General features: G+C 73.0%; 54 protein-coding genes (2 of these 54 running past the window's edge). 35 read left to right on the forward strand and 19 right to left on the reverse strand.

The annotated features are described in order from the left end of the window. The 3 genes in view from E1287_RS03275 to E1287_RS03285 are tightly spaced (at most 3 nt apart) and all read right to left on the reverse strand, a layout consistent with a single transcriptional unit that may run on beyond the window. Window positions 1-1,469 carry the 5' portion of a DUF3488 and transglutaminase-like domain-containing protein gene (locus E1287_RS03275; protein WP_243718544.1) on the reverse strand. Its footprint begins 1,024 nt before the window's first position, so the window shows 1,469 of its 2,493 coding nt (coding positions 1-1,469); the start codon lies at window positions 1,467-1,469; its stop codon lies off the left edge, out of view. Continuing rightward, window positions 1,466-2,764, reverse strand: a complete 1,299-nt coding sequence (locus E1287_RS03280) for a DUF58 domain-containing protein (protein WP_131963292.1) — start codon at window positions 2,762-2,764, stop codon at window positions 1,466-1,468. The genes E1287_RS03275 and E1287_RS03280 overlap by 4 nt, the downstream gene beginning before the upstream one ends. 3 nt (window positions 2,765-2,767) lie before the next feature. Beyond that, a complete protein-coding gene (locus E1287_RS03285; RefSeq protein WP_243718546.1) occupies window positions 2,768-3,808 on the reverse strand; it encodes a MoxR family ATPase in 1,041 nt (346 codons plus the stop codon). A 447-nt stretch (window positions 3,809-4,255) separates the two neighbouring features. On the opposite strand from E1287_RS03285, the gene mraZ reads away from it, so the two are divergent. The 19 genes from mraZ (at window position 4,256) to E1287_RS43510 (ending at window position 25,650) form a co-directional block, all read left to right on the forward strand. Continuing rightward, complete coding sequence (gene mraZ, locus E1287_RS03290; protein WP_131963293.1) at window positions 4,256-4,687, forward strand: division/cell wall cluster transcriptional repressor MraZ; 432 nt, start codon at window positions 4,256-4,258, stop codon at window positions 4,685-4,687. A gap of 239 nt (window positions 4,688-4,926) precedes the next feature. Beyond that, window positions 4,927-5,910: a 16S rRNA (cytosine(1402)-N(4))-methyltransferase RsmH gene (rsmH, locus tag E1287_RS03295; protein ID WP_131963294.1), complete on the forward strand. Its 984-nt coding sequence runs from the start codon at window positions 4,927-4,929 to the stop codon at window positions 5,908-5,910. After that, window positions 5,907-6,527, forward strand: coding sequence for a hypothetical protein (locus E1287_RS43505; RefSeq protein WP_165968859.1), 621 nt, complete (start codon window positions 5,907-5,909; stop codon window positions 6,525-6,527). Before rsmH ends, E1287_RS43505 begins: the two co-directional genes overlap by 4 nt. Further along, window positions 6,524-8,743 carry a penicillin-binding protein 2 gene (locus E1287_RS03305; protein WP_243718548.1) on the forward strand — a complete coding sequence of 740 codons (2,220 nt, stop codon included), beginning with the start codon at window positions 6,524-6,526 and terminating at the stop codon, window positions 8,741-8,743. The genes E1287_RS43505 and E1287_RS03305 overlap by 4 nt, the downstream gene beginning before the upstream one ends. A gap of 84 nt (window positions 8,744-8,827) precedes the next feature. Further along, on the forward strand, window positions 8,828-10,363 hold the full coding sequence (locus tag E1287_RS03310; RefSeq protein WP_131963341.1) for a UDP-N-acetylmuramoyl-L-alanyl-D-glutamate--2,6-diaminopimelate ligase: 1,536 nt from the start codon (window positions 8,828-8,830) through the stop codon (window positions 10,361-10,363). After that, window positions 10,360-11,742, forward strand: coding sequence for a UDP-N-acetylmuramoyl-tripeptide--D-alanyl-D-alanine ligase (murF, locus tag E1287_RS03315; RefSeq protein WP_131963295.1), 1,383 nt, complete (start codon window positions 10,360-10,362; stop codon window positions 11,740-11,742). The genes E1287_RS03310 and murF overlap by 4 nt, the downstream gene beginning before the upstream one ends. Then, complete coding sequence (gene mraY / locus E1287_RS03320) at window positions 11,739-12,800, forward strand: phospho-N-acetylmuramoyl-pentapeptide-transferase (RefSeq protein ID WP_131963296.1); 1,062 nt, start codon at window positions 11,739-11,741, stop codon at window positions 12,798-12,800. The genes murF and mraY overlap by 4 nt, the downstream gene beginning before the upstream one ends. Window positions 12,801-12,850: 50 nt before the next feature. Continuing rightward, entirely contained in the window at window positions 12,851-14,272 is a 1,422-nt protein-coding gene (gene murD, locus E1287_RS03325; RefSeq protein ID WP_131963297.1) for a UDP-N-acetylmuramoyl-L-alanine--D-glutamate ligase, read from the forward strand. Between the two features lie 2 nt (window positions 14,273-14,274). After that, window positions 14,275-15,528 carry a putative lipid II flippase FtsW gene (gene ftsW, locus E1287_RS03330; protein WP_131963298.1) on the forward strand — a complete coding sequence of 418 codons (1,254 nt, stop codon included), beginning with the start codon at window positions 14,275-14,277 and terminating at the stop codon, window positions 15,526-15,528. Window positions 15,529-15,567: 39 nt separating this feature from the next. Continuing rightward, a complete protein-coding gene (gene murG / locus E1287_RS03335; protein ID WP_131963299.1) occupies window positions 15,568-16,662 on the forward strand; it encodes an undecaprenyldiphospho-muramoylpentapeptide beta-N-acetylglucosaminyltransferase in 1,095 nt (364 codons plus the stop codon). After that, the gene (gene murC / locus E1287_RS03340) at window positions 16,659-18,068 is read left to right on the forward strand and encodes a UDP-N-acetylmuramate--L-alanine ligase (protein ID WP_131963300.1); all 1,410 of its coding nucleotides are present in this window, start codon (window positions 16,659-16,661) and stop codon (window positions 18,066-18,068) included. Before murG ends, murC begins: the two co-directional genes overlap by 4 nt. A 76-nt stretch (window positions 18,069-18,144) precedes the next feature. Continuing rightward, on the forward strand, window positions 18,145-18,891 hold the full coding sequence (locus tag E1287_RS03345; RefSeq protein WP_131963301.1) for an FtsQ-type POTRA domain-containing protein: 747 nt from the start codon (window positions 18,145-18,147) through the stop codon (window positions 18,889-18,891). Window positions 18,892-19,345: 454 nt separating this feature from the next. Then, window positions 19,346-20,854, forward strand: a complete 1,509-nt coding sequence (ftsZ, locus tag E1287_RS03350) for a cell division protein FtsZ (protein WP_131963302.1) — start codon at window positions 19,346-19,348, stop codon at window positions 20,852-20,854. After that, on the forward strand, window positions 20,851-21,579 hold the full coding sequence (pgeF, locus tag E1287_RS03355; RefSeq protein WP_131963303.1) for a peptidoglycan editing factor PgeF: 729 nt from the start codon (window positions 20,851-20,853) through the stop codon (window positions 21,577-21,579). Before ftsZ ends, pgeF begins: the two co-directional genes overlap by 4 nt. Beyond that, window positions 21,576-22,307, forward strand: coding sequence for a YggS family pyridoxal phosphate-dependent enzyme (locus tag E1287_RS03360; protein WP_207933985.1), 732 nt, complete (start codon window positions 21,576-21,578; stop codon window positions 22,305-22,307). The genes pgeF and E1287_RS03360 overlap by 4 nt, the downstream gene beginning before the upstream one ends. Before the next feature lie 102 nt (window positions 22,308-22,409). Then, window positions 22,410-22,946: a cell division protein SepF gene (gene sepF / locus E1287_RS03365; RefSeq protein WP_131963304.1), complete on the forward strand. Its 537-nt coding sequence runs from the start codon at window positions 22,410-22,412 to the stop codon at window positions 22,944-22,946. A gap of 36 nt (window positions 22,947-22,982) precedes the next feature. Then, the gene (locus tag E1287_RS03370) at window positions 22,983-23,267 is read left to right on the forward strand and encodes a YggT family protein (protein WP_131963305.1); all 285 of its coding nucleotides are present in this window, start codon (window positions 22,983-22,985) and stop codon (window positions 23,265-23,267) included. Between the two features lie 49 nt (window positions 23,268-23,316). Continuing rightward, entirely contained in the window at window positions 23,317-24,234 is a 918-nt protein-coding gene (locus E1287_RS03375; RefSeq protein ID WP_131963306.1) for a DivIVA domain-containing protein, read from the forward strand. 135 nt (window positions 24,235-24,369) lie between these two features. Then, entirely contained in the window at window positions 24,370-25,650 is a 1,281-nt protein-coding gene (locus E1287_RS43510) for a hypothetical protein (RefSeq protein ID WP_165968860.1), read from the forward strand. 32 nt (window positions 25,651-25,682) lie between these two features. Here the strand turns inward: E1287_RS43510 and E1287_RS03385 are convergent, their stop codons facing one another. Together E1287_RS03385 and ileS are read right to left on the reverse strand one after the other, a co-directional pair. After that, on the reverse strand, window positions 25,683-26,444 hold the full coding sequence (locus E1287_RS03385; RefSeq protein WP_347813947.1) for a DUF1707 domain-containing protein: 762 nt from the start codon (window positions 26,442-26,444) through the stop codon (window positions 25,683-25,685). A 49-nt stretch (window positions 26,445-26,493) separates the two neighbouring features. Continuing rightward, on the reverse strand, window positions 26,494-29,700 hold the full coding sequence (gene ileS, locus E1287_RS03390; RefSeq protein WP_131963307.1) for an isoleucine--tRNA ligase: 3,207 nt from the start codon (window positions 29,698-29,700) through the stop codon (window positions 26,494-26,496). Window positions 29,701-30,418: 718 nt separating this feature from the next. On the opposite strand from ileS, the gene E1287_RS45365 reads away from it, so the two are divergent. From E1287_RS45365 to E1287_RS03405, 3 genes are all read left to right on the forward strand, one after another. Next, complete coding sequence (locus E1287_RS45365; RefSeq protein WP_243718562.1) at window positions 30,419-30,799, forward strand: TraR/DksA family transcriptional regulator; 381 nt, start codon at window positions 30,419-30,421, stop codon at window positions 30,797-30,799. Window positions 30,800-30,867: 68 nt separating this feature from the next. Further along, window positions 30,868-31,458: a signal peptidase II gene (gene lspA / locus E1287_RS03400; RefSeq protein ID WP_243718550.1), complete on the forward strand. Its 591-nt coding sequence runs from the start codon at window positions 30,868-30,870 to the stop codon at window positions 31,456-31,458. Further along, window positions 31,458-32,390, forward strand: a complete 933-nt coding sequence (locus E1287_RS03405; protein WP_131963310.1) for an RluA family pseudouridine synthase — start codon at window positions 31,458-31,460, stop codon at window positions 32,388-32,390. The genes lspA and E1287_RS03405 overlap by 1 nt, the downstream gene beginning before the upstream one ends. A gap of 14 nt (window positions 32,391-32,404) precedes the next feature. Here the strand turns inward: E1287_RS03405 and E1287_RS03410 are convergent, their stop codons facing one another. The 3 genes from E1287_RS03410 to E1287_RS46570 all read right to left on the reverse strand — a co-directional run bounded on the left by E1287_RS03410 (window position 32,405) and on the right by E1287_RS46570 (window position 33,884). Beyond that, window positions 32,405-32,716: an AzlD domain-containing protein gene (locus E1287_RS03410; RefSeq protein ID WP_131963311.1), complete on the reverse strand. Its 312-nt coding sequence runs from the start codon at window positions 32,714-32,716 to the stop codon at window positions 32,405-32,407. Next, a complete protein-coding gene (locus E1287_RS03415; protein ID WP_131963312.1) occupies window positions 32,713-33,441 on the reverse strand; it encodes an AzlC family ABC transporter permease in 729 nt (242 codons plus the stop codon). The genes E1287_RS03410 and E1287_RS03415 overlap by 4 nt, the downstream gene beginning before the upstream one ends. 74 nt (window positions 33,442-33,515) lie before the next feature. Next, on the reverse strand, window positions 33,516-33,884 hold the full coding sequence (locus E1287_RS46570) for a chorismate mutase (protein ID WP_131963313.1): 369 nt from the start codon (window positions 33,882-33,884) through the stop codon (window positions 33,516-33,518). A 279-nt stretch (window positions 33,885-34,163) separates the two neighbouring features. Here E1287_RS46570 and E1287_RS03425 point away from each other — a divergent pair, with 279 nt between their 5' ends. Then, complete coding sequence (locus E1287_RS03425; RefSeq protein ID WP_347813948.1) at window positions 34,164-35,027, forward strand: AraC family transcriptional regulator; 864 nt, start codon at window positions 34,164-34,166, stop codon at window positions 35,025-35,027. Window positions 35,028-35,153: 126 nt separating this feature from the next. Continuing rightward, window positions 35,154-38,684 carry a DNA polymerase III subunit alpha gene (gene dnaE, locus E1287_RS03430; RefSeq protein ID WP_131963315.1) on the forward strand — a complete coding sequence of 1,177 codons (3,531 nt, stop codon included), beginning with the start codon at window positions 35,154-35,156 and terminating at the stop codon, window positions 38,682-38,684. Here the strand turns inward: dnaE and E1287_RS03435 are convergent, their stop codons facing one another. Together E1287_RS03435 and E1287_RS03440 are read right to left on the reverse strand one after the other, a co-directional pair. Continuing rightward, the gene (locus E1287_RS03435) at window positions 38,685-39,575 is read right to left on the reverse strand and encodes an LLM class flavin-dependent oxidoreductase (RefSeq protein ID WP_131963316.1); all 891 of its coding nucleotides are present in this window, start codon (window positions 39,573-39,575) and stop codon (window positions 38,685-38,687) included. A gap of 100 nt (window positions 39,576-39,675) precedes the next feature. Continuing rightward, window positions 39,676-40,386, reverse strand: a complete 711-nt coding sequence (locus E1287_RS03440; protein WP_131963317.1) for a DUF6882 domain-containing protein — start codon at window positions 40,384-40,386, stop codon at window positions 39,676-39,678. Between the two features lie 98 nt (window positions 40,387-40,484). On the opposite strand from E1287_RS03440, the gene E1287_RS03445 reads away from it, so the two are divergent. Beyond that, window positions 40,485-41,102, forward strand: coding sequence for a hypothetical protein (locus tag E1287_RS03445; RefSeq protein WP_243718552.1), 618 nt, complete (start codon window positions 40,485-40,487; stop codon window positions 41,100-41,102). On the opposite strand, the gene ybaK is transcribed toward E1287_RS03445, so the two are convergent. Together ybaK and E1287_RS03455 are read right to left on the reverse strand one after the other, a co-directional pair. Continuing rightward, the gene (gene ybaK / locus E1287_RS03450) at window positions 40,986-41,477 is read right to left on the reverse strand and encodes a Cys-tRNA(Pro) deacylase (RefSeq protein WP_131963318.1); all 492 of its coding nucleotides are present in this window, start codon (window positions 41,475-41,477) and stop codon (window positions 40,986-40,988) included. The two genes, E1287_RS03445 and ybaK, sit on opposite strands and share 117 nt — an antisense overlap. A gap of 23 nt (window positions 41,478-41,500) precedes the next feature. Continuing rightward, complete coding sequence (locus E1287_RS03455; protein ID WP_131963319.1) at window positions 41,501-42,163, reverse strand: LON peptidase substrate-binding domain-containing protein; 663 nt, start codon at window positions 42,161-42,163, stop codon at window positions 41,501-41,503. 130 nt (window positions 42,164-42,293) lie between these two features. Between E1287_RS03455 and E1287_RS03460 the strand changes: the two genes are divergently transcribed. From E1287_RS03460 to hisF, 8 genes are all read left to right on the forward strand, one after another. Then, window positions 42,294-43,106, forward strand: coding sequence for a PhzF family phenazine biosynthesis protein (locus E1287_RS03460; RefSeq protein ID WP_131963320.1), 813 nt, complete (start codon window positions 42,294-42,296; stop codon window positions 43,104-43,106). A 66-nt stretch (window positions 43,107-43,172) separates the two neighbouring features. Then, window positions 43,173-44,480, forward strand: coding sequence for a histidinol dehydrogenase (hisD, locus tag E1287_RS03465; protein ID WP_131963321.1), 1,308 nt, complete (start codon window positions 43,173-43,175; stop codon window positions 44,478-44,480). Beyond that, window positions 44,477-45,577, forward strand: coding sequence for a histidinol-phosphate transaminase (locus tag E1287_RS03470; protein WP_131963322.1), 1,101 nt, complete (start codon window positions 44,477-44,479; stop codon window positions 45,575-45,577). Before hisD ends, E1287_RS03470 begins: the two co-directional genes overlap by 4 nt. Next, window positions 45,574-46,167 (forward strand): imidazoleglycerol-phosphate dehydratase HisB, encoded by a 594-nt coding sequence (gene hisB, locus E1287_RS03475; RefSeq protein ID WP_131963323.1) that lies wholly within the window; start codon window positions 45,574-45,576, stop codon window positions 46,165-46,167. The genes E1287_RS03470 and hisB overlap by 4 nt, the downstream gene beginning before the upstream one ends. A 2-nt stretch (window positions 46,168-46,169) precedes the next feature. Next, complete coding sequence (locus E1287_RS43515; RefSeq protein ID WP_165968861.1) at window positions 46,170-46,340, forward strand: hypothetical protein; 171 nt, start codon at window positions 46,170-46,172, stop codon at window positions 46,338-46,340. Beyond that, window positions 46,337-46,972, forward strand: a complete 636-nt coding sequence (hisH, locus tag E1287_RS03480; RefSeq protein WP_207933986.1) for an imidazole glycerol phosphate synthase subunit HisH — start codon at window positions 46,337-46,339, stop codon at window positions 46,970-46,972. Before E1287_RS43515 ends, hisH begins: the two co-directional genes overlap by 4 nt. Window positions 46,973-47,007: 35 nt before the next feature. Beyond that, window positions 47,008-47,727: a bifunctional 1-(5-phosphoribosyl)-5-((5-phosphoribosylamino)methylideneamino)imidazole-4-carboxamide isomerase/phosphoribosylanthranilate isomerase PriA gene (gene priA, locus E1287_RS03485; RefSeq protein WP_131963325.1), complete on the forward strand. Its 720-nt coding sequence runs from the start codon at window positions 47,008-47,010 to the stop codon at window positions 47,725-47,727. Further along, the gene (gene hisF, locus E1287_RS03490) at window positions 47,724-48,485 is read left to right on the forward strand and encodes an imidazole glycerol phosphate synthase subunit HisF (RefSeq protein WP_131963326.1); all 762 of its coding nucleotides are present in this window, start codon (window positions 47,724-47,726) and stop codon (window positions 48,483-48,485) included. Before priA ends, hisF begins: the two co-directional genes overlap by 4 nt. Window positions 48,486-48,492: 7 nt before the next feature. On the opposite strand, the gene E1287_RS03495 is transcribed toward hisF, so the two are convergent. Continuing rightward, on the reverse strand, window positions 48,493-50,214 hold the full coding sequence (locus E1287_RS03495) for a CocE/NonD family hydrolase (RefSeq protein WP_131963327.1): 1,722 nt from the start codon (window positions 50,212-50,214) through the stop codon (window positions 48,493-48,495). Window positions 50,215-50,392: 178 nt separating this feature from the next. Here E1287_RS03495 and E1287_RS03500 point away from each other — a divergent pair, with 178 nt between their 5' ends. Continuing rightward, complete coding sequence (locus tag E1287_RS03500) at window positions 50,393-51,037, forward strand: hypothetical protein (protein WP_131963328.1); 645 nt, start codon at window positions 50,393-50,395, stop codon at window positions 51,035-51,037. Window positions 51,038-51,068: 31 nt separating this feature from the next. On the opposite strand, the gene E1287_RS03505 is transcribed toward E1287_RS03500, so the two are convergent. Then, the gene (locus E1287_RS03505; protein WP_131963329.1) at window positions 51,069-52,247 is read right to left on the reverse strand and encodes a winged helix DNA-binding domain-containing protein; all 1,179 of its coding nucleotides are present in this window, start codon (window positions 52,245-52,247) and stop codon (window positions 51,069-51,071) included. Between the two features lie 28 nt (window positions 52,248-52,275). Beyond that, on the reverse strand, window positions 52,276-52,623 hold the full coding sequence (locus E1287_RS03510; protein ID WP_131963330.1) for a hypothetical protein: 348 nt from the start codon (window positions 52,621-52,623) through the stop codon (window positions 52,276-52,278). Window positions 52,624-52,749: 126 nt separating this feature from the next. Between E1287_RS03510 and E1287_RS03515 the strand changes: the two genes are divergently transcribed. After that, window positions 52,750-53,391 (forward strand): 1-hydroxy-2-methyl-2-butenyl 4-diphosphate reductase, encoded by a 642-nt coding sequence (locus E1287_RS03515; protein WP_131963331.1) that lies wholly within the window; start codon window positions 52,750-52,752, stop codon window positions 53,389-53,391. 9 nt (window positions 53,392-53,400) lie between these two features. On the opposite strand, the gene E1287_RS03520 is transcribed toward E1287_RS03515, so the two are convergent. The 4 genes from E1287_RS03520 to E1287_RS03535 form a co-directional block, all read right to left on the reverse strand. Next, window positions 53,401-53,865, reverse strand: coding sequence for a hypothetical protein (locus tag E1287_RS03520; RefSeq protein WP_131963332.1), 465 nt, complete (start codon window positions 53,863-53,865; stop codon window positions 53,401-53,403). A 93-nt stretch (window positions 53,866-53,958) separates the two neighbouring features. Then, window positions 53,959-55,215: a hypothetical protein gene (locus E1287_RS03525; RefSeq protein ID WP_243718554.1), complete on the reverse strand. Its 1,257-nt coding sequence runs from the start codon at window positions 55,213-55,215 to the stop codon at window positions 53,959-53,961. Between the two features lie 98 nt (window positions 55,216-55,313). Then, a complete protein-coding gene (locus E1287_RS03530; protein WP_131963333.1) occupies window positions 55,314-57,098 on the reverse strand; it encodes an ABC transporter ATP-binding protein in 1,785 nt (594 codons plus the stop codon). Beyond that, window positions 57,095-57,277, reverse strand: partial view of an ABC transporter ATP-binding protein gene (locus tag E1287_RS03535; RefSeq protein WP_131963346.1) — the final stretch only. The gene runs 1,638 nt beyond the window's last position; only the last 183 of its 1,821 coding nucleotides appear in the window; its start codon lies off the right edge, out of view; its stop codon occupies window positions 57,095-57,097. The genes E1287_RS03530 and E1287_RS03535 overlap by 4 nt, the downstream gene beginning before the upstream one ends.

Here is a 57,277-nt window from a genome sequence, read left to right on the forward strand (position 1 = left end):
TGCAGCAGGAAGTCGACCAGGTCGCTGCCGTGCTTCGGCGCCGGCGCGGACAGGTCGTAGGTGAACCCGCCCGACAGGGTGAACCAGCGCTGCAGCCGCACCGCCTGCGACAGCGCCGTCGCCGACCCGGCCGTGACCTGCTCCGCGAGCTGCCTGACCTCTCGCGGGACGTTCTTCGGCACCGCCGTGTAGCGCGACACGATCTCGGCCGGGTGGTTGCCCGCGGCGGCGAGCTGCCCGATCGTCGGCTCCGCGCGGCGGCTCGTGACGGTGTAGGCGCGCCCGTCCGCGGAGTCGCGCAGCGAGTAGATCATCAGGGAGCGCTCGTCCACCCGCCAGTCGCCGCTGATCGACACGTCGGACGGGGCGTAGGGCACCGGCAGGAACGACATGTCCCTGACCTCGGGACGCACCTGGACCCTGGTCGTCACCTCGCGGGACGACGCGACCGACAGCCCGGGCGGCGACGGGATGTCGCGCTCGTCGAGGCGGTCGCTGGGATGGCTGTCGAGCTGGGTGTAGGTCCACCGGTCGCCCTCGAACTTGTCGAGGGCGTACAGGCGCAGGTAGTCGGGGGCCTCCGGGTCGTTCGTCCGGTAGGTGAGGACGATCGAGTCGTCCAGCCGCGTCAGCTCCCGTTTCAGGCTGACCAGCGGGTCGGGCGTCGTCACCGTCTGCGTGCCGCCGCCGCCGTCGCCGCCGAGGCCGAACATGCCGCGCGGCTGCAGCCCCGGCACGGCCGCCGGGACCAGCACCGCGATCGCCACCGCCCCGGCCGCGATGCGGCGGCCGGACGCCGCCAGCGCCGCCGCGTCGGGCAGGGCGGACCCCTCGTCCGGACGGGGGTCGGCGCCCGCCAGCGGCACGTCCCGCTGCCGGAACGAGGTGACCGTCCGGCCCCAGCCGCCGACCTGCTCGCGGGCGTCGGCCATCAGCAGCGCGAGGAAGCCGAGCGCGCCGACGCCGAACGCCAGCCAGCTGACGCCGTCCTCGCGGACCGCGGCGGGCACGCTGTACATGGCGAGCAGCGGCAGCCCGGCCGGGGCGGCGCGGCGCAGCCGCACGGCCAGCAGGTCGACGAGGACGGCGACCAGCCCGATCCCGGCGGCGGTCATCAGCTCGATCCCCGGCAGCACCGGGACCGGCGCCGCGTACCGGTTGGCCGCCCGCCAGCCGCTGTCGGACAGGTCGCCGAGGTGGCCCACCGACTCCGGCGAGGGGATGATCCCCAGCCACGCCTGGCCGGACGCGTACACCAGGTTCAGGTACAGCACCAGGCCGGCCAGCCCGAACAGCAGGTTCACCGGCGCCGGCAGCCGCAGCCGCCGCGCCAGCACGCCCCCGCCGGCGACCGCGAGCACCGCGCCGACCCCGGCCCAGAACCAGCCTCCCGACTCGAACAGCGGGTAGAGGCCGATCGAGCCGGCGAGCGTCGCCAGCCCGGCCATGACCGTCATCCGGAGTCTCATGAGCCGTCCCTGACGAAGTCGTCGCCGGTCCGCCCGGCCTGCGCCCACGCTCCGGCCAGCTCCGCCGCCGACCGGACGATCACCACCCGCCAGCCGCCCGCCCGCAGCAGCGCGGCGGCGGGCTCGGCGGCCGTGCCCGCCGTGTCGCCGCTCGCCGCGGCCGTACCGTTCGAGGCGGCGCGTGCGCGTCCGAGGACGAGCACCGCGACGCAGGTCCCGGTGCCGCGCCGGACGGCCGCGAGCGAGCGCGCCTCGTCCTCCGACAGGACGCCGAACACCCCGATGACCAGCCCGTCGCCCTCCCGCGTCGCGCCCGCCCGGCCGCGCAGCGCGGCCATGCCCGCCGACAGCGAACGCTCCTTGGACCGGCGGGCCACGGCCAGCGCGTCGAGCAGCAGCCCCTCGAACGTCCCGTCGGCCCGCGCGGCCGGGAGCGCCTCGCCCCCGTCGGTGACGTACCGCAGGTTCATCCCCGTCCGGACCAGGTGCACCCCGATGGACGCGGTCGCCGACACGGCCTGCTCGAACGTCCCGCCGGGGCCGTCGCCCCAGTGCGCGGTGCGGCGGGTGTCGAGGAACAGCGTCCCGCTGCTCTGGAAGTGCTGCTCCTCGCGCCGCACCATCAGCTCGCCGTGCCGGGCCGTGGACCGCCAGTGGACGCGGCGCAGGTCGTCGCCGTGCCGGTACTCGCGCGGCGTCACGTCGTCCTCGCCCGCCGCCGACACCGCCCGGGCGACGCTGTCGCCGCCGCCCGTCCACGCCCCGGACAGCCGCCCCGACGGCAGCGGGTGGATCGTCGGCGTCACCGTCAGCGTGTCCGACAGGCTGAACGAGCGGACCAGCTCCACCATCCCGAACGGGTCGGCGAGCCGGACGGTCAGCGGCCCCACCCGGAAGCGCCCCCGCACGTCGGACCGGATGCGGTAGCCGAGCTGGCGCTTACCGTGCGACTCGATCCGGTCGAGGACGAACCTGGCCCGCCCGCCGAGCGCGTACGGCACCCGGTCCTCCACCATCAGCAGCCCGCTCGGCAGCCGCGACACGTTCTCCAGCCGCAGGTCGACGCGCGCCTCCTGGCCGACCGGCAGCCGCGGCGGGTCGAGCCGCCGCGCGCACGCCAGCCGGTAGCGGGTCCGCGACACCGCGAGCGTGCACAGCAGCGGCAGCGCCAGCACGAGCACGCCGGCGCGCAGCAGGTCGCGCTCGCCGAGGACGAACGCGCACACGATCGCGGTCGCGCCGGCGGCCACGAAGGACCGCCCGCGCGTGGTGAGGCCGGCAAGCGCGCGTCTCAACGGTCACTTCCCGTGGGACGGCACCGGCAGTCGTTTCACCAGGTCCGCCACGACCTGCTCGGGACGGCGCCGGTCGACCTGCGCCTCCGCGGTCGGCAGCAGCCGGTGCGCGAGGACGGGCACCGCGAGGTCCTGCAGGTCGTCGGGGACGACGTAGTCGCGGTCGTCCAGCGCCGCGTACGCCCGCGCCGCCCGCACCAGGTGCAGCGTCGCCCGCGGCGACGCGCCGAGCCGCAGCTCGGGATGGCCGCGGGTCGCGGCGACCAGCTCGATCGCGTACTGCCGCACGGCCGCCGACACGTGCTGGCGGCGCACCACCTCGATGAGGTCGCGGACGTCGGCCGCGTGCGCGACGGGGGTGAGCCGGTCGAGCGGGGACGTCTCCCCGTGCGTCTCCAGCATCTCCAGCTCCGCCGCCGGATCGGGGTAGCCCATCGAGATGCGGGCGGTGAACCGGTCGCGCTGCGCCTCCGGCAGCGGGTAGGTGCCCTCCATCTCCACCGGGTTCTGCGTGGAGATCACCATGAACGGGGGCTCCAGCGTGTAGGTGGTGCCGTCCACCGTGACCTGGCGCTCCTCCATGCACTCCAGCAGCGCGGACTGCGTCTTCGGGGACGCGCGGTTGATCTCGTCGCCGACGACGATGTTGGCGAACACCGGGCCGGGCTTGAACTCGAACTCGCGCAGCTCCTGGTTGTAGGCGCTGACCCCCGTGATGTCGCTGGGCAGCAGGTCGGGCGTGAACTGGACGCGCCGCACCGAGCAGTCGACCGAGCGCGCGAGCGCCTTGGCCAGCATCGTCTTGCCGACGCCGGGGACGTCCTCGATCAGCAGGTGACCCTCGGCCAGCAGCACCGTCAGGGCGAGCCGCACCACCGAGGGCTTGCCCTCGATCACCGACTCCACGGCGTCCCGGATCTTGTTCGCGACCTGCGCGAGGCCCTCGAGTCCTGGGCCCGGCGCCTCGCTGGCGCCGTGCCGGGCCGGGTGGGATGCCGGGGGGTCGGTCTCCATGAACGACTCGCCGTGCGTTCCTACTGCCACCAAACCCTCCTCAGCCGTCCGGCCGCGCGGTGTGTTCGGCCCCTCATCGGAGCCAGGTCCTCTCACGCGCCGGTGCGGCGCTCTGTGCGTCCGCCCAAACGACAGTACGTCGTCGGGCGGCGCGCCGCGATGTTCATGGTGAACGCGAGCCCATTGTGCTCTACGGGATCGGCGTCCTGACCGGCGGCGGCGCACCACTTCTCCCCACCCGGTCCCTCGCGTCCCCGCGACGTTCAACGAGCGAACGGCCGGAACGACATTTCCGGCGTCGCGGCACGCGGAGGCGCGCCGCGCGCCCCCACCCCGCACCACCCCCTCTGAACTGCGGATTCGTCGGCCGAATCGGTCTCTGGAATGTGTTTTTATTGTTGACGGTGGGGAAGAGTGGAGTAGAGTGGGGCGCCGTGGGGAGCAGGTGCGCCCCATGCGGCGCGGGAGGTGGGGCCGTTGTTCCTCGGCACCCATTCGCCGCGCCTCGACGACAAGGGACGGCTGTTCCTGCCGGCGAAATATCGCGAGGAGCTGTCGGGGGGATTGGTGATCACGAAGGGCCAGGAACGCTGCCTGTACGTCTTCCCCATGGCGGAGTTCCAGCGGATAACCGAGGCTCTGCGTGCCGCACCGGTCACCGAGAAGGCCGTGCGCGGCTACAGCCGGGTCTTCTTCGCCAGCGCGTCCGACGAGGTCCCCGACAAGCAGGGCCGCGTCACCATACCGCCGCCGCTCCGCAAGTACGCGGGCCTCACCCGCGACTGCACGGTCATCGGCGCCAACACGCGACTCGAGATCTGGGACGCGCAGGCGTGGGAGACCTACCTGGAGCAGGAGGAGGAGACGTTCTCCGACGTCTCGGAGGAGGTGTTGCCAGGGATCCTCTGAGAAACGACTCGCCGGTCCGATGACCGGCTATGGCCCACGTTCGGCCAGGTCTCCAGCCGCTCTCCGAGCCAGCTGGCGCAGCTTCCCCGGCGCCAGACGGCGACCCCCCGCGCAACCACGCGGAGTTCTTCCTCTAGGGCAGCGGATGGGGACCTGGCCGGGCGAGGCCGCCGCCGGGGGGCTTGGCGGCGAAGCCACAGGAGTCCGCGAGCGAAGTGGCAACCACAGGGGGTGGGAGCATGGACGTGGGAGACCACGCGGCCAAGTCCGGTCACGTACCGGTCATGCTCGGTCGCGTCCTGGAACTCCTCACCCCCGCCGTGGACGCCGCCGCGACCGGCCGCGACCCCGTCTACCTGGACGCCACGCTCGGCATGGGCGGCCACGCCGAGGCGATGCTGCGGGCCGTCCCGCGGCTGCGCCTCATCGGCCTCGACCGCGACGCCACCGCGCTGGAGCGCTCGGCGCGCAGGCTCGCCCCGTTCGGCGACCGGGTCACGCTGGAGCACGCCGTCTACGACGAGATCCCCGAGGTGCTGCGCCGGCTCGGCGTCCCCGCGGTGGACGCCGTCCTGTTCGACCTCGGCGTCTCCTCCCCGCAGCTCGACGAGGCCGGACGCGGCTTCGCCTACTCCTACGACGCGCCCCTCGACATGCGGATGGACCGCACCCAGCGCCTCACCGCCGCCGAGGTCGTCAACGGCTACCCGCCCGCCGAGCTCGCCCGCATCCTGCGCGAGTACGGCGAGGAGCGGTTCGCCCAGCGCATCGCCGCCGCGATCGTCCGCGAGCGCGAGCGCGCCCCGCTCGACTCCACCAGGCGGCTCGCCGACCTGGTGCGCACCTCGATCCCGGCCGCGACCCGCCGCACCGGCGGGAACCCGGCCAAGCGCACCTTCCAGGCGCTGCGCATCGAGGTGAACGGAGAACTCGACAGCTGGCGCCGGGCCCTGCCCGCCGCACTCGACGCGCTCCCGGTCGGCGGCCGGGTCGCCGTCCTCAGCTACCACTCCCTGGAGGACCGCATCACCAAGCAGGTCCTCGCCGCCCAGGCGGCCGACACCACCCCGCCGGACCTGCCCGTCCCGCTGCCCGAGCACGAGCCGAGATTCCGGCTTCTCACCCGCGGGGCGGAGCTGCCGTCCGACGAGGAGACCACGACCAACCCACGGGCCGGATCGGTGCGGATGCGCGCCGCCGAGCGGGTCCGGGAGGCGACATGACCACGACCACCAGGCGGCCGCCCGCCAAGGCGCCCAAGAAGCCGCCAGCGCAGCGCACGCCGTCCAGGCGCACGCCCGCGCAGCACACGCCCGCGGCCAAGACCGCGCCCAAGACCGCTCCTAAGGCCGCTCCCAAGACCGCGCCCAAGGCGGCGCCCGCGACCACGGCGACCAGCGCCAAGGCGGCCGCGAAGCGGACGGCGGCGCAGTCGCCGCCGCGCGCTCCGTTCGTGCTGCTCATCGTCGGGCTGCTCGGCGGCGCCCTGGTGAGCCTGCTGCTGCTCAACACCGTCCTCGCGGAGGACGCGTTCACCCTGACGCGGCTGCAGCAGGACAACAAGCGCCTCGACCAGCAGCGGCAGGCCCTCGAAGAGGACATCGCCCGCGGCGGGTCCCCGGCGCAGCTGTCGAGGAAGGCCGAGGCGCTCAACATGAGGCAGCCCAAGGACCCGGCCTTCTTCGACCCCGCCACCGGGCGGGCGAGCGGCGGGACGATCCGTCCCGTGCCGCCCGAGGCCGCCTCGGCGGCGGGCGCCGCGGGCGTGATCGGCATCCCCGGCACCGTGGTCCCCGGGGACGGCGTCCCGCCGGCCGCCGCCGGGCAGGGCGCGCGGTGACGAAACGGCCGGGACGCGGGACCGCCGGGCCTCCGCCCGGCCGGGGACGCGGCTCGGACGGCGCGGGACGGCCGGGCACGAAGGGTAGCGCCGCCCGCCGTCCCGCGCGCGGCGGCATGGGCCCCTCCCAGCGCAAAGAGGCCCCGCGCAAGGAGACCCCGCGCAAGAAGCCGCCGCGCTGGGAGGCGGCGCGCGACGACGCGGGGTCCGCGGGCACGCCCACCAAGAAGCCCGGCCCCAAGAAGCCCGCGCAGAAGCCCGGGCAGAAGTCCGGGCAGAAGGCGCCTCCGAAGCCTGCGCAGAAGAAGGCGCCGGCCAAGGCCGCGCCCGCGAAGAGCCGTGCGGGCGCGACGGCGCAGCACGCCCACACCGCCACCAGGCCGCCCCGGACCGGCTCCGGCGGCGGTCCGCGCGGTCCTCGTCCCGGCGGGGGCTCCGGACGCCGCCCGCCGCCCCGCCCCCCGCGGACCCGCGTCCCGTTCCACCGGCGCGACCCGCTCAAGCGGCTGAACGTCGGGCTGCTCGTCGTCGCGTTCGTGCTGTCGCTGTTCGCCGGGCGGCTCGTCCAGCTCCAGACGATCGAGTCCGGCAAGTACTCCGAGCAGGCGATGCGGCAGCGGCTGCAGAAGATCGAGCTGCCCGCCATCCGCGGCGACATCACCGACGCGCAGGGCCACCCCCTCGCCATGACGGTGGAGGCCCGGGCGATCTACGCCGACCCGTCCTTGATCAAGGCGGACAAGCGGCAGAGCATCGTCAACGCGCTGGCCCCCACCCTCGGCCTGAACCCCTCGACGCTGATGCGGCAGCTCAGTAAACCCGACACCCGGTTCGTGTACCTGGCGCACGGCGTCCGGCCCGACCAGGCCCGGCTGATCACCTCGTGGAACTTCCTGGGAATCGGGACGCTGCCGGAATACCGCCGTGAATACCCCAACGATTCGCTGGCCGCGGGCGTCATAGGGTTCGTGAACGACGCGGGGAAGGGCGCCGCCGGGCTGGAGAGCTCGATGAACGACGTGCTCGCCGGACGCGCAGGATGGCAGCGGGTCGAGATCAGCCCCGAGGGCCAGCACATCCCCATGGGCGAAGACCAGCGGCGCCCGTCCGAGCCCGGCCGCGGCGTGCGGCTCACGCTCCAGCGCGACCTGCAGTTCAAGGCGCAGCAGGCGATCGAGAAGCAGGTCAAGGCGACGAAGGCGAAGAGCGGCAGCGTCATCGTCATGGACCCGCGCACCGGCAGGCTGCTCGCGATGGCCTCGGCGCCCGGGTTCGACCCGAACGACTACGCCGAGTCCGACGGGGACCTGTGGGGCAGCCCGCTGGTGCAGGAGGCGTACGAGCCGGGCAGCACGGGCAAGGTCGTCACGGCCGCCGCCGTCATGGAGCACGGCGGCGTCACCCCGCACACCCCCTACACCGTCCCCGACAGGATCAGGAAGTACGACGTCCTGTTCAAGGACTCGCACAACCACGCGACAGAGCGGCTCACCTTCGCGGGCGTCCTCGCCACGTCCAGCAACGTCGGCACCATCATGGCCAGCGAGAGCATCGGCTCGCAGCGGCTCTACCAGACGCTGCGCGACTTCGGGTTCGGCCGGAAGACCGGCCTGCCGCTGCCCGGCGAGACGCCCGGCCTGCTGAAGCCGCCCGCACAGTGGTCGGGCACCGACCGGTACCCGATCGCGTTCGGGCAGACGGTCTCGGTGAACGCGGTGCAGATGGCGAGCGTCTACGCGACCATCGCCAACGGCGGCGTCCGCGTCGAGCCCACCCTCGTCGACGGCACCGTCGGCGAGGACGACAGGTTCACGGCCGCGCCCGAGCCGAAGCGCACGCAGGTGATCAGCGCGCGGACGGCCCGGCAGATCAGCGACATGCTGGAGGGCGTGACGACCGAGGAGGGCACCGCCCCCAAGGCGCAGATCCCGGGGTACCGCGTCGCCGGCAAGACCGGCACCGCCGAGAACGTCAACCCGCGCACCGGAGGCTACGACGGCGGCGGCTACACCGCGTCGTTCGCGGGGTTCGCCCCGGCGGACGATCCGCAGCTGGTCGTGCAGGTCGTCCTGCAGGATCCGAAGCGGGGCAGCCACTATGGTGGCGATGCGGCCGCGCCGGTGTTCAAGGACGTGATGAGCTTCGCCCTGCAGTCCCAGAAGGTCCCGCCCACGGGGAGCCGGCCGCCGACCGTTCAGATTCACGCCCGAGACTGACCGCAGCGAGTACTCTCCTCGCCTGTGAGTCCACCACGACCCGTGCACCAGCAGTCCCGTCCCGTCCGCACCGAAAGAAACGTCATGCGTCCCACCACCAATCCGGCCCGGCCGCTGAGCGGGCTCGCGGCGCTTCTCGGGATCGAGCGCGGCGGCTGGGACGAGGTCGCGGCGACGGGCATCACGCACGATTCGCGGGCGGTGCTGCCCGGCGACGTCTACGCGGCGCTGCCGGGCGCGCGGGCGCACGGCGCGCAGTTCTCCGCGCAGGCGGCGGAGGCGGGCGCGGCGGCGATCCTCACCGACCCCGACGGGTACGACCGGGCGGCGGCGACGGGCCTGCCGGTGCTGGTGGTGGCGGACGTCCGCGCGCGGCTCGGCGACGCCGCGGCCTGGGTGTACGGGGAGCCGGGACGCGACATCACCACGATCGGCGTCACCGGCACCAGCGGCAAGACCACCACCGTGTTCCTGCTGGACGCGGGCCTGCGCGCGGCCGGGCTCCAGACCGGCCTGGTCGGCGGCGTCGAGATCCGGGTGGGCGGCGACCGGGTGCCGAGCGCGCTGACCACCCCGGAGGCGACCGACCTGCACGCGCTGATGGCGATGATGCGCGAGCGCGGCGTTGGCGCCGCCGCGATGGAGGTGTCCAGCCACGCGCTGAAGCAGGGCCGGGTCGGCGGCATGACCTACGAGGTCGCGGTGTTCACGAACCTGTCCCAGGACCACCTGGACTACCACCCGACCATGCAGGACTACTTCCTCACCAAGGCCCGGCTGTTCACGCCCGAGTACTCCCGCGTCGGCGTCGTCAACCTCGACGACCACTACGGCCGCGAGCTGCTGGAGATCGCCACGGTGCCGGTGACGACGTTCTCGGCGTCCGGCGACCCGGCGGCCGACTGGTGGGCCGAGGACGTCCGCGTCGGCGCGGACGGCAGCGTGTTCCGCGTCGTCGGGCCCCTCGGCATCGAGGCGGACGGCGAGGTCCGGCTGGCCGGGCCGTTCAACGTCGCGAACGCGCTCGCCGCGATCGTGGCGCTGGTCGAGGCGGGCATCCCGCTGCAGGCGGCGGTGCGCGGGGTCGCGTCCCTGCCCGGCGTCCCCGGGCGGTTGGAGCGGGTGGACGAGGGCCAGGAGTTCGTCACCCTCGTCGATTACTCCCACAAGCCGGGCGCGGTCGAGGCCGTCCTGACCGCGCTGCGTCCCGTCACCGAGGGCGACCTGACGGTGGTGATCGGCTGCGGCGGCGACCGCGACCGCGGCAAGCGCCCGCTGATGGGGGAGGCCGCCGCCCGGCTGGCCGACCGGGCGTACTTCACCGACGACAACCCGAGGTCGGAAGATCCGCTCGCGATCCTCGCCGCTATGGTCGAGGGCGGGCTCAAGGTGCCGCAGCCCGAGCGGGCGCACATCGTGGTGGAGCCCGACCGCGCCGCCGCGATCGCGCTGGCCGTGGACCGGGCCCGCCGCGGCGACGTCCTCGTCATCGCGGGCAAGGGCCACGAGCAGGGGCAGAACGTGGCGGGAACGGTGCACCCGTTCGACGACCGCGAGGTCGTCCGGGAGGCGCTCCGGCGCCGGGCGACGGTGACAAGAGGGGACGGGACGCAGGCGTGATCCCACTTCCGCTGTCGACGATCGCGGAGATCACGGGAGGCACCCGCCACGGGCCCCCGGACGTCATGGTGACCGGTCCCGTGGTGATCGACTCCCGCGCCGTGGAGCCGGGGGCGCTGTTCGCGGCGCTGAAGGGCGAGCGCGCGGACGGGCACGACTTCGCGTCCGGGGCGCTCGCCGCGGGGGCCGCGGCCGTGCTGGCGCAGCGTCCGGTGGACGGGCCGTGCGTCGTCGCCGCCGACGTCCAGGACGCGCTCGGACGGCTCGCCAGGGGAGTGCTGGAGCGGCTCCCCGGCGCGACCGTCATCGCGGTGACCGGTTCGGCGGGCAAGACGTCCACCAAGGACCTCATCGGGCAGGTCGCGGGCCGCGCCGGCCCGACCGTGTTCCCGCCCGGCTCGTTCAACAACGAGCTGGGGCTGCCGCTCACCGTGCTGCGCGCCGACGAGTCGACGCGGCACCTCGTCCTCGAGATGGGCGCGCGTGGGATCGGCCACATCTCCTACCTGACCGGGATCGCCCGTCCGGACGTGGGGGTGGTGCTGAACGTCGGCACCGCGCACGTCGGGGAGTTCGGCAGCCGCGAGAACATCGCCCTGGCCAAGGGCGAGATCGTGGAGGCGGTGCCGCCGGGCGGGACCGCCGTCCTCAACGCCGACGACCCGCTGGTCGCCGCGATGGCGTCCCGCACGCGCGGCGAGGTCGTGACGTTCGGCCGGTCGCCCGGCGCCGCCGTCCGCGCCGAGGACGAGACGCTCGACGAGCAGGGCCGGGCCCGGTTCACGCTCGTCACGCCGGAGGGCTCCGCGCCGGTCGCGCTGCGGCTCGTCGGCTCGCACGCCGTCCCCAACGCGCTGGCCGCCGCGGCGGCGGTGCGCGCGGCGGGGATGGCGCCCGCCGACATCGCCGCGGGCCTCTCGGAGGCCGGGCCGGTCAGCCGGTGGCGGATGGAGGTCACCGAGCGGGACGACGGCGTGACGGTGGTGAACGACGCCTACAACGCCAACCCCGACTCGACGCGCGTCGCGCTCGACGTCCTCGCGCACATGGCCCGGGGCCGCCGCGCGTTCGCGGTGCTGGGTGAAATGGCCGAACTCGGCGCATCGTCCGCCGCGGAACATGCCAAGATCGGGGAGCATGCCGCGCGGTGCGGGGTCGCCGGCCTCGTCGTCGTCGGCGCGAACGCGGCGGCGATCGCGGACGGGGCACGTCAGGTGGGGTCATGGACGGGAGAGTGCGTGCAGGTGGATGACGTCGGCGCGGCGGTGGCCGCGCTCACGGGGCGGCTGGAGCCGCGGGACGTCGTGCTGGTGAAGGGCTCCCGCGTCGCCGGTCTCGAACGGGTCGCCGCGGCGGTCCTGGCGGAGGACGGCCGATGACCAACATCATCATCGCGGCCGGGGTCGCGCTGATCTTCGTGATGGTCGGCACGCCCGTGTGGATCCGGATCATGAACCGGCTCGGCTACGGCCAGATGATCCGGGACGACGGCCCGGAGGCGCACGCCAGCAAGCGCGGCACCCCCCAGATGGGCGGGACGGTCTTCATCGTCGGCTCGCTCGTCGGCTACGCCGCCGCGCACCTGGTCACCCGCACCGAGCCGACGATCTCCGGCATCCTCGTGCTGTTCCTGATGGCCGGCCTCGGCGCCGTCGGGTTCGTGGACGACTACATCAAGGTGTTCAAGCAGCGCAGCCTCGGCCTGCGCAGCGGCGCCAAGATGATCGGCATCGTGCTGGTCGGCGTCGTGTTCGCCGTCGCGTCCCTCAACTTCCCGAACGGCTACGACATCACCCCCGCCGCCCCCCAACTGTCCTTCCTGCGCGACTTCGGCCCGTCGATCGGCCCCTACCTGTTCGTGGTGTGGGCGCTGCTGCTCATCGCGGCCATGTCCAACGGCGTCAACCTGACCGACGGCCTCGACGGCCTCGCCGCGGGCCCCGCCGGGATGGTGCTGGCCGCCTACGTCATCATCGGGAACTGGCAGCTCCGCAACAGCTGCACCGACTTCGCCCTCGCCCCCAACTGCTACAGCGTCCGCGACCCCCTCGACCTCGCGGTCGTCGCCGCGGCCGTGCTCGGCGGCGTGTTCGGCTTCCTGTGGTGGAACGCGCCGCCCGCGAAGATCTTCATGGGCGACACCGGCTCGCTGGCCCTCGGCGGCGTCCTGGTCGGCCTCGCGATCCTCACCCGCACCCAGTTCCTGCTCGCCATCCTCTGCGGGCTGATCGTGATGATCACGCTGTCGGTGATCATCCAGGTGGGCGGGTTCAAGATGACCAAGAAGCGCGTGTTCAAGATGGCGCCGCTGCAGCACCACTTCGAGCTGTCCGGCTGGGCGGAGACGACGATCGTCGTGCGCTTCTGGCTGATGTCCGCGCTGTTCGTCGCGATCGGCATCGGGTTGTTCTACCTGGAATGGATGCCCAAGGAATGAGCGGAGCGAACCGGGGGGTGCGGGGGGTCGTCCCCCCGCAGGAAGCAGGAATGAGTGACCGCGACTGGGGCGGGCGGCGTGTGTGCGTCGCCGGGCTGGGCGTGTCGGGGCGCGCCGCCGCTCGCGTGCTCGCGTCCCGCGGCGCCCGCGTCACCGTCGTGGACGCCCGCGACGACGAGGAGCAGCGTGCGCACGCCGCCGAGCTGGAGGCGCGCGGGGCGGCGGTCCGGCTCGGCGACGGCGAGGGCCTGCCCGCCGGCACCGACCTCGTGGTCACCTCGCCGGGCTGGCGTCCGGACGTGCCGCTGCTCGCCGAGGCCGCCGCGTCCGGCATCGAGATCATCGGCGAGGTCGAGCTGGCGTGGCGGCTCCGTCCGGAGAATGCCGCGCCGTGGCTGGCCATCACCGGGACGGACGGCAAGACCACCGTCGTCCGGATGCTGGCGTGCATGCTCACCGCCGCCGGTTACAAGGCCCTCGCGGTAGGGAACGTGGGAACGCCGATCGTGGAAGCTGTGAGCGAGCCGTATGACGTCCTCGCCGTGGAATTGTCGAGCTACCAGCTGCACTGGTCGAACTCGCTCGCGCCCTTCGCGTCGGCAGTGCTGAACGTCGCGCCCGACCATCTCGACTGGCACGGCTCGATGGACGCCTACGTCGCCGCCAAGGCCAAGATCTTCACGCCGGGGTGCGTCGCCGTCCACAACGCCGACGACGAGACGTCCACGGCCCTCGCCGAACGCGCCGAGGGCGTGGCGCGGCGGGTCGGCTTCACGCTCCAGGTGCCGCGTCCCGGCGAGCTCGGCGTCGTCGAGGAACTGCTGGTCGACCGCGCCTTCACCGAGCACGCGAGCCAGGCGGCGGAGCTGGCGGCGATCGGCGACGTCCATCCGTTCGCGCCGCACAACGTCGCCAACGCGCTGGCCGCCGCCGGTCTGGCCCGCGCGTTCGGCGCGCCTCCCGAGGCCGTCCGTGACGGGCTGCGCGCGTTCGTGCCCGAGCCGCACCGCATCCAGCACGTCGCGGACGTCGCGGGCGTCGCGTACGTCAACGACTCCAAGGCGACCCAGCCGCACGCCGCCGCCGCGTCCCTCACCGCGTTCGAGCCGGTCGTGTGGATCGCGGGCGGCCTCCTCAAGGGCCTCGACGTCGACGACCTGGTCCGCTCGTGCGCCGGGCGGCTGCGCGCCGCGGTGCTGATCGGGCGCGACCGGCACCGGATCGCCGAGGCACTCGCGCGACACGCCCCGGATGTCCCGGTCGTGGACGTCGCCGACACCGACACTGGGGCCATGGACCGCGTCGTCACCGAAGCCACCGCGCTCGCCCGCCCCGGGGACACCGTGCTGCTCGCCCCCGTCGGGGCGTCCTTCGACATGTTCGCCAACTACCCGGCCCGCGGCGACGCCTTCATCGCCGCCGTCGAACGCCTCGCCGCCGGAAACCCCGGCGCCGCCGGGAACGCCGGGTAGCCGTGACCGCCGCGGCCGAGGAGGAGAGCGGGCGGCGTTCGGGACCGCGGGAGCAGGTGGTCGCCGCCGTCGGGCTGCTCGACCGTCCCCTCACGTCCTACTACCTGGTGCTGGGCTGCTCGGTGATGCTGCTCGCGCTCGGGCTGACGATGGTGCTGTCGGCGTCCAGCGTCAAGCAGCTCCAGGCGACCGGGTCCGCCTACACGCTGTTCCAGAAGCAGGCCATGTGGATGGCGATCGGGCTGCCCGGCATGTGGCTGGCGTCCCGCCTGCCGGTGAAGACGTTCCGGGCGCTCGCCTACCCGCTGCTGCTGCTGTCGATCGTCGCGCTGGCGATGGTCCTGGTCCCGGGGCTCGGACGCAGCGCGGGCGGCGCCACCCGCTGGGTCGCCCTCGGGCCGCTGCAGATCCAGCCGTCCGAGCTCGCCAAGCTCGCGCTCGTGCTGTGGGGCGCCGACCTGCTGGCCCGCAAGGACCGGCTCGGCCAGCTCACCGAGTGGCGGCCGCTGCTCGTCCCGCTGATGCCGGGGGCCGGGCTGCTCGTCCTGCTGGTCATGCTGGGCAGCGACCTCGGCACCACGCTGGTGCTCCTCACCATCTTCCTGGCGCTGCTGTGGGTCGTCGGCGCCCCCGGACGGCTCTTCGTCGGCATCGCCGGGCTCGTGTGCCTGCTGGTGTCGATCCTCATCGTCGTCGAGCCGTACCGGATGCAGCGCCTCACCGGGTTCCTCGACCCGTCCGGGAACCAGCTCACCACCAACTACCAGGGCACGCAGGGGCTGTTCGCGGTCGCGTCCGGCGGCCTGTTCGGCACGGGCCTCGGCGAAGGGCGCGCCAAGTGGGACTACCTGCCCCACGCCGAGACCGACTTCATCTTCGCGATCGTGGGGGAGGAGTTCGGGCTCGTCGGCACCCTCGTCGTCCTGGGGCTGTTCGGGCTGCTCGCCTACGCGGGCCTGCGGATCGCCCGCCGCGTGAACGACCCGTTCACCCGGCTCGCCGCCGCCTGCGCCACGGCGTGGCTGGTCGTGCAGGCCATCGTGAACATCGGCGCCGTCATCGGCGTCCTGCCCATCACCGGGATCCCGCTGCCGCTGGTCTCCTACGGCGGTTCGGCGCTCATCCCGAGCCTGTTCGCGCTCGGGATGCTGCTCGCGTTCGCGAAACGCGAGCCCGGTGCGCGGCAGGCACTCTCCGCACGGGGCCCCGGACCGGTCGTGAGGGCTCTAAGCTGGCTGGGTCTGGCACGGCGTTGAATTCCCCCTTCCGAACATGCTGAGGAGTTGTCAACGAGCATGAGGGTTGTCCTGGCCGGCGGCGGCACCGCCGGACACATCGAGCCCGCCCTGGCTCTCGCGGACGCGCTGCGCCGGGGCGACCCGAACGTCGGGATCGTCTGCCTCGGCACGGAGCGGGGGCTTGAGACCCGGCTCGTCCCGCAGCGGGGCTACGAGCTCGCCCTGATCCCGCCGGTGCCGCTGCCGCGCACGCTGACCCCGCAGCTGCTGTCGGTCCCCGGCCGGCTGCGCGGCGCGATCAACGCGGCCGCGGCCGTCCTCGACCAGGCGAAGGCCGACATCCTGGTCGGGTTCGGCGGCTACGTCGCGACCCCCGGCTACCTGGCCGCGCGCAAGCGGAAGGTCCCGATCATCGTCCACGAGGCCAACCCCAAGCCCGGCCTCGCCAACAAGCTCGGCGCCCGCTTCACCGAGCACGTCGCCGTCTCGCACGCCGACTCGCCGCTGCCGAACCCCACGTTCGTCGGCATCCCGCTGCGCCGCGAGATCGCCACCCTCGACCGGCTCGCGACCGGCGACAAGGCCCGCTCCTACTTCGGTCTCCTGCCCGACCTGCCCACCCTGCTGATCTTCGGCGGGTCGCAGGGCGCCCGGTCCCTCAACCAGGCCGCCGTCGCCGCCGCGCCGTACTTCCGGCAGGCGGGCATCCAGGTGCTGCACATCGTCGGGCCGAAGAACACCGAGGAGCCCGAGCCGGCGTCCGGCGGCCCGCAGTACGTCACGATCCCGTACTGCGACCGGATGGACCTCGCCTACGCCGCCGCCGACATGGCCATGTGCCGCGCCGGCGCGATGACGTGCGCCGAGCTCGCCGCGGTCGCGCTGCCCGCGGTGTACGTGCCGCTCCCGATCGGCAACGGCGAGCAGCGGCTGAACGCCGAGCCGATCGTCGCGGCGGGCGGCGGGCTGCTCGTCGACAACGCCGAGCTGTCGCCCGACTGGATCGCGCGCAACCTGCTGCCGGTGCTGGCCGACCCTGCCCGCGTCGCGCACATGTCGGAGGCCGCCGGGAAGATGGGGCGCCGCGACGCCGACGTCGCGCTCGCGAAGATGGTGTACGACGTCGTCCAGTCGGCGGGCGCCGCCCGATGAGCCTGACCGATCCCCGCGACGCGGTGCCCGCCGGCGAGCTCGGCCGGGTCCACTTCATCGCGATCGGGGGCGCGGGGATGTCCGGCGTCGCCCGCGTCATGCTGCGGCGCGGCCTCGCCGTGTCCGGCAGCGACGCGCGCGACTCCGAGCTGCTCACCCAGCTCGGCGACCTCGGCGCGAAGGTCTTCGTCGGGCACGACGCCGCGCACGTCGGCGACGCCGACACCGTCGTCGTCTCCACCGCCATCCGCGAGATGAACCCGGAGCTGGTCGCCGCCCGCGAGCGGGGCCTGCGCGTCCTGCACCGCTCGGAGGCGCTGGCCGCGCTGATGGTCGGCCGCCGCGCGGTCGCGGTGGCGGGCACCCACGGCAAGACGACGACGACGTCGATGCTCACCGTCGCGCTGCAGCACGCGGGCGCCGACCCGTCCTACTGCATCGGCGGGCAGCTCGTCACCACCGGGCTCGGCGCCGACGAGGGCACCGGCGACGTGTTCGTCGCGGAGGCCGACGAGAGCGACGGCTCCTTCCTGCGCTACACCCCGCACATCGCGGTCGTCACCAACGTGGAGGCCGACCACCTCGACAACTACGGCGAGTTCGAGAAGGTCAAGGAGAACTTCGCGGCGTTCATCGGACGCGTCGTGCCGGACGGGGCGCTGGTCGCCGGGTCCGACGACCCGGTCGCCCGCGAGCTGGCCGAGGCCGCCCGCGAGCGCGGCCTGACCGTGGTCACCTACGGCGAGGCGGATGACGCCGACCTGCGCATCACCGGATTCACCCCCCGGGGCCTGGGCTCCACCTTCGAGATCGGGGGCCTGGGCGAGGTGCGCCTCGAAGTCCCGGGACGGCACTACGCCCACAACGCCACCGCCGCCGTCGCGGTCGCGCGGCTCCTCGGCCACGACTTCGACGTGGTGCGCGAGGGGCTCGCGGCGTTCACCGGGTCGATGCGGCGGCTCGAGCGCAAGGGCGAGGCGGGCGGCGTCGAGGTCTTCGACAGCTACGCCCACCACCCGACGGAGCTGACCGCCGACCTGGAGGCCACCCGCGACTACCTCGGCCAGAAGGGCGAGGGCGGACGGATCGTCGCGGTGTTCCAGCCGCACCTGTACAGCCGCACCCGGTTCTTCGCCGCCGAGTTCGGCGCGGCGCTCGGCCTCGCCGACGTCGCCGTCGTCCTCGACGTCTACGGCGCGCGGGAAGACCCCGAGCCCGGTGTCACGGGCGCGCTGGTCGCCGACGCCGTCCCGTCCGGGACGCGGACGGTGTACGCGCCCGTGCGGGACGAGGTGCCCGGCGTCGCGGCGTCCCTCGCCCGTCCCGGCGACGTCGTCATCACGCTGGGCGCCGGGGACGTGACGCAGCTCGGCCCGCTCGTCCTGGAACGCCTCGCCCGCTCCTGAGCGGACGGCAGGCGGGTGACACGCCGCAGCGCGCGGGATCGGCGGCGCACGCGGAGATCACTGCCAAGCTGAGGTCATGACCGAGACGCGGACGAGCCGGCCCGCGGCGGCGGACGCGGCCCCGGCGGCAGAGCGGCGCGCCCGGCCGAACCGGTGGAAGGTGGTCTTCGTCACCCTGCTGGTGCTCGGCGCGCTCGGCGCGGTGACCTGGGTGCTCCTCGGGTCGCGGCTGCTGGTCGTGCGGCACGTCGAGGTGACGGGCACCGCGCTGGCGCCGCCCGACCGCGTCGTCGCCGCCGCCGGGATCGACCTCGGCACGCCGATGGCGCGGCTCGGGACCGGCGCGATCGGGGACCGGGTCGAGCGGCTCAGGGAGGTCGAGTCCGCGCGGGTCGAGCGGCACTGGCCGGGGACGGTCCGCATCGTCGTCCGCGAACGGGCGCCGATGGCCGTCTTCGAGCGCGGCGGGCGCTTCCACCGGATCGACCGGCACGGCGTCGTCGTGGCGGACGGCGCGTCCCGGCCGTCCGGTCTTCCGGCGCTGACGGTCGCCTCGCCGGGGCCGTCCGACAAGGCGACGCTCGCGGCCCTCGCCGTCCTGTCCGACCTGCCGGATCGCATCCGCGGAAAGCTGAGCGAGGTCGCCGCGACCGGGCCCGGCGCGGTGACGCTGCACATGACCGGCGGGCAGACGGTGGAATGGGGCGCGGCTGAGCGGGCAGAAGAGAAGATCCGGCTCCTGGACGCGCTGTGGCGCACGGCGGCGGGACGCTCCGTCCGCACCGTCGACGTCAGTTCTCCCGAGATCCTCAAGACGAAGTGACCGGGGATCCAGGCGATGTGCGCGGCCGTTCGGGTCCGGTGCGTGTGTCGCGGCGATTCCCGCCGTCCGATGGGGCACGCTGGAACGGTCGTCCCGGATGGACCGGGCCGGCGCGCACCGACCGATGGGACGTCGGGTGGTCTTGAGATGGGACGTCAGGTGGGCTTGAACAGAGGCAGATGTCCTTCGTCAACCTGGACAAACGCGTGCCCAGTGCGACACGCCGGGAGGTTAGTTGACCCTGGCGGTAAGGCCGCCCTACTGTCCGTATCAGTCCTCAGGTTGACATAAGTGTAAGCCTCAAGTTGAGGGTGAGGGTTCGGGGAGGACCGGTCATCGCGACCGGGTCCGGCCCGGCGCCCGGCCCAGAAGAGCACACAGGTCAGGAAATACCGCGGCGGCACGGTCGGCAGACCGGTCAGGGCGGTCGGAGAGAGCGGAAAGGCCCCTCGTCGTGGCAGCACCGCAGAATTACCTCGCGGTCATCAAGGTCGTCGGCATCGGCGGCGGCGGCGTCAACGCCGTCAACCGGATGATCGAAGAGGGACTCAAGGGCGTCGAGTTCATCGCGATCAACACGGACGCCCAGGCGCTGCTGATGAGTGACGCCGACGTGAAACTTGACGTGGGCCGCGAGCTCACCCGGGGCCTCGGCGCCGGCGCCAACCCCGACGTCGGCCGCAAGGCCGCCGAAGACCACCGCGAGGAGATCGAAGAGGTCCTCAAGGGCGCCGACATGGTGTTCGTCACCGCCGGAGAGGGCGGCGGCACCGGCACCGGCGGCGCGCCCGTCGTCGCCAACATCGCGCGCTCGCTCGGCGCCCTGACGATCGGCGTGGTCACCCGCCCGTTCAGCTTCGAGGGCAAGCGCCGCGCCATGCAGGCCGAGGCCGGCATCGAGACGCTGCGCGACGAGGTCGACACCCTCATCGTCATCCCCAACGACCGGCTGCTGTCGATCTCCGACCGGCAGGTCAGCGTGCTGGACGCGTTCAAGGCCGCCGACCAGGTGCTCCTCTCCGGTGTCCAGGGCATCACCGACCTGATCACCACGCCGGGCCTGATCAACCTCGACTTCGCCGACGTCAAGTCCGTGATGTCCGGCGCCGGGTCGGCGCTGATGGGCATCGGCTCCGCGCGCGGCGACGACCGCTCGGTCGCCGCGGCCGAGATGGCGATCTCCAGCCCGCTGCTGGAGGCCAGCATCGACGGCGCGCACGGCGTGCTGCTGTCCATCTCCGGCGGCTCCGACCTCGGCCTGTTCGAGATCAACGAGGCGGCGCAGCTGGTGTCCAACGCCGCCGCGCCCGACGCCAACATCATCTTCGGCGCGGTCATCGACGACGCCCTCGGCGACGAGGTCCGCGTCACGGTGATCGCCGCCGGGTTCGACGAGGGACGGCCCGCCAAGCCGAGCCCGGAGCCGGAGACCAAGCGGCTGCCCCCACCCCCGCGTCCCGCGCCGACGCCCGTGTCCACCCCGGCCACGCCGACCGCGCCGCAGGCCAACCCGATCCCGAGCCGCGTCGGCCGGTCGGACGCCGCGCACCAGCCCGCGCCGCGCCCGCAGCAGTCGGTGGCGCAGGCCGCCGCGGCGCCGCAGCCGTCAGCGCAGGCGCAGCGGACGGAGCACGACCGTTCGCAGCCGTCCGCGCAGGCGCAGCAGGCATCGGCGCCGGCCCAGCACGGCCAGGACGACCGTTCCGGCGGACGCGACGAGCCCGCGCGGCAGGACAGCGCGCCGTCCACGCAGACCGGCCAGCCCGCCGACCGCGACTCCGGCGGCTCCGGCGCCGAGTCCGGCGGCTCGCGCCCGGCCGCGCCGCGCGCGCCGGCCGAGCAGACCCCGTCCCGCGTGCACGCGGGCGAGAACGACGGCGGTCCCGCCTCGTCCGGGCAGCGCCGCCGTCCCGTGGTGTTCGACGAGGACGACGACCTCGACGTCCCCGACTTCCTGAAGTGATCACCGCCGTCGCCCTGGGCGACGGCGTCGGCGCCGCCTTCACCGGCCGCGCCGGCGGCGTGAGCACCGCCCCCCTCGACTCCCTCAACCTGGGCGGCGCGGTCGGCGACGACTCCGCCGCCGTCCTGGAGAACCGCCGGCGCGCCGCCGCCGCGCTCGGCACCGACCCCGCCCGCACCGTCTGGATGCGGCAGGTGCACGGCGCCGACGTCGCGTTCGTCACGTCCCCCGATCTCCCCGGCCCCGTCGACGCGATCGTCACGACCGTCCCCGGGCTCGCCCTCGGCGTCCTCGTCGCCGACTGCGCGCCCGTCCTGCTCGCCGACCCCGCCGCCGGGATCGTCGGCGCCGCCCACTCCGGCCGCCCCGGCACGGCCGCCGGTGTCGTCCCCGCCCTGCTGAAGTCGATGTGCGAGCGCGGCGCCGACCCGGCGAGGATGACCGCCGCGATCGGCCCCGCCGCGTGCGGCCGCTGCTACGAGGTCCCCGCCGAGATGCGGGACGAGGTCGCCGCCGCCGTCCCCGCCGCGTATGCGACGACGTCCAAGGGAACCCCCGGCCTCGACATCCGCGCCGGGATCGCCGAGCAGCTCGCCGAGGGCGGCGTTGGCGGCGTGCACATTGACCCGCGCTGCACCATCGAGGATCCTGACCTCTTCTCCTACCGCCGCGACGGCCGCACCGGCCGCTTCGCCGGCTACGTCTGGCTCAAGGAAGACGCGTGACGAACCAGGAGCATCCGGCGGCCGGGGCCGCCGAGCGACGCCGTGCCGAGATCGCCCAGGGCATCGCCGCCGTCCGCGCCCGCATCGCCGCCGCCTGCGCCGCCGCCGGACGGGACGAGGACGAGCTCACGCTGATCGCCGTCACCAAGACGTTCCCCGCGTCCGACGTGCGGCTGCTCGCCGGGCTCGGCATCACCGACGTCGGCGAGAACCGCGACCAGGAGGCCCGCCCGAAGGCCGCCGAATGCGCCGACCTCCCGCTGACCTGGCACTTCGTCGGAAGCCTGCAGACCAACAAGGCCCGCGCCGTCGCCGGCTACGCCGACGTCGTCCACTCGGTGGACCGGTCCAGGCTGGTGACGGCGCTGTCGGACGCCGCCGTCCGCGCGGAGCGCACCCTGCGCTGCCTCGTCCAGGTGTCTCTGGACGAAGCGGAGGGTCGCGGCGGCGCGGCTCCCGCCGACGTGCCGCGCATCGCCGACGAGATCTCTGCGGCCGACGGGCTGGACCTCGGCGGCGTGATGGCCGTCGCGCCGCTCGGCGCCGACCCGGCGCCCGCTTTCGCCCGCCTTGCTGCGATAGCGGCGGATATGCAAGGGAACCATTCGCACGCCCGGATCGTCTCTGCGGGTATGAGCGGCGATCTGGAACAGGCGATCGCGTGCGGCGCGACACACCTGCGGGTCGGTACGGCGTTGCTCGGCGGCCGACGGGCAATCGTCAGGTAATGTCCCCCCAGTGGTACCTGCCGCGACGCGGGCCGCCACGGAAGATCAGTCCGACGGCGCCGGACGCGCCCGGAGCCGCTGCCACAGGACACGGAGGGGCGTATGGCCAGCGCGATGCGCAAGATGGCGGTCTACCTCGGCCTTGTGGAGGACGATCGCTACGACGACAAGTACGGCGACTACGACGAGTACGACGCCTACGACGAGGACACCGACACCGGGCAGGCCCGTCGTCGCGAGGACGAATCCGGCGGACAGCTTACCCGAGCCGAGGACGCCGCGGACCGCGAACGCGACCATCACGCCACGTCCACCATCGAGCGACGCTCCGTGGCGCTCTACGAGTCCGGTACCACCGACCTTGCGCGCATCACTACGCTGCACCCAAGGACCTACAACGAGGCGAGGACCATCGGGGAGCACTTCCGGGAGGGCACACCGGTGATCATGAATCTGACCGAGATGGTCGACAGTGACGCGAAACGTCTGGTCGACTTCGCGGCAGGTCTCGTGTTCGGCCTCCACGGGAGCATCGAGCGTGTTACGAACAAGGTGTTCCTGCTGTCGCCCGCCAACGTGGAGGTGACGGCCGAGGACAAGGCCCGGATGGCAGAACGAGGGTTCTTCAACCAGAGCTGAGAGTCACATGCGTGAGAGCCGGATGCGAGAGTACCCGTGAGCGTCGTTGGAACCGTGCTGCAGGTCGTCCTGTACTTCTTCCTCCTGTTCCTGATCGGGAGGTTGATCCTGGAGGTCCTGCAGTCGTTCGCGCGGCAGTGGAAGCCCACCGGGGTGGTTCTGGTGATCGCGGAGGCGACGTACACCGTCACCGATCCGCCACTGAAATTCCTGAGGCGCTTCATCCCGCCCATACGACTGGGTAACGTGGCGCTGGACCTCAGCTTCACCGTGCTCATCCTTGTGGTCTGGGTCTTGATCATCTTCGTGCAGAGGCTCTGATCGGATACCGTCCTTTTGGACAGACTCCAAGCGCGCCAAGGAGACGAACATGCCGCTGACACCCGCCGACGTGCGGAACAAGCAGTTCAGTACCACCAGGCTGAGGCCGGGGTACGACGAGGAGGAGGTGGACGCCTTCCTCGACGAGGTCGAGGCCGAGCTGGACCGCCTCATCCAGGAGAACGAGGAACTGCGGGCCAAGCTCGCCGAGTGCCTGCGCGGCAAGGTTCCCGCCATGGCCGCCCCCATCGTGGAGCCCAAGCCGGACGTCCAGAAGATCCCCGAGCCTCCCCGCCCCGAGCCGCAGCCGCAGCCCGAGCCGGAGCCCGCCCTCGGCGGCCTCGGCATGTCCGCCGCCCCCACGGGCGAGGACAACATGGACACCGCCGCCCGCGTGCTCGCGCTCGCCCAGCAGACCGCCGACCAGGCGATCGCCGACGCCCGCCGCGAGGCCGACGAGACGCTCGGCCGCGCCCGCCGCGAGGCCGAGGAGATCCTCGGCAAGGCCCGCCGGCAGGCCGACCAGATCGTCAGCGAGGCGCGCTCGCGCGCCGAGGCCCTCGACCGCGACGCCCAGGAGCGGCACCGCCAGGTCATGGGCTCGCTCGTGCAGCAGCGCGAGGAGCTCGAGCGCGAGGTCGACAACCTGCGCGCCTTCGAGCGCGAGTACCGCAGCCGCCTGAAGGTCTACCTGGAGGGCCAGCTGCGCGACCTGGAGGCGGGCAGCACCGAGACGGGCGCGTTCGCCGCCGTCCCGGGCGCCGCCCCCGCGCAGTCGCAGCAGAACAACCCCCAGGCCGGCCCGCCGAACGCCCTTCCGCACGGCGAGAACCGCAACGGCACCCCCGGCGGCTCGGCCCCGGCGGGCCCGTTCCCGACGCCCGCCGAGCACGCCCAGCAGGTGCAGCACTCCGCGACCGGCGCGTTCCACTCGGGCGGCGACAACCCGCCGCACGACAGGCGCTGACGCGCGCGCCGGGCGATAGTGTCTTCCCGATCGCCGCGCCGAGGACGGCAGCGTCGCCGTCCCGGCGGCGCGGGGAGTCCGGACGGGGTGGGGCCGGCGGGAAGCCGAGCGGTCTGAACGAGTGGGAGAGACCCTGTGATCATCCTGAGTGGCGTTCTGGTGGTGGCGGCCATCGCCCTGCTGGTAGCGGGGATCGTCGCCGGCAACGGGGACAGCGCCGAGGTCTTCAACCTGGAGGCCCTGACGGTGATCTACATCTCGATCGCCGTCAGCATCGTCTCCGCGCTGTGCCTGGCCATCGGGGTGTTCCTGCGCCGTAAGGAGCTCTTCGGACCGGGCGCCGCGACGGCGCCTGCCCGCCAGAGCCGGAAGGCGAAGCAGGGCAAGCAGGACAAACGCGCGAAGGCGGCGCCGCCCATGCCGGCCGCGCCGGTTCCCGCGGCGAAGAGCCCGGCTGCAAGCCCGGCCGACGACGAGGTGGCGATTCCCGCCCCGCCGGCCGACGTCCCCGGCGACGCGCTGGTCTTCGTCGTCCGCGGACGCAAGCGCTACCACCTCGACACCTGCCGCCAGCTCGCCGGACGCGAGACGGAAGAGCTCACCTACGCCGAGGCCAAGGAGGAGGGGTTCAGCCCCTGTACCGCCTGCATGCCCGACACCGCACTGGCGGCGCGCGCCGCGGCGTCGGGACCCGCGTCACCTGACGCGAGCAAGGCGGCAGGGGCGGCGCCCGCTCCTCCGAAGCCCGGCGCGGAGCGCTCCGACAGCGGCCTGGCCGGTCTCGCCAAGCCGTCCCCGGCCAAGCCCGCGCCCTCACCGCAGCCCGCGCCGACGTCGTTCGACACGACCGCCGAGATCCCGCGGACGGAACCGTCCGCCGCTCGCGAGCCGGAGCCCCCGGCCCCCGGCGCCCCTGCCTCCGGCGCAGCGGGCCCGACTCTCACCGACCTGCCCGTCACGGGCGCCTTCGCGTCCGAGCAGGGCGCCCGGGCCGCGGAGAAGGCCGAGCCCCGTGCGACGGAGCCGGAGGACGCCTCCGTCGCCGGCCGGCCCGCCGACGACGATTCCGCGTCGCAGGACACCGCCGTCGCCCCCGCGCCGTTCGCGGCACCGCGCGGCGCCGACGCCGAAGACCCGCTCGCACCTCGTGCCGAAGAGCCCCGTCCCGAACCCCGGCCTGAGCCCCGGCCCGCCGAGGCACCCGCCGCCACGTCAGGCGACGAGCCCGCCGGCGAAGGCCCGCAGGTCCGCATCCTGAGCGGCACCAAGCGATACCACCGCATGGACTGCGCCCTCATCGAGGACATCGGCGACGAGGCCGACGATCTGGAGTCGCTGCCCCGCGCCGAGGCGAAGGCCCGGGGCTGCACGCCCTGCCTCGTCTGCCAGCCCGACCGCGAGCACGCCCGCGACTGAGAGCCGGCCCCGCCCGCTCGGCCCGCTCGTGCTCAGCGGTAGCGGCGGCGTTCGTCGCGCAGCTCGCGCAGGCGTTCCCGCCGCTCGTCCCGGCGTTCTCGCCGTTCGAGCTGGAGTTCCCGCCGCTCGATCCGCTCGCGCTGACGGTCGCGGTGCCCGCCCTGCTCCCCGACCGCCTTCCGCTTGACAGAGAGGCCGCCGAACAGCACATTCCCCGTCAGGCGGATCACCGGCGCGTCCGGGTCCGTCGTGTCGTCCTCGGGCAGCTCGTTCCCGCCGAAGATCGCCGTGGTGGACCCGACGACCCGCACCCCCGGCGGCACCACGATCGTCACGCCGCCGAACACGCAGGTGACGTTGACGGTCACCTCGCCGCGGCTGAGGACCGCCTGCCGGAAGTCCAGGTCCGCGCCGCCGAACAGGCACGTGATGTTCGTGGTCGGCTCGGCCAGCCAGCGGCCCTTCCGCTCCACCCCGCTGAAGATCGCCACGAGGTTGGGCGACTGCGCGGGAGGAGGCGGCGGGACCGGCTCGTCCTTGCGCAGCTCGACTCGCGGCCGCGGCGCCCGCTCCGGCGGCAGGTCGCTCAGCACGGGCTCCAGCTCGGCGTACGTTTTGGCCTGGTAGACCACGTCGATGCGCTCGGCGTGCTCCTCCGGCGTGATGCGTCCCTCCGCCAGGGCCTCGCGCAGGCGGTCGGCGACCTCGTCACGGTCGGCGTCCGACGCCCGCATGCGCGCGGCCTGCGACTCCGCGGGAACTCCAGACTCGGAAGGCTGCTCGGGAAGGTTCACACCCCTATGGTGGCAGCGTCCGCCGAGGGCGGCGACCCCTGAAAGCCCGTCACGAAACGTCCGAGTCCGACCGGGCCTTGCGGAGGTAGTAGGTGAGTCCCAGGTCTTCGTCGCGGGTGGCCTTGAGGTCGCGGGGGCGGCCTTCGGCGACCGTGGCGGCCAGGACCTCCGTCGCGACCTCGCCGGTGTGGGCGCGCAGGGCCTCGGCGAGGTCGGTGCCGGTGGCCTCCCACCACAGGTCGATGCGGTCGGTGACCTCCAGCCCGGCCGCCTTGCGCCCCTCCTGGACGAGGCGGACGGCCTCGCGGACCAGGCCCGCGCGGCGCAGTTCGGGCGTGACGGTGAGGTCCAGGGCGACGGTCTCCCCGGCGGCGCTCTCCACCGCCCAGCCGCTCCGCGGACGCTCGGTGACGATCACGTCGTCCGCGGAGAGGGGGACCGTGCCCACATCAGCCGCCTCGACCTCGGCGGCGCCGGTGCGCAGCGCGTGGACGAGGGACGCGGCGTCCGCGGACGTCACGGCCTTGGCGACCTTCGGGGTGTCCTTGGCGTAGCGCTTGCCCAGCTCGCGGAAGTTGGGCTTCACCTCGTACTCGACCAGGTCGCCGCCGATGGACGACAGCTCCTCGAACCCCAGGACGTTCAGCTCCTCGGAGATCTGCGCACGGAGCTGCTCGGGCAGCGCCCGCCACCCGGCGGCGCCGACCAGCGCGCGGCCGAGGGGCTGGCGGGTCCGGACGCCGCTGGCGGCGCGGGCGGACCGGCCCAGCTCGACGAGCCGGCGGACGAGGGCCATCTGCGCGGTCAGGTCGTCGTCCAGCAGGTCCGCGTCGACGGACGGCCAGTCGGCGAGGTGCACCGAGTCGGGGCCGTCGTCGGGGCGGATGACGTCCCACACGTGGTCGGTGACGAACGGCACCAGCGGCGCCATCAGCCGGGTGAGGGTCTCCAGGCACTCGTAGAGGGTGGCGAAGGCGGACGAGCCGTCCGGGGTCTCCGGGCCCTCCCAGAAGCGGCGGCGGGACCGGCGCACGTACCAGTTGGACAGGTCGTCGACGAACTGCGCGAGGACGCGCCCGGCGCGGGCGGTGTCATACTCCTCCAGCGCGGCGTCGACCTCGCGGACGGTCCGGTGCAGCTCGGCGAGCGCCCAGCGGTCCAGGAGGGGGCGGTCGGCCGGGGCGGGCGCTTCGGCGCGGCGGTCGGGCGTCCAGGCGCGGCCCTGCTCCTTGGCCGCGTTCGAGTACAGGACGAAGAACGACGCCGTGTGCCAGTAGGTGAGCAGCACCTTCCGGACGATCTCCTCCAGGGCCCCGTGCCCGACGCGGCGCGACGCCCAGGGCAGCCCGTTGGCGGCCATGAACCAGCGCAGCGCGTCGGCGCCGTGCTCGTCCATCAGCGGGATGGGCCGCAGGACGTTGCCGAGGTGCTTGCTCATCTTGCGGCCGTCCTCGGCGAGGATCAGCCCGAGGACCACGACGTTCTCGTAGGACGATCTGTCGAACACGAGCGTCCCGACGGCCATGAGGGAGTAGAACCAGCCGCGGGTCTGGTCCTGGGCCTCGCAGATGTACTGCGCCGGGTAGGAGTCCTCGAAGATTTCGTTGTTGCGGTGGGGGGCGCCCCACTGCGCGAACGGCATCGAGCCCGAGTCGTACCAGGCGTCGATGACGTCGGGGACGCGGCGCGCCTCCGCCCCGCAGTGCGGGCAAGGGAAGGTGACGTCGTCGACGTAGGGACGATGCGGGTCGAGCCCCGACATGTCCTTGCCGGCGAGGTCGCCTAGTTCCTTGAGGGAGCCGACGCAGGTGACGTGCTCCTCGTTCTCATCGCAGACCCACAGGGGGAGTGGCGTGCCCCAGTAGCGGCTGCGGGACAGCGACCAGTCGACGTTGTTGCGCAGCCACTCCCCGAACCGGCCGTGCTTGACCGTCTCGGGGTACCAGTTGGTGTTCTCGTTCTCCTCCAGCAGCCGGTCTTTGATCTGCGTGGTGCGGATGTACCAGGCGGGGAGCGCGTAGTAAAGCAGCGGCGTGTGGCAGCGCCAGCAGTGCGGGTAGCTGTGGTCGAAGTGCCCGCCGCGGAACAGCAGCCCGCGCGCGCGCAGGTCGTCGGTGAGCGGCTCGTCGGCGTCCTTGAAGAACTTGTTGCCGACCAGCGGGACCTCGCGCAGGAAGCGTCCGTCCGGGCCGATGGGGTTGACGATGGGCATGCCGTAGCGCTTGCAGACGGTCATGTCGTCGCCGCCGAACGCGGGCGCCTGGTGGACGAGCCCGGTGCCGTCCTCGACGGTGACGTAGTCGCCCAGGACGACGTAGTGCGCGTCCGGGATGTCGACCAGGTCGAACGGCCGCCGGTAGGCGGTGCGTTCGAGTTCGGTGCCCTGGTACGTGGCCAGCCGTTCGGCGCCCTCTCCGAGGACCTGGTCGAGGAGCGGCTCGGCCACGACGAGCACTTCATCGGAGCCCGCGGGACGGGCCGCGACGTAGGTGACGTCTGGGTGGACGGCCACGGCGGTGTTGGACACGAGCGTCCACGGCGTCGTCGTCCAGATCAGCAGCGCGGCGTTCAGCTCGGCCAGCGGGCCGGACGTGACCGGCATCCGCACGTACACCGACGGGCTGGTGACCTCCTCGTACCCGCCGGGCTGGCCCAGCTCGTGGTCGGACAGGCCCGTCCCGCAGCGCGGGCAGTACGGCGTGATGCGGAAGTCGCGGAACAGCAGGCCCTTGTCGAACACCTGCTTCAGGGACCACCAGACCGCCTCGACGTATTCGGGGTCCATCGTCCGGTAGGCCTGGTCGGTGTTGACCCAGTAGCCCATGCGCTCGGTCATTTCCTCGAACGCGTCCACATGGCGCAGGACGGACTCACGGCAGCGGTCGTTGAACTCCGCGACGCCGTACTCCTCGATGTCCTTCTTGCCGGTGAGGCCGAGCTCCTTCTCCACGGCCACCTCGACGGGCAGCCCGTGGCAGTCCCAGCCGGCCTTGCGCGGGACGTGGTAGCCCTTCATGGTCTTGAAGCGCGGGAAAACGTCCTTGAACACGCGCGCCTCGACATGGTGGACGCCCGGCATGCCGTTCGCCGTCGGCGGCCCCTCGTAGAACACCCACCTGGGGCCGGAGGCGGTGCGCTCCAGGGACCGCTCGAAAACCTTGCTCTCCTGCCAGCGGCGCAGCATGTCCCGCTCGAGGGCGGGCAGATCGACCTGCGCGGGCAGCGGCCGGAAACCCGGCCGGGAAACGGGGCTCACGATGCGGACCTCCGGAACGACGTGTACGACGTTGACCGGAGGGACGAGGCGGCTGCCCCGCGGTACCACCCTCCTTGACCGCGCCCGGAGGCACGGTCCGCTTCGTTCGAGTCTCGGCCACCGGTTCTACTTGGCCCGCGGACGGACGTCCCGGACGGTTCTTCCGGCGGCTCCGGGGTGATCAGACCGCCGGGCTCGCCCCCGGGCTCGCACCGTCCCCGGGTCGCTCATGGCTGCGTGCGGCGGCAGGTGTCCCCTTCAGCGCCTGCCGATACGACTTCTCGTCCCGACTGTAACGCACGCGGGACACGGCCTCTTCCCGTTTTCGCCCCGTCCAGACCCTCCGGGGGACCGTGGGGTTCCTTTGCGATCTCCTGCGCGGGGCTGGGGTTTCCAGGCGATCGGCGACCGGGCATAAGCGGTCGGTAACGCAGCCCAGGCTGTTTGCCGCGCCCGAGAAAGGGGACTTATGCTGCCCGCACTGCCCGTCGAGGCGATCAGCGCGAGGGGGGCCGACATGGCCGGCGCGAAGAGGGGCGCACAGCCCGTTCAGGAGCCGCCCGCTGGAAAGACGACACGGGGGCCGAGGCCGCCCGCGGCCAAGAAGCCCGCCGCCAAGAGCCCGGCCGCCAAGCCCGCCAAGCGCGGTCCCGCGAAGGCGGCCAAGGCGGGGAAGGCCAAGCCGGCCGGGCGGAGCGCCCCGGCGACGGCGGCCGCGCTGCCGGTCCGCGAGGGGGAGCACCGGTGGACGGCCGCGGAGCTGGCCGAGGTCAGGGCCGGACTGCAGGAGCAGATCGAGGCGCTGCGCACCGAGATCGCGGCGTCCGCGATCCAGATCGCGGAGGGCGACTCCAGCGACGGCGCGGGCGACGACCAGGCCGACGCGGGCGCCAAGACCTACGAGCGCGAGCACGAGCTGGCGTTGTCCTACAATTCACAGGACCTGCTCGCCCAGATCGAGCGGGCCGTCCAGCGGATGGACACCGGCACGTACGGGATCTGCGAGTCGTGCACCAGGCCGATCGGCAAGGCGCGCCTCCAGGTCTTCCCGCGTGCGACCCTGTGTGTGACATGCAAACAACGCGAGGAACGTCGCTGAGCGACTCAACGAACCCAGAGGGCGGGGCCGAGGAATCCACGGGATCTCCTCGGCCGCGCCGCGTCGGCGTGCTGGTCGCCGTGGCGCTGGCCGCGCTCACCGCCGACATCGTGTCCAAGATCATCGTGGTGGCGACGCTGCAGGACGAGGAGCCCATCCGGCTCCTCGGCGGCCTGCTGACGCTGCGCGAGACCCGAAACAGCGGCGCCGCCTTCTCGATCGGCACCGGCTACACGATCGTCTTCACCCTGATCGCCTGCGGCGTGGTGGTGGCGATCCTGCGCACCGCCCGCAACCTGCGGAGCGTGCCCTGGGCGATCTGCCTGGGGCTGCTGCTCGGCGGGGCGGTCGGCAACCTCATCGACCGCATGCTGCGGGAGCCCGCGCCGCTCAAGGGCCATGTCGTCGACTGGATCCAGGTGCCGAACTTCCCGGTGTTCAACCTGGCCGACTCGGCGATCGTGTGCGGGGGCGTCCTGGCCGTCCTGCTGGCGGCGCGCGGCCTCCAGGTCGACGGGACGCGCCTCACCGGCAAGGACGACGACGCCGCCGGGGAGCCGAAGCCGGAACCCGCCCCCGAACGTGAATCCGAGCCCGAGCCGAAGCCCGAGCCCGCAGCCGAGGCGAACGACGCCCCGGCCTCGGAGGAGAAATCGTGATGGGGGACGTGCGGAGCCTCCACGTCCCGGACGGTCTCGAAGGCGAGCGGGTCGACTCCGCGCTGGCGCGGCTGTTCGGCCTGTCGCGGGGCAGCGCGGCCGACATCATCGCCGCCGGCGACGTCCTGCTGGACGGCGCGGCCGTGGCGACCAAGTCCGAGCGGCTGCACGCGGGCGCTTGGCTGGAGGTGACGCTTCCTCCGCCCCCTGCACCGCCCGTGCCGGTCGCGGAGCCGGTCCCCGGTATGGCCGTCCTGTACGAGGACGACGACATCGTCGTGGTGAACAAGCCGATCGGCGTCGCCGCCCACCCCACGACCGGCTGGACGGGCCCGACCGTCCTCGGCGGGCTGCTCGGGGCCGGGCACACGATCGCGACCAGCGGCGCGTCCGAGCGGCAGGGCATCGTGCACCGGCTGGACGCCAACACCACCGGCGCGATGGTCGTGGCCAAGAGCGAGGCCGCGTACTCGCGGCTCAAGCGGGCGTTCAAGGAACGCCGCGTCGACAAGCGCTACCAGGCGCTCGTGCAGGGCCACCCCGACCCGTTCCGCGGGACGGTCGACGCGCCCATCGACCGGCATCCGTCCGGCGACGGCCGGTTCGCGGTCGTGGCGGGCGGCAGGCCGTCGGTGACGCACTACGACACCGTCGAGGCGTTCCGCGCGGCGACGCTGCTCGACATCGACCTGGAGACGGGCCGCACCCACCAGATCCGGGTGCACATGGCGGCGATCCGGCACCCGTGCGTCGGCGACCTGCTGTACGGGGCCGATCCGACCCTGTCGGCGCGTCTCGGCCTGAGGCGGCAGTGGCTGCACGCCGCGCGGCTCGGGTTCGAGCACCCGGGCACCGGCGAGTACGTGGAGTTCGAGAGCCCGTACCCGGACGACCTGGCCCGGGCCCTGGAGATCGTCCAGGACGAGTCGTAGCCAGAGCGGGCGCGTCAGAGGCCGAGCAGGCGCAGCCCGGCGGCGACGCCCGCGGCGACGACCAGCACCACCAGGAACGGCGCGCGCAGCAGCAGCGCGGCGACGGCCGCGCCCAGCCCCGTCATGCGGGCGGCGTCGAACTCCAGCGTCCTGCCGTCGGCGAGCGCCTGGACGGCGATCAGCGCGGTCAGCAGCGCCACCGGGACGAGTTCGGTGAACCGGCGCACCCGCGGGTCGTCCAGGACCCGCTGCGGCGTGACGAGCCCGCCGAGCTTCAGCGCGTAGCAGCCGAGCCCGGTGGCGATCACCGCGATCCACACGCTCACGGCGCCCTCCCGCCCGCGGTGCTCCCGTCCTTCCTGATCAGGGCGGGCAGCGCGGCTACGGCGGCCAGCATGACCGGCACGCCGGGCGGCAGCAGCGGCGTCGCCGCGAGCGCGATCACCGCCGCGATCAGGGCGACCCGCACCTCGCTCCGCCCGGCGGTCAGCCGCGGCCACAGCAGCGCCAGGAACGCCGCCGGGCCGAGGACGTCCAGCCCGATGGCCTCCGGGTCGCCGAGCCGTGCCGCGCCCGCTGCGCCCAGCAGCGTGGAGCCGTTCCAGGCCACGTAGAGGCTGATCGCGGTGGTGTAGAAACCGGCGCGGGCCGCCGCCCGCCCGTCCTGCGCGGTGGCGACGGCGGTGGTCTCGTCGATGACGGCGTGCGCGGTGAGCAGACGCCGCCAGCCCCGCACGCGCAGCGTGTCCGCGAGCCGCATCCCGTACAGGGCGTTGCGGCCGCCGAGGAGCACCGCGCCCAGCGACCCGGCGACCAGCCCGCCGCCCCCGCCGATCACCCCGGCCAGCGCGAACTGGGACGCGCCCGTGAACGCCAGCAGGCTCAGCACGCATGCCTGCGCGACGGTCAGCCCGGACGTGACGGCCGCCGCCCCGAACGCGAGCCCGGACATGCCGACGGCGATCCCGACGCCCAGCCCGTCCCGCACGGCGGCGGACGTCCGCGCGCCCTCGTCCGGCGCGCCCACCTCCTCGGTCTCGGTGACGCTCATGGCGTCCACGCTACGGACGGGCGCGCACCGCAATCTTGAACGTTCTTGCGGCGCCTCGCAGCGGGGCTCGGCGGTCACCGTTTCTCGGCGGCGTCGAGCCCGGCCTCGATGACCGCGGTCATGATGCGGGCGAGGCGGTCGGGTCCGAGGGACGGGGCGTGCACCGCCATCGCCTCGACGATCTGCCGCTCGCGCGCGGGGTCGCGGCCGGCGAAGCCGCCGACCGGCTTGAGCCGCTGGACGGCGGCGGCGACGGCGGCGCGGTGCTCCAGCAGGGTGGCGAGCGCGGCGTCGAGCCCGTCGATCGCGGCTCTGGCCTCGCCGAGCGTGCCGATGTCCCCGGCGGACGGCAGCGGGACGCGCAGCTCGCCGCCCTCTCCTGACCGGCCGCAGGCCGGGCAGCCCGCGGCGCCCTCCACGGGGTCGATGACCTGGTCGTGCATGTCGGGTTCCCTCTCGTGCGGCGGCCGTGTCGCGCAGGGGGATCCGTGCCCGGGCCGCTCTGGTCAACAGAAAAGGCAGAGCCCCGCTGCGGGACTCTGCCTTGCCGGCTCCGGGGTCGTCGCTCAGGTCGCGGCGGCGGCCGGCTCGCCCGGAGCCGGCTGCGTAAACCTGAAGCGACGACGTTCCACGGACCCGATCGTATGCGGTGACCGCCGGGGCCCGTCAAACGGCGGACAGATCATCTCGCCGGTCGAGATGCCCCGGATAGCATGTCCGATATGGGGGAAGAGGTCGCGCACTATTACCGCCATCCGGCGCTCCCCGAGGTCGATCTGCTGCGCGCCCGCTTCGTGACGCACCGGTTCAACCGGCACGCCCACGACGGTTACGTGTTCGGCGTCATCGACGCGGGCGTGGAGGAGTTCGAGCATCCGGGCGGCGTCCAGCGCGCCGGGCCGGGCTCGATCGTCGTGGTGAACCCGGGCGTCGTGCACGGCGGGCACGCGGGCGCGCCGGAGGGCTGGGCGTACCGGGTGATCTACCCGCCGGTCGACGTCGTCGCCGGCGTCGCGGCCGAGCTGGGCGCGCGGCCCGGCACGCCCGCGTTCCCGGACCCCGTCGTGGACGATCCCGCCGCCGCTGATCTGCTGCGGGCCGTCCATCGGGCGGGGGAGAAGGGCGACGCGCTGGCGGCGTCCACCATGCTCAGGACGGCTCTTACGGGCCTGCTCACCCGTCACGCCCGCGACATCCGGCGGAACGACGCGTCCGGCGAGAGGTGGGGCATGCCGCGCGCCGTCCGCGAGGCCCGCGAGATCCTGCACGCGAGCCTCGTCGGCCCGCCGTCCCTGGACGAGCTGGCCGAGGCCGTCGGGACCCGCCCGTTCCCGCTGCTGCGGGCGTTCCGCGACACCGTCGGCCTGCCGCCGCACGCCTACCTCAACCAGGTGCGCGTGCGGGAGGCACGCGTCCTGTTGGACGAGGGCCTGCGCCCCGCGGACGTCGCGGCCCGCACCGGCTTCGCCGACCAGGCCCACCTGACCCGCCATTTCAAGCGCACGCTGGGTGTCCCACCCGGCGCCTACCGTAGTGCCCGGACGATTGGGCGCGTCGAGGCGCCCCCGGCCGCGCGGGAGGGTTAGGCTCTCAGGACCGCGTCGTCCCGGCGCCCCCGCCGGGTCGACGATCTTCCCCCGGGACCGATACGCCGACACGTATCCACCAGGTACGTGCGCGGTCGCATGCGACGAGCAGGAGGCGCAGCAGGCATGGCCGACTCTTTCGTTCACCTGCACGTTCATACCGAGTACTCCATGCTGGACGGGGCCGCTCGGCTGAGGCAGATGTTCGACGAGGTCGGCCGGCAGAAGATGCCGGCGATCGCCATGACCGACCACGGCAACATGCACGGCGCCTACGACTTCCACAAGCAGGCGACCGCGGCCGGGGTCACGCCGATCATCGGGATCGAGGCGTACATGGCGCCCGAGTCCCGGTACCACAAGAAGAAGGTCCAGTGGGGCGAGCCGAGCCAGAAGCGCGACGACGTCTCCGGCGGCGGCCTGATCAACCACATGACGCTGTGGGCGCGGAACAAGGCGGGCCTGCACAACCTGTTCAAGCTGTCCAGCCGCGCCTACACCGAGGGCTTCGTCTTCAAGTACGCCCGGATGGACGAGGAGCTCCTCGCCGAGCACGCCGACGGGATCATGGCCACGACCGGGTGCCCGTCCGGCAAGGTCCAGACCCGGCTGCGGCTCGGCCAGTTCGACGAGGCCCTCAAGGCCGCCGCCAACTTCCAGGAGATCCTCGGCAAGGAGAACTACTTCCTTGAGCTGATGGACCACGGCCTGGAGATCGAGCGCCGCGTCCGCGAGGGGCTCGTCGAGATCGGCAAGAAGCTCAACATCCCGCCGGTCGTCACCAACGACTCGCACTACACGCACGAGTCGGAGGCCACCGCGCACGACGCGCTCCTGTGCGTCCAGGTCGGCAAGCAGCTCGCCGACCCCGACCGGTTCCGGTTCGACGGCAGCGGCTACTACCTGAAGACCGCCGATGAGATGCGCGCGATCGACTCGTCCGACATCTGGGCCGAGGGCTGCAAGAACACGCTGCTCATCGCCGAGCGGGTCGAGCCGGACGGCATGTTCGAGTACAAGGACCTCAGCCCCCGCTTCCCCGTCCCCGAGGGCGAGACGGAGGAGAGCTGGTTCCGCAAGGAGGTCTGGAAGGGCCTGGAGCGCCGCTTCCCGGACGGCCTGCCCGACGGGTACAAGGAGCAGGCCGAGTACGAGATGGGCGTCATCCTCGGCAAGGGGTACCCGTCGTACTTCCTCGTCGTCGCCGACTTCATCATGTGGGCCAAGGAGAACGGCATCCTGGTCGGCCCCGGCCGGGGGTCCGCGGCGGGCTCCCTGATCGCGTACGCGATGGGCATCACCGACCTCGACCCGATCCCGCACGGGCTGATCTTCGAGCGGTTCCTGAACCCCGAGCGCGCGTCCATGCCCGACATCGACATCGACTTCCCTGAAGACCGGCGCGCCGAGGTCATCAAGTACACGACCGAGAAGTGGGGCGCCGACAAGGTCTCGTTCATCGCCACGTTCGGCACCATCAAGGCGAAGGCCGCGATCAAGGACGCGGGCCGCGTCCTCGGCTTCCCGTACGCGCTCGGCGACCGGATCTCCAAGGCGTTCCCGCCCACCGTGATGGGCAAGGACATCCCGCTGTCGGGGATCTTCGACGAGAAGCACCCCCGCCACGGCGAGGCGGGCGAGCTGCGCAAGCTGTACGAGGAAGAGCCCGACGTCAAGCAGACCGTCGACCTGGCGCAGGGCCTGGAGGGCCTGATCCGCCAGACCGGCGTGCACGCCGCCGGCGTCATCATGTCCGGTGAGACGATCACCGACCATGTCCCGATCATGCGCCGGGACGCCGACGGCGCGATCATCACGCAGTTCGACTACCCGACCTGCGAGACGCTCGGCCTCCTGAAGATGGACTTCCTGGGCCTGCGGAACCTGACGATCATCGACGACGCGCTCCAGGGCATCAAGAAGAACAAGGGCGTGGACGTCGACCTGCTCGCCCTCCCGCTGGACGACCAGCCGACCTACGACCTCCTCGCCCGCGGCGACACCCTCGGCGTGTTCCAGTTCGACGGCGGCCCGATGCGGTCGCTGCTGCGGCTGATGAAGCCCGACAACTTCGAGGACATCTCCGCCGTCGGCGCCCTGTACCGGCCGGGCCCGATGGGCGCGAACTCCCACACCAACTACGCGCTCCGCAAGAACGGCCAGCAGCAGATCACCCCGATCCATCCGGAGCTGGAGGAGCCGCTCAAGGAGATCCTCGACACCACCTACGGCCTGATCGTCTATCAGGAGCAGGTGATGGCGATCGCGCAGAAGGTGGCGGGCTACACGCTCGGCAAAGCGGATCTGCTCCGCCGCGTCATGGGCAAGAAGAAGAAGGCTGAGCTGGACGCCCAGTTCGTCGGCTTCGAGCAGGGCATGGTCGACAACGGCTTCTCCAAGGAGGCCGTCAAGACCCTGTGGGACATCCTCGTCCCGTTCTCCGACTACGCGTTCAACAAGGCGCACTCGGCTGCGTACGGCCTGGTCTCCTACTGGACGGCCTACCTCAAGGCGAACTACCCAGCCGAGTACATGGCGGGGCTGCTGACGTCCGTCGGCGACGACAAGGACAAGAGCGCCCTCTACCTGTCCGAATGCCGCCGGATGGGGCTGAAGGTCCTGCCGCCGGACGTCAACACGTCCGAGGCCGACTTCACCCCGCTGGGCGACACCGAGATCAGGTTCGGGCTGTCGGCCGTCCGCAACGTCGGCGCCAACGTGGTGGACGGCATCGTCGCCGCCCGCAAGGAGAAGGGCGCCTACACCGACTTCAACGACTTCCTGAACAAGGTCCCGCCGATCGTCTGCAACAAGCGGGTCGTGGAGTCGCTGATCAAGGCGGGCGCGTTCGACGAGCTCGGCCACCAGCGCAAGGCTTTGCTGATGGTGCACGAGCAGGCCATCGACTCCGTCATCGACATCAAGCGCAAGGAGGCCGTCGGCCAGGACTCCCTCTTCGGCGCCCTGGAGGACGACAGCGGCGACGACGCGTTCGCCGTCGCCATCCCCGAAGGCGAGGAGTGGGACAAGACGACCCTGCTGGCCTTCGAGCGGGAGATGCTCGGCCTGTACGTTTCCGACCACCCCCTCCTCGGCGTCGAGCACATCCTGGAACGCGAGGCCGACTGCACGATCGCCGTCCTGAACGAGGGCGAGCGCCCCGACGGCCAGATCGTGGTCATCGCCGGGCTCCTGTCGGGCCTGCAGCGCAAGGTCACCAAGCAGGGCAACTCGTGGGCGATGTTCCAGCTGGAGGACCTCGGCGGCTCCATCGAGGTGCTGTGCTTCCCGTCGTCCTACCAGCTGTGCTCGACGCTCCTCGCCGAGGACGCGATCCTGATCGTCAAGGGCAAGCTGGACCGCCGCGAGGACGTCGCGAAGATCATCGCGATGGAGGTCACCCAGCCCGACCTGACGATCACCGACGCGACCGGCCCGTTCTCGGTGACGATGCCGCTCGGCCGCTGCACGCCCCCGACGGTCTCCCGCCTGAAGGAAGTCCTGATCACCCATCCCGGCCGGTCCGAGGTGCACCTCCACGTCCAGAACGGCCCGCGCACCACGGTCGTCCGCCTGGACGACAAGCTCCGCGTCGCCCCGTCCCCCGCCCTGATGGGCGACCTGAAACAACTACTAGGCCCGTCCTGTTTGGGCTGATCAGGCGCTGAGGAGGGCGCGGGTGGCGGGGACGACCTCCTGCGTCCAACGGCGGAGTTGCGTCTCGTCGCTGCTTTCCGGCCAGTAGACGAACGTGTCGAAACCGGTCTCGGTGGCGAGGCCGGCCAGCACGCGGGCCCACCCTGCGGGGTCCGTGCGGATGGGCTCCTCGCCCTGGAGCCGGACGTCGGCCGGGTCATCGGTGATGCGGCCGACGAGCTGGGCGATCCGGGTGATGGCGGACGGGTCGCGCCCGGCGTCCTCGGCGGCGCGGGTGATGATGTCCTGCGCCCCGCGCCACGCCTCGTACGGCAGGTAATGCGGGATCGGCGCGGCCCACCCGTCGCCGACGCGTCCCGTGAGCGCGAGCGCCTTCGGGCCGACGCTGCCGAGCCAGATCCCGACCGGATGCGCCGGGGCGGGCCCCGCGTGGACGCCGTTGACCTGGTAATGCGTCCCGCTGACCTTGACCGTCTCGCCCGGCCGCCACATGGCACGGATGATCTCGATGGCCTCCTCCAGCGCCCGGAGCGCCTCCCCGGCGGTCCGGTCGGGGCCGCCCATCGCGGAGATCGCGGGCCAGAACGCCCCGGCGCCGAGCGCGAGCTCGAACCGTCCGCCGCTGAGCAGGTCGAGGGTCGCGGCCTGCTTGGCCAGGACGGCGGGCCCCCGCAGCGGCAGGCTCGCCACGTCCGGGAACACCCGGAGCCGCTCGGTGTCGGCGAGCAGCGTCGCGATGAGCGCGAGCGTGTCGGCCTGGTCGGCCGCATACGGGTGGTCCTGGACGCCGAGCAGATCGAGCCCGTCGCGGTCGGCCAGTCGGGCGAGCGCGCGAACCTCACCCAGCCCGGCGGCGGACGGGGCCAGCTGCACACCGAATCGGTAGATCATGCACCCGAAACTACCGACCCCGCGACCACGCCCGAATCAGTAGCACTACGGGCCCGCATTACTGATCAGCCGTTTCGGTTAGAGCTTGCGAAAACCGGCTTTAGGGGCCGAAGGAGGAGTGCGCTGCCATGAGCTCCGAGTGCCAGTCGACGAAACGGCCGAGGCCGTCGAAGCGTGCGCGGGCGGTTGCGCCGCCGGGGAGGAGGGCCTCGGTCTGCAGGTCGGTCTGGCGGTACGGGACGCGGTGCCGGGAGAGGAACCCGGCGAGCGTCAGGCGCGGCTCGTGCGGGAACAGGCTGGTCGCGCTCGCCAGGATGCGGGGGAGCGGGATCGGGTCCCACTGGGCGGGCGGGGCCTGCGGGTCGTCGACGTGCAGGTAGGCGGAGCCGCCGTCGTAGCCTGCGCCGATGTAGCCGGCGCCGCCGAGGACGCCGCCCGCGGCCATCGCCATCAGCTCGCCGCCGTGCCCGGCCGGGCCCTCGTACCAGGACAGGTCGACCTCGGGCGTGGTGAACTCGGTGATGCCGAGCCGCTCGCCGACCGTCCGGATGACCAGGGTGGGGGTGACGGCGGGGTGCGCGTCGCCGAACTGCGGGTTGGCCCAGCCCCACAGCCAGGTGCGCTCCCGCGCGGCGTAGCTGCCGAGCAGGGACACCCGGACGGTGACGCCGCCGCTGGAGTAGGTCCGTGCGGTCAGGTCGGCGCTCCAGTCCTCGCGCGGAAGGAACTCGGCGAGCGTCTCCTGCTGCTGCAGGACGACGGCCGCCAGGGCGGCGCCGAGGCGTTCGAACGCGGGACTGAATCCGGACATGTCGGGCACATTATCCCAGTGGTCGGGGCGATCGTGGGCCTTATCGGACAGGCTAGGCTTTTCGCTGTCAGAGGACTCTTCAACGAGGAGCGTACGAGGTGCGGGGACCCACCGGGCGGCTCTCGGCGATGAGGTTCTTGGTGACCTGGGCGGTGACCGCCGCCATCGTGACGCTGCCGGGCCCGCTCGTGGGGGTGCTGTGGGCCAAGACCATCCCCGAGGTGACATACGTAATAGTCCAGGGTGAGCCGTTGCTGGCCGAGCCGGAAGGTCAAGGCCCGATCGGCATCGACGCCCGGTTCGCCCTGATCGCCCTTGTCGCGGGCCTCCTGTGCGGCGTCGCCGGATACCTGGCGGGCGGACGGGGCGACGACATCGCGCTGCTGCTCGGGCTGGCCGTGGGCGGCGGGGCCGCGGCCTTCCTCGCCTGGAAGACCGGCCACATGATCGGGCTTGACGACTTCCAGGACGCCGTCCGCACCGCGCGCGACGGAACCACCGTGACCGGCGTCGCCGATCTGCGCGCCAAGGGCGTCCTCGTGTTCTGGGCCCTGCCCGCGGTCGCCACCTATGGGCTGCTGGAGCTGATCCTCAGGCGGCTACCCGCGGGCGATGGCGGCGAGGCGGGCGCCGGTGAGGCGGACGAGATCGGCGGGGACGAGTTCGATCTGCAGTCCGCGCCTGCCGGCCGAGACGTAGACGGTGGCGAGCGCTGACACCGACTCGTCGATCACCGTCGGCAGCCGCTTGCGCTGCCCCAGCGGGCTGATCCCGCCGACGACGTAGCCGGTGGCGCGCTCGGCGTCGCGCGGCTCGGCCATCCGCGCCTTCTTGCCCCCGGCCGCCGCCGCGAGCGCTTTGAGGTCGAGGCTGGACGACACCGGGACGACACCGACGACGAGCCGCCCGTCGACCTCGGCGAGCAGCGTCTTGAAGATCTGGGCGTGCGGGATCCCGAGGGCGTCGGCGGCCGCCTCCCCGTAGGACTCGGCGTTCGGGTCCGGCTCGTACGCGTGCAGCGTGAACTCGATCTTCGCGTCGGCGGCGGCGACCGTCGCCGGGGTTCCCGTGCTGCCTTTCGCCTTGCTCATGGGGGCAGTCTGCCGTGCGCGGGTCAGTTCGCGTTGAACGACCCGTCGAGGAACTGGCCGGCGGGGATCATCGGGAGGACGTCCAGGATGCGGTTCTCCCTGATCAGCAGGTCGCGCTCGGCCTCAAGGCGCAGCGTCGCGTCGTCGCACTCCAGCAGCCGCTGCTTCTCGTGCCCGTCCAGGATGAGCGAGGCCGCGATCACGTACGACAGGGCGACCGGGTCCTCGGGCGGCTCGCCCTTCTCGAACGAGCCCGCGCCGGCGGCGGTCAGCCGGTGCCGGTACAGCCGGAACAGCCGCCGGACGCGCAGCGCGACGGGCCCGGGGTCGGCCCCCGGCTCCTCGGGGAGGAACTCCACCTCGCCCTGCAGGTAGGGGCGCGAGCGGTCCAGCTCCTTGAGCCGGAAGCGGCGGGCGCCGACCGTGACGATGTCGTACCGGCCGTCCGGGTGCGGCCGCGCGTCCCGAAGCTCGGCGACGCAGCCGATCTCCGCGAGGCGGTGCGCGGCGCCCTCGCCGACCTCGTGGCCGAGCTCGATGCCGACGACGCCGAAGCCGCGCGGCTCGGGACGTTCCAGGAGATCGCCGATCAGGCTGAGGTAGCGGTCCTCGAACAGGTGCAGGGGAAGCACGAGGCCCGGGAACAGCACGGTGCCCAGGGGGAACAGGGCGAGCCGCTCGGTCACTCTCTCTCCACGGTCCTGGGCGCCGCCGGGAAAGCGCCTTCCGCGCCAGCCTACGTCCTGGTCGATGATCTTGGTAAGGGGTGATTTTTCATAGTGTGAAGCGGATGTCATCGCCGGTAGCGTCGGCGCCATGAGGATGCTCGTCGTGGACGCCTTCGCCGACCGCCCGTTCACCGGCAACCCCGCCGGCGTGTGCCTGCTGGCCGACGCCGCCGACCCGGAGTGGATGCAGCGGGTCGCCGCCGAGATGAAGCACTCCGAGACCGCGTTCGTCCGGCCCGTCGCCGAGGGCGACGCGGATTACGAGCTCCGCTGGTTCACGCCGGTCACGGAGGTCGCGCTGTGCGGCCACGCCACGATGGCCGCCGCCCACGCGCTCTACGAGACCGGCGCGGTCGCGTCCGGCCGCCCGATCCGGTTCCGGACGCTGGAGAGCGGCGTCCTCACCGTCACCCGGGACGAGACCGGAAGGCTGTCGATGGACTTCCCGGCCTGCCCGCCCGAGCCCGCCGGCACCGTGCCGGAGGGCCTGGCCGAGGCGCTCGGCATCCCGGTGGTGGCCGTCGGACGGAACGTCCAGAACGACCTGATCGTCGACGTCGAGGACGAGTCCGCCCTCCGCCGGATCGCTCCCGACGTCCGGGCGCTCGCGGAGATCGACGCCCGCGGCGTGATCGTCACGGCCGCGGCCGAGGGGCGTGAGCACGACTTCGTGTCCCGGTTCTTCGCGCCGCGCGTCCTGCCCGGCGACGCGGAGGACCCGGTCACCGGCTCGGCCCACTGCGCCCTGGCCCCGCACTGGGCGCGGCGCCTCGGCCGCGACACGCTGACCGGGCGTCAGGCGTCGGCGCGCGGCGGGGACGTCCACGTCGCGCTGCGCGGCGACCGGGTCGTCCTGACCGGGGCGGCCGTCACCGTCCTGGACGGCGAGCTGCGCGTCTGAGACACGGGGCATCTCGGCACGTGAGACGGTGCGCGAGGGGCGTGAGGCACTCCGTAGACTGGACGGGTGATTTCCCGTATCGACCTGCGCGGCTCGCTTCCCGGCGATCCGCGCTCCGTGCTGCCCCGCGCCGAGCTCGACGTCGAGGCCGCCCTGGACAAGGTGCGGCCCATCTGCGACGGCGTGCGCCATCGCGGCTCGGCAGCGGTACGGGAGTACACGAAGGCGTTCGACGGGGTCGAGCTGGTGAGCACCCGCGTTCCGGTCGAGACCGTCCACCGGGCGCTCGCCGAGCTCGACCCGGCCGTCCGGGACGCGCTGGAGGAGAGCATCCGGCGGGCGCGCCTCGTCCACCGCGATCAGCGGCGCACCGACGTGACCACGCAGGTCGTGCCGGGCGGGACCGTCACCGAGCGCTGGATCCCGGTCGGGCGCGTCGGCCTGTACGTGCCGGGCGGGCGGGCCGTGTACCCGTCCAGCGTGGTCATGAACGTCGTCCCAGCCCAGGAGGCGGGCGTCGAGTCCCTCGCCGTCACCTCGCCGCCGCAGCGCGAGTTCGGCGGCCTGCCGCACCCGTCGATCCTGGCGGCGTGCGCGCTGCTCCGCGTGGACGAGGTGCATGCGGCGGGCGGTGCGCAGGCGATCGCGATGTTCGCCTACGGCACCGACGAGTGCCCCCGCGCCGACCTGGTCACCGGGCCCGGCAACGTGTATGTCGCCGCCGCGAAGCGGCTGCTCAAGGGCGTGATCGGCATCGACGCCGAGGCCGGCCCGACCGAGATCGCGATCCTCGCCGACGCGACCGCGGACCCGGTGGACGTCGCCGCCGACCTGATCAGCCAGGCCGAGCACGACACGCTCGCCGCGGCCGTCCTGGTCACCGACTCGGTGCGGCTGGCCGACGAGGTGGAGACCGAGCTGAAGGCGCAGGTCGCCCGCACCCGGCACACCGAGCGGATCACCGAGGCGCTCGCCGGGCGGCAGTCCGGGATCGTCCTGGTCGACGACGTCGAGGACGGCTTGAAGGTCGTGGACGCCTACGCCGCCGAGCACCTGGAGATCCACACCGCGGACGCGTCCGCCGTCGCGGCCCGCGTCCGCAACGCCGGAGCGATCTTCGTGGGACGGCACGCGCCGGTCTCGCTCGGCGACTACCTGGCCGGGTCCAACCACGTCCTTCCGACCGGGGGGTGCGCGTGCCACTCGTCCGGGCTGTCGGTCCAGTCGTTCCTGCGCGGCGTCCACGTCGTCGAGTACGACCGTGACGCGCTCGCCGAGGCCACCGGACGGGTGGTCGCCCTCGCCGAGGCCGAGGACCTGCCCGCCCACGGCGCCGCTCTGAAGGCGCGTTTCGGCTGGGAGGTCCCGTCGTGACCTCGCTCGGCGATTTGCCGCTCCGCGACGACCTGCGCGGCCGCGAACCCTACGGCGCGCCGCAGCTGGACGTCCCGTACGCGCTGAACACCAACGAGAACCCGTACCCGCCGTCCGAGCGGCTCGTGAAGGCCATCGGCGAGGCGGTCATGGACGTCGCCGGCACCCTGAACCGCTATCCCGACCGGGACGCCGTCGCGCTCCGCGAGGACCTCGCCGCGTTCCTGAACGCCGACACCCCAGGCGTCGGTCTGACCACGAGCCAGGTGTGGGCGGCGAACGGCTCCAACGAGATCATCCAGCAGATCCTGCAGGCGTTCGGCGGGACGGGCCGCACCGCGCTCGGCTTCGAGCCGTCCTACTCGATGCACCCGATCATCACCGGGGTGTCCGGGACGCGCTGGGTGAACGCCTTCCGCGACGAGGACTTCGGCATCGACCCCGCCCGCGCGATCGCGGCCGTCGAGGAGCACCGTCCCGACATCGTGTTCCTGACCTCGCCGAACAACCCGACCGGCACCGCGCTGCCGCTGGCGGCGATCGAGGCGGTGCTGGACGTCGCGCCCGGCATGGTCGTCGTGGACGAGGCCTACGCCGAGTTCCGCCGCAAGGAGACGCCGTCCGCGCTGACGCTGCTGGACGGCCGCCCGCGCCTGATCGTCACCCGGACGATGTCCAAGGCGTTCGCCATGGCCGGGGCCCGGCTCGGCTACCTCGCCGCCGCCCCCGCCGTGGTCGAGGCGCTGCTGCTCGTCCGGCTGCCGTACCACCTGTCGGCCGTCACCCAGGCCGTCGCGCGCACCGCCCTCGCCCATGGTGAGGAGCTGCTCGGCGGCGTCGAGGCGTTGCGCCGCGAACGCGACGACCTCGTAGCCTGGCTGCGGGCCGAGGGGTTCCGGGTGGCCGACTCCGACGCCAACTTCGTCCTGTTCGGGACGTTCCCCGACCGCCGCAAGGTCTGGGACGCGCTGCTGGAGCGCGGCGTGCTGATCCGGGAGGTGGGGCCGCCCGAGTGGCTGCGGGTCAGCGTCGGCACCCCGGCGGAGACGGCCGCCTTCCGCACCGCATTGAGAGAAGCCTTGAAGGAGAGTCTGTGACGCGCAAGGGACGAGTCGAACGCGGGACCGGCGAGACGCAGGTCCTCGTCGAGATCGACCTGGACGGCACCGGGCAGGTCGACGTGGCGACCGGCGTGGGGTTCTTCGACCACATGCTGGCCCAGCTCGGCAAGCACGGGTCGTTCGACCTGACCGTCAAGACCACCGGCGACCTGCACATCGACAGCCACCACACGATCGAGGACACCGCGATCGCGCTCGGTCAGGCGTTCCGCGAGGCGCTGGGCGACAAGTCCGGCATCCATCGGTTCGCGGACGCGTCCGTCCCGCTGGACGAGGCGCTCGCGCAGGTCACCGTGGACGTCTCCGGCCGCCCCTACCTGGTGCACGTCGAGCCGGACGGCATGGCCCCCATGATCGGCCCCGAGTACGACACCACGATGACCCGGCACATCTTCGAGTCGTTCGTGTCGAACGCCCGGATCGCGCTGCACGTCCACGTCCCGTACGGGCGGAACGCGCACCACATCGTGGAGGCGCAGTTCAAGGCCCTCGCCCGCGCGCTGCGCGACGCCGTGGCGCTCGACCCGAAGGTGCACGGCATCCCGTCCACGAAGGGGGCGCTGTAGCCGTGGACATCGGCGACCTGCACTTCACCTACGGCAACGTCGCGGTCTTCGCGGTGGCGCTGTTCCTGCTGGCGGGCGTGTACAGCTTCGTCAAGCAGGGGCTGAAGATCGCCGCGCTGATCGTGCTCGTCCTCGCCGCGCTCGCCTTCACCGGAGGCGTGATGTGGCTGTGAGCAGGATCGTCATCCTCGACTACGGCTCGGGGAACCTGCGCTCCGCCGAGCGCGCCGTCGCCCGCGCGGGCGCCGACGTGACCGTCACCGCCGACTGGGACGCCGCGCTCGCCGCCGACGGCCTCGTCGTGCCCGGCGTCGGCGCGTTCGCGGCGTGCATGGCGGGGCTGCGCTCGGTGCGCGGCGATCAGATCATCGGCCGCCGCCTGGCCGGGGGACGTCCCGTCCTCGGGATCTGCGTCGGCATGCAGATCCTGTTCACCAAGGGCATCGAGCACGGCGTCACCACCGAGGGCTGCGACGAGTGGCCGGGCACGGTCGACCGGCTCGACGCGCCGGTCGTCCCGCACATGGGCTGGAACACCGTCGACGTCCCCGAGGGCTCGGTGCTCTTCCGCGGGCTGGAGGACGCGCGGTTCTACTTCGTCCACTCCTACGCGGCCCGCAGTTGGGACCTGGAGCCCGACCCGACCGGCGTCATCGCGCCGCCGCTGGTCACATGGGCCGAGCACGGCGACCGGTTCGTCGCCGCCGTCGAGAACGGCCCGCTGTGCGCCGCCCAGTTCCACCCGGAGAAGTCCGGCGACGCGGGCGCCGAACTCCTGCGCAACTGGCTGGCCACCCTCGGCTGAGCATTCCCTTCCATCTGCCTCGATAGGGTTTCCGCATGTCCTTGACGCTCCTTCCCGCCGTCGACGTCGCAGGCGGCCAGGCCGTCCGCCTGGTCCAGGGCGAGGCCGGCACCGAGACCTCCTACGGATCGCCGCTGGAGGCGGCGCTCGCATGGCAGCGCGCGGGCGCGGAGTGGATCCATCTGGTCGACCTGGACGCCGCGTTCGGGCGCGGGTCCAACCGGGCGCTGCTCGCCGAGGTCACCGGGCGGCTGGACGTGAAGGTCGAGCTGTCAGGCGGCATCCGCGACGACGCCTCCCTGGACGCCGCCCTCGCCACCGGCTGCGCCCGCGTCAACATCGGCACCGCCGCGCTGGAGGACCCCGCCTGGTGCCGGAAGATCATCGCCTCGCACGGCGACCGGATCGCGGTCGGCCTCGACGTGCGCGGCACCACGCTCGCCGCCCGCGGCTGGACGCGAGAGGGCGGCGACCTGTGGGAGGTCCTCGCCCGGCTGGAGGACGACGGCTGCCCCCGCTACGTCGTCACCGACGTCACCAAGGACGGCACGCTCCGCGGCCCCAACACCGGGCTGCTCCGCGAGGTCTGCTCCCGGACGGACAAGCCGGTGATCGCGTCCGGCGGCGTCTCGTCCCTGGACGATCTGCGCGCCCTCGCCGGGCTCGTCGGCGACGGCGTCGAGGGCGCGATCGTCGGGAAGGCCCTGTACGCGCAGGCGTTCACGCTGGAAGAGGCCCTGGAGGCCGTGAAGTGACGGTGGCCGTGCGGGTGATCCCGTGCCTGGACGTCGACGCCGGGCGCGTGGTCAAGGGCGTCAACTTCCAGAACCTGCGGGACGCGGGCGACCCCGTCGAGCTGGCCGCCCGGTACGACGCCGAGGGCGCCGACGAGCTGACGTTCCTGGACATCACCGCGTCCAGCGCCGACCGCGCCACGACGTACGACGTCGTCCGGCGCACCGCCGAGCAGGTGTTCATCCCGCTCACGGTCGGCGGCGGCGTCCGCACCGTCGACGACATCGACCGGCTGCTGCGCGCGGGCGCCGACAAGGTCTCGGTCAACACCGCCGCGATCGCGCGCCCCGAGTTCCTGCGGGAGGCCGCGCACCGGTTCGGGTCGCAGTGCGTCGTCCTTTCGGTGGACGCGCGCCGCGGGGAGGGGACGCCGTCCGGGTTCGAGGTCACCACGCACGGCGGCCGCAAGGGCACGGGCATCGACGCGGTCGAGTGGGCCCGGCGCGGCCAGGAACTGGGCGTCGGCGAGATCCTGCTGAACTCCATGGACGCCGACGGCACCAAGGAGGGCTTTGATCTGGAGATGGTGCGCCGCGTTCGGGGAGCTGTGACCGTGCCGGTGATCGCCAGCGGCGGCGCCGGGGCCGTGGAGCACTTCGCGCCCGCGGTGGCCGCGGGCGCGGACGCCGTCCTCGCCGCCAGCGTCTTCCACTTCGGCGAACTGAAGATCTCCGAGGTCAAGGCCGCCCTCCGGGACGCGGGCGCCCCCGTCCGCTGAGCAGCGGCTAGGCGTCCTCCTCGCCCGGGGCGGGGACGGTCGCCTCCGCGGACCTTTCCACGATCGGAAGGATGATCGCGGACGGATGGTCCGGGTCGTGGAAGACCTCCTGGTGGGCCGTGACCATCCGGGTCGCGGTGGCGAGGGGCTCACCGGTGCCGGGGTTCGCGGCGACCTTCGGGTGGGCGCCGCTGGTGACGTGGACGCGGACGCGGTGCCCGCGCGCGAACCGGTGCCCGGTCGGCCACAGGTCGACGCCGATGCGGCGGACGCCGTCCGTCCCCACGGGCTTCTCCGCGGCGGCGGGCAGGCGCAGGCCGCCCTCGCAGACGTTGCGGGACGTCCCGTCCGGCGCGACGTCGCAGAGCCGGACGACGAAGTCGGTGTGCTCCCGGTCGGACCGGACGAACAGGTCAGCGCCGACCGGGCCGATCACGTCCAGGTCGTCGGCGAGGGCGGGCGAGGTGAAGACCAGCACGTCGGGGCGCCGCTCCAGCGGCCGGTTGTCGACCGGGCGGGAGCTGCCGAGCACGGTCGGCCCGCCGAGCGCGGGCGTCGGGCGGGCCGGGTCGAAGCGGTAGGTGCTCGCGGGGGCGTCCTGCGGGCCGTCCTCGCCGAGGCCGCCGCCCGCGTGCAGGTGCCAGGCCGCCTGGCGCGTCCCGGGCGGGGGCCAGTCGCGGTAGTGCCGCCATTCGCGGGCGCCGGTGACGTAGACGCGGACGGGGTCGCGGCGCAGCCCGGACGTGTCGCCGAGCAGGTGCGCGCGGAACCAGGCGAGGGACTCGCGGACCGTCACCAGGCCGTGGCGGGGGTCGGTGTGCCACCAGGGCCCGATGGTCAGGTACGGGGTCTGCCCGGCGGCGCGCAGCGCGAGGTAGTCCTTGATCTGCCAGGGCAGGAACACGTCGTACCAGCCGCCGAGGAGGGTGACGGGCGCGGTGACGTCCCCGACCGTGCCGCTGAAGTCGCGGTCGTCCCAGTACCCGTTCTCGCCCGTGTGGCCGGCGAGGAGGTCCTGGTAGAAGCGCATCGGCCGGCCGCCGGCGAGGACGTCCAGCTCGGACAGCGGGTGGCCGGACCGCGCGGCGCGGACGGCGCGGCGCCGGGACGTCAGCGGCGCGGTCAGCATGCCGAGCGGCCGCCGCTGCCGGTGCGTCAGGTCCGTCCAGGTGAGCGCGGACTCCAGCGCGAACGACCCGCCCACGTAGGCGGCGTCCCGGAACGACGACGCGGTGATCTGCAGCGACATCGCCTTCAGCTCGGGGCCTGCTTCCGCCGCGATCGCCCACGCCGAGTAGCCGAGGTAGCTGGGCCCGAAGGCGCCGAACGTGCCGTGGAACCAGGGCTGGCGCTTCAGCCATGCGACGGTCGCCAGCCCGTCGTCGCGTTCACGGCCGAGCGGGTCGAACTCGCCGCCGGACCCGGAGGTCCCGCGCGCGCTCTGCACCACCAGCTGGAAACCGAACGGGACGAACAGCAGCCCGTTGGCCAGGGCGGCCGGGCCTCGCCGCCCGTAGGGGGTCCGCACGAGGATCGTGGGCGGGCGCTCGACCCCGGACGGGACGTACCGGTCGGCGAGCAGCGTCACGCCGTCCGGCATGGTCACCGGCAGGTCGCGCTGGACGGTGTACCGGGCCAGCCCGTGGGGGAGGCCGCGGGGGAGGGGGAGCTTGATCGGCGGTGCGGGCAGCCGGTCCCAGGAAGCGGTCAGTCGGTCCCAGGGAGCCATGCCGCCTCCGTCTCCGCCGTGTTCGCTACTCCCTAGTAAGGTAACCGCTCCCGCGGCCTGCAATCGCCGGGGCGCCCGCCGGGCACCCACCTAGGGGCCCGCCGGGGCGTCGCTGGCGGATCGTGGGGTTTGTCTGGAATGGTGGCGTTCTGCACAGCCGGCTCCGCAGGGGGGACACATGTGGCCCGGGTCGAACCCGCCGATGGGCCCGCCGCCCATGGGGCAGGGCCCGCCGGGCGGGCCGGGGCCGTCGTGGGGTCCCGCGCCGCCGCTCAGGCCGTCCGCCGGCTGGTACGCCCTGCCGATCATCCTGGTCGTGGTGGCCGCCATCGGATTCTTCACGATGGTCGCGTTCCTCTGGGACGACTCAGAGGCCGCGAACGGACCGTCTGCGTCCGGTGACCCTGCGTCCGGGGTGACGATCGAGCTGTCGCGGGGGTACGGCTACTTCCTGTACGTCCGCACCGGCGGAGCGTCGCCGTTCGCGTGCTCGGTCGAGGTCGGCGACCGGTCGGGGCCGATCCAGCTGACGCGGAAGAACTCCTGGAGCGCCTCCGAGCACCGGTCGTACCGCTACACGGCCTCGTTCGAGGCGCCCGTCTCCGGGACGGCCCTGCTCACCTGCCGCGGCACCGACGGGCCCATCCTGGTGACGCCGGACGACACCGTCCACGGGTACCTCGGCCTCGCCTTCCTGGCCGCGCTGGGGGTCGGGGTGATCGCGGCGATCGCGTTCACCGTCACCCTCGTCCGGCGCGGCGGCGCCAAACGCCGGGCCGCCGCTGCCGCCTTCCCCGCCGACAAGCCCCCGTACGGCTACTGACCGACCCCGGCGATCATGCGAGTGAGGCGAGTCAGGACGTGAGTTCGCGTTCCAGCGGCGTCCGGAACCGGGGCGTCGCGCGGACGTCGCCGTACCAGGCGGACATGCGCGCCGCCTCCCGCTCGATCGCGGCCCCGGCGTCGGCGCCGACGTCCTCCAGGAGGCGGACGGCGATCTCGCCGTCCTTGCGCTGGGCCCAGCCGCCGACGATCCGGCCGTCCCACCAGACGGACGGGCCGATGTTGCCGTTCCGGTCGAACAGCCGCGGGCCGTGGTCGCCGAGGAACCAGCCGCGCTCCTGCCAGCCCATCGGCGTCGGGTCGAGGGCGGGCAGCAGCGCCGCCCACGGCTCGGCCGGCGCGGGCTCCGGCTCCAGGTCGTCGGACAGGACGAGCCCGGTGACGCCGCCGAGGTCGACCTCGGTGACGTCGAGCAGCGCGAGGGCCTTCTTGACGTCGCCGGCGTTCCAGCCCGTCCACCATTTCAGGTCGGAGAGGGGCGCGGGGCCGAACGCGCGGAGCCAGCGGCGGACGAGCTCGGCGCGGGCCGTCCCGGCCGGGATCTCCTCGATGCCGCCGGGCAGCCACGCCTCGATCGGCGACCATTTGTACTGGCTGCTGATCCATGACCCGTTCGGGCGGCCGCGGACCACGAGGCCCTCGCAGCCGAGCGTGACCAGGATCCAGGTGGTGACGTTCGTGGGCCTGGAGTACGGCTTGCCAGGCGCTGGGTCGACCTGCGTCCGCAGCCGGGGCTCGTCGGCGCTGAGCTGCGCGCCCGTCGCCTCGCCGCGCGCCAGCAGCGCCTCGTGCGCGGCCTTCTCGACCTCCGCGAACCAGGCGGGCACGTCGGTGATGTCGCTGCCGCGCTCGATGATGCGGGAGTAGGTCGCGCGCTGCTTGACGGCCAGCGAGTTCGCCGTGGACGCCTGCAGCACCGGGACGAGCTCGACGGGCGCGACGAACATCGTCCGGCGCATCGCGAGCATCCGCAGCAGCGTGCGGTCGTCGTACAGGGCCCGCTCCAGCGCCTCCGGGACGGCGGCGACGCTGCGCGCCGCGACCGACAGGAACACGGTCGCCGGGTCGGTGGCGTGCAGCACCACCACCGACCTCGCGATGTCGAGGACGTCGTCCGTCCTGACCTCGGGGGACAGCCGGTGCCGGACGCCGAGCCGGGCACGGCGCTCCGTCACGCTCATCGAACGCATGAGCGAAAGCCTAGCGCGTCGGGCAGGGTCAGCCGCCCCCGCCCCCGGAGATCTTGACGACGACCTTGTCCTTGGTGACGGACTGGACCGAGACGTCGAACCCCTCTGCCTGCTCGCCCTCCCCGGCGGGCACCGTCACGGTCTGCCCGGCGATCTTGAGCGTGACCAGCTGGCCCTCCACCTTCACCAGCTCGGCCTTGATGCCGAGGATGGAGGCGCTCGCGTCGACGCCGCGGTCGAACGTCACCGTGCAGGAGTTCACGCCGCAGTCGGTCGTGGCGTTGGTGCCCTCGCCGCTGCACGCGGCCAGGGCTCCGAGGGGGAGCAGGATGAACGGCAGGACGGCCAGCTTCCGCCGAACGGGAAAGGAGGTCATGCCGGCGAGTCTAGGGGCACGCTCCCGCCGGCGGCGCCCTCCCGGAGGCGGATCCGCGGGCGGCGGATGTAGTCCCGCGCGGTGACGGAACTGGATCTTCCGCCGCCGCCGTGTTTCGCTGGACCGGTGACCAGTGACGAAGCCGGGGATTCGCGGCCGATGGTGGGGCCGGTGGTGTGCGCGGCGCTGGGCCTGGAGGCCCGCGCGGTCCGGCGCGGCCTCGTCCGGACGCCGGTCGTGGTCGTCGGCTACCGCGCCCGTCATGCCGGCCGGCTGCCGGACGCCTGTGCGGCGCTCGTCGTCATCGGGTTCGGCGGCGCGCTCGACGAGCGGCTGCGGCCCGGGGACGTCCTGGTCGCCGACGAGATCCGCGGCTCCGGGCCTGGCGCGGAGCCGGTTCCGTGCGGCGCGCCGCGCTTGCTGGCGGAGGAGCTCATCCGGGACGGCCTGAGCGTGCAGGTGGGGCCGCTGGTGACCACCGACCACGTCGTCCGCGGGAAGGAGCGGGCGATCTGGGCGGCGCAGGGCGCACGGGCGGCGGACATGGAGTCCGCCGTGGTCGCGGCGCGGGCCGGGAACCGTCCGGTCGCGGCCGTCCGGGTCATCGTCGACGGGCCCGGCCGCCCGCTGCTCCATCCGGGCATGATCGGCCGCGGGCTGGCCGCGCGCCGGATCCTGGCGCGCACCGGCCCCGCGATCGAACGCTGGGGCGTCCTCCTGGTGCGCGGCGAGGACGAGCAGGAGTCCGGGGCCCGGACCGGCGGCTAGGGGCCCGGGTCAGCCGTGGCCCGTCCCGTGGCTCGCCCCGCCGCCCCCGCCGCCCCCGTGGTTGTCGCCGTGGACGATCTTGCCGCCGAGGTCCTTGCGGAGCGTCTGCAGGGTCTGCTCCTGGCTCACCACCACCCAGCGCGCCCCCACCAGGTAGACGCCGCCCCACGGCTTTGCCTCGTGCAGCCAGGTGTTCATGCCCTGGTCGGTGGTGAAGCTGAGCAGGACGTAGCGTCCCTGGGAGTTCTTGCAGTTCCCCTGCTCCAGGTCCTTCACCTTCCGCTGGCCGGTCAGCGAGCAGCTGGTCTGCTGGGCGAGCTGCGCCAGGCTGGCCGGCTTCGCGACCTTGCCCTCACCGCCCTTGTCGCCGGACGTCGCGTCCGAGATCGCGGAGCAGCCGGCCGCCAGCGGCAGTGCCACGGCGGCGGCGCACAACAATGCGGGTTTGGTCAGGCCCAGGTGTCGGGAACCCATCGCTCTTCCTCCGGGGTGAGATGCGCGATTCGGGTGGTGAATACGCATCCCGCCCCGGCGGGGTTCATCCGAGCTCTCAGGTGACGTCCGGGCTTAGGTCACAAGGCGGGCGGCGGCGGCCGCGCGGACGCCGGGTTCCTCGGACGTGTCGTGGTGAAGCCGTTGCAGGCGGATCTCCGTCTCGCGGGTGAGCGGCGCGAACTGCGCCGCCTCCAGCCGGACGCCTTCCTCGCAGTCCCACAGCCCCTCGACGGTGTAGGACTCGGCCGTATGCGGGGCCGTTCTCGTCAATGCGGTCAGGATTCTGGGTCTCAAGAACGCGTAGGTCGATTCGGTCCAAGCGGATTTCAGCAATGGGACGGCCTCGCCGGCGCGGAGCCGTCCGAGCCCCTCGATCGGGCTGGCGGCGGCGCGCCACTCGCGCCGGTCCAGGGCCACGTTCAGCTCGTCCATTAGCAGCGGGACGTCCTGGCGGGTGCCGTAGCGGGCGAGGATGCTCAACCCCATGTCCTCGCAACCGCCGCGCTGCGTCGCCCACGCCCGCGCCCGCGGCAGCGTCTCTGGGCCGTACTCGCGCAGCGCCCGGCACACGGCCCCGCCGTACCGGCTCGGCCGCTGCGGCAGCAGCTCCTCCGCCAGGTCGAGCAGCGCGAGCGTCCGGCGGCGGCCCAGCTCGAAGATCGCCCCGATGGCGCCCTCGCCCCGGCGCCTGGCGAGGTCGAGCAGCTCGTCCTCGCTCTGCGCGTCCCGTCCGGGGGCGGCGACCATCGCGCGGCGCGCTGCCCGTCCGGCCTCCCGCTGGCGCGCCAGGGCCTCGGCTATGCGCGGCTGCCGCGCCGCCCACGACTCGATCACCGGATTGTGGTGCGCCGGGATCAGCAGCGCCAGATCCGACTCGTCGCAGCGCGCGGCGACCAGCTCGTCCAAACCTACGGTCAGTGCGGGGTCCTCAAGATCGATCAGCTCTTCGACGGCGTCGAACCACTGCGCGCCCTCCTCGGCGTACCGCCGCAGCGGCGCCGCGGCCTCCCGCCGGCTCAACCGCACCAGGTCCGCCAGGACGCCCAAGGCCAGGTCGACCCGCCACTCGTCGGTGTCGGCCTGGTCGGACGGGTCGAACAGATGCGCCGCCACCGGCCCCGACGGCATTTCGAGATCGACCATCAACCGGGCGTAATACAGCCGCCGCGACTCGCATTGGCGGTCCCACCGTGGATCACGCCGGATGCAGTCGTAGACGTACTCGCCCGCACCGGGCCTGTCCGCCGCGCGCCGCGCGGCCCTCCCGAGCCCCCGCTGCAGTTGACCGTGCAGCGTGCCCGCCGATTCCAACACGACCTCGTTGCTCACCCCGCCAGAATGCGCACGAGACCAGATAACGGGCAAGTGCTTTAGCTGGAGTCTTCGCAGCGGAACGCCTTCTTTCCGCGTCGCGGACCCCCTTTGGGTCACAGGGTCCGTTGTGTGATCCAGGACGTGTGGAGGTCCGCGTAGACGCCGGGTTCGGCGACCAGGTCGGCGTGCGGCCCGCGCTGGACGATGCGTCCCGCGTCGAAGACGATGACCTCGTCCGCGGCCTCGGCGGTGGACAGCCGGTGCGCGATGGAGATCGCGGTGCGGCCCCGGGTGACGCCCTCCAGGGCGCGCTGGATGCGCACCTCCGTGGCCGGGTCGACGGCGGACGTCGCCTCGTCCAGGACGAGGAGGTCCGGGTCGGCGATGTAGGCGCGGGCCAGCGCGACGAGCTGCCGCTCGCCCGCCGACAGGGACTCGCCGCGCTGCCCGACGGGCGTGGCCAGCCGGTCGGGGAGCCCGTCGAGCCAGTCGGCGAGACCCAGCTCGGTCAGGGCGAGGACGAGGTCGGCGTCGGACGCGTCCGGGCGCCCGTACCGGATGTTGTCGGCCAGGGACGCGTCGAACAGGAACCCGTCCTGCGGCACCATGACGATCCGCTCGCGGAGCGAGGAGAACCGGATGCTGTCCAGCGGAACGCCGTCCACGAGGATCCGTCCGGACACCGGGTCCATGAGCCGGGTGAGGAGCTTGGCGAACGTCGTCTTGCCCGAGCCGGTCTCGCCGACGACCGCGACGCGGCTGCGCGGCGCGATGTCGACGGTCACGTCGTGCAGGACGGGTGGCCCGCCTGGGTAGGCGAACCCGACGGACTCGAACCGCACCTCGATCGGCCCGCGCGGCAGCGTCTCGCCGCGGTCGCCGGGGTCGGCGACGTCCGGGACGGTGTCCAGCACGCCGAGCACCCGCCGCCATCCGGCGATCGCGTTCTGCGCCTGGTTGAACACCTCGGTGGCGGTCTGCATCGGGCTGACGAACAGCGTGACCAGGAACAGGAACGCGACCAGCTCGCCCGCCGACAGGTGGCCGGCGATGCCGAGCAGCGTCCCGGCGATGACCACGGCGGCGGTCGCGACGGCGGCGACCAGCTCGCTGACCGGGAAGGTCAGCGCCACCATCGCCTGCGCGCGGGTCTGCGCGTCGCGGTGGGCGTCGACGGTCTCGTCCACGCGCCGGCCCGTCCGGTCCTCGGACGCGTACGCGCGGATCACGGGGGCGCCGACGACCGACTCGCTGACCGCCGCCAGCAGGTCGCCCATCTTCTCCCGCACGCCCATGTAGGCGGCGGACAGGATCCGCTGGAAGTGCCGCAGCGCCCACGCGAGCGGCAGGAACGCCAGCCACACGAGCAGCGCCAGCTGCCACGAGTAGACGACCATGAGCATGCTCGCGACGACGAGCTGCCCGATCGACACGATGAACATCAGCCCGCCCGACTGCATGAACTGGCTGATCTGGTCGACGTCGCCGGTCACCCGCGACACCAGCGCGCCGCGCTTCTCGCCGCTCTGGGTGAGCATCGACAGGTCGTGCACGTGCCGGAACGCCTTGATCCGCAGCCCCGCCAGGCCGCCCTCGGACGTCTTGTACAGCCGGACGTTCATCAGGTACGAGCACACGGCCGTCACCAGCACCGCCACCGCGCACAGCGCGACCGCCGACCGGATGAACCCGATGTCGGGGCCGCCGCCGTCGCCGCCGAGGCCCTTGTCGATCGTCTGCTGGACGGCGATGGGCACCACCACGCGTCCGGCCGTCGACAGCAGGGCGAGCAGCAGCGTCCCGGCCAGCCCGGCGCTGAACTCCGGGCTCAGCAGGATGCCGCGCTTGAGCGTGCTCAGAGCGCCTTCGGACGTCGATGTACTACTGATCGTCGTCATGTGAGGGCCTCCTCGCCGCCTTCGACGGCCGTCTGCTCCGCTTCCACCCGTTCGGCCTCGGCTCTCTCGTAGGCGGTCACGAGGTTGCGGTAGCCCTCGGAGCGCTCCAGCAGATCGGCGTGAGTGCCCCGGGCGGTGACGCGGCCGTGGTCCAGGTAGACGACCTCGTCCGCCAGCGC

Source organism: Actinomadura sp. KC06, from assembly GCF_004348735.1.
Classification (GTDB): Bacteria; Actinomycetota; Actinomycetes; order Streptosporangiales; family Streptosporangiaceae; genus Spirillospora.

Excerpts from the sequence above, each read along its gene's own strand:
- E1287_RS03510 (WP_131963330.1), bottom strand. The coding sequence starts at position 52,623 with ATGACCTCCTTTCCCGTTCGGCGGAAGCTGGCCGTCCTGCCGTTCATC.
- E1287_RS46570 (WP_131963313.1), bottom strand. The coding sequence starts at position 33,884 with ATGCACGACCAGGTCATCGACCCCGTGGAGGGCGCCGCGGGCTGCCCG.
- E1287_RS03375 (WP_131963306.1), top strand. The coding sequence starts at position 23,317 with ATGCCGCTGACACCCGCCGACGTGCGGAACAAGCAGTTCAGTACCACC.
- priA (WP_131963325.1), top strand. The coding sequence starts at position 47,008 with ATGTCCTTGACGCTCCTTCCCGCCGTCGACGTCGCAGGCGGCCAGGCC.
- murG (WP_131963299.1), top strand. The coding sequence starts at position 15,568 with ATGAGGGTTGTCCTGGCCGGCGGCGGCACCGCCGGACACATCGAGCCC.
- mraY (WP_131963296.1), top strand. The coding sequence starts at position 11,739 with ATGACCAACATCATCATCGCGGCCGGGGTCGCGCTGATCTTCGTGATG.
- E1287_RS03520 (WP_131963332.1), bottom strand. The coding sequence starts at position 53,865 with ATGGGTTCCCGACACCTGGGCCTGACCAAACCCGCATTGTTGTGCGCC.
- murC (WP_131963300.1), top strand. The coding sequence starts at position 16,659 with ATGAGCCTGACCGATCCCCGCGACGCGGTGCCCGCCGGCGAGCTCGGC.
- E1287_RS03505 (WP_131963329.1), bottom strand. The coding sequence starts at position 52,247 with ATGCGTTCGATGAGCGTGACGGAGCGCCGTGCCCGGCTCGGCGTCCGG.
- E1287_RS03460 (WP_131963320.1), top strand. The coding sequence starts at position 42,294 with ATGAGGATGCTCGTCGTGGACGCCTTCGCCGACCGCCCGTTCACCGGC.
- ybaK (WP_131963318.1), bottom strand. The coding sequence starts at position 41,477 with ATGAGCAAGGCGAAAGGCAGCACGGGAACCCCGGCGACGGTCGCCGCC.
- E1287_RS03440 (WP_131963317.1), bottom strand. The coding sequence starts at position 40,386 with ATGTCCGGATTCAGTCCCGCGTTCGAACGCCTCGGCGCCGCCCTGGCG.
- rsmH (WP_131963294.1), top strand. The coding sequence starts at position 4,927 with ATGGACGTGGGAGACCACGCGGCCAAGTCCGGTCACGTACCGGTCATG.
- E1287_RS03435 (WP_131963316.1), bottom strand. The coding sequence starts at position 39,575 with ATGATCTACCGATTCGGTGTGCAGCTGGCCCCGTCCGCCGCCGGGCTG.
- E1287_RS03425 (WP_347813948.1), top strand. The coding sequence starts at position 34,164 with ATGGGGGAAGAGGTCGCGCACTATTACCGCCATCCGGCGCTCCCCGAG.
- E1287_RS03345 (WP_131963301.1), top strand. The coding sequence starts at position 18,145 with ATGACCGAGACGCGGACGAGCCGGCCCGCGGCGGCGGACGCGGCCCCG.
- E1287_RS03405 (WP_131963310.1), top strand. The coding sequence starts at position 31,458 with ATGGGGGACGTGCGGAGCCTCCACGTCCCGGACGGTCTCGAAGGCGAG.
- E1287_RS03500 (WP_131963328.1), top strand. The coding sequence starts at position 50,393 with ATGTGGCCCGGGTCGAACCCGCCGATGGGCCCGCCGCCCATGGGGCAG.
- E1287_RS03310 (WP_131963341.1), top strand. The coding sequence starts at position 8,828 with ATGCGTCCCACCACCAATCCGGCCCGGCCGCTGAGCGGGCTCGCGGCG.
- E1287_RS03530 (WP_131963333.1), bottom strand. The coding sequence starts at position 57,098 with ATGACGACGATCAGTAGTACATCGACGTCCGAAGGCGCTCTGAGCACG.
- sepF (WP_131963304.1), top strand. The coding sequence starts at position 22,410 with ATGGCCAGCGCGATGCGCAAGATGGCGGTCTACCTCGGCCTTGTGGAG.
- E1287_RS03495 (WP_131963327.1), bottom strand. The coding sequence starts at position 50,214 with ATGGCTCCCTGGGACCGACTGACCGCTTCCTGGGACCGGCTGCCCGCA.
- dnaE (WP_131963315.1), top strand. The coding sequence starts at position 35,154 with ATGGCCGACTCTTTCGTTCACCTGCACGTTCATACCGAGTACTCCATG.
- murD (WP_131963297.1), top strand. The coding sequence starts at position 12,851 with ATGAGTGACCGCGACTGGGGCGGGCGGCGTGTGTGCGTCGCCGGGCTG.
- E1287_RS43505 (WP_165968859.1), top strand. The coding sequence starts at position 5,907 with ATGACCACGACCACCAGGCGGCCGCCCGCCAAGGCGCCCAAGAAGCCG.
- E1287_RS03415 (WP_131963312.1), bottom strand. The coding sequence starts at position 33,441 with ATGAGCGTCACCGAGACCGAGGAGGTGGGCGCGCCGGACGAGGGCGCG.